The organism is Variovorax sp. RCC_210, from assembly GCF_041355175.1.
Lineage (GTDB): Bacteria > Pseudomonadota > Gammaproteobacteria > Burkholderiales > Burkholderiaceae_C > Variovorax.
The window spans coordinates 1-55423 of record NZ_JBFUPJ010000016.1 but is presented as its reverse complement, the minus strand read 5'-3'; the positions used below and the strand labels follow the sequence as shown (position 1 = coordinate 55423).

General features: G+C 67.0%; 56 protein-coding genes and 1 pseudogene (1 of these 57 cut by a window edge). 39 read left to right on the top strand and 18 right to left on the bottom strand.

The genetic code is table 11. From position 1 onward, the window contains the following. The 4 genes from AB6807_RS32150 to AB6807_RS32135 form a co-directional block, all read right to left on the bottom strand. On the bottom strand, window positions 1–804 hold the 5' portion of the coding sequence (locus AB6807_RS32150; protein ID WP_165840322.1) for an ABC transporter permease. 219 nt of this gene lie to the left of the window's left edge; only the first 804 of its 1023 coding nucleotides appear in the window; its start codon is at window positions 802–804; the stop codon falls past the left edge of the window. After that, window positions 801–2426: a sugar ABC transporter ATP-binding protein gene (locus AB6807_RS32145; protein ID WP_371087749.1), complete on the bottom strand. Its 1626-nt coding sequence runs from the start codon at window positions 2424–2426 to the stop codon at window positions 801–803. The genes AB6807_RS32150 and AB6807_RS32145 overlap by 4 nt, the downstream gene beginning before the upstream one ends. Before the next feature lie 127 nt (window positions 2427–2553). Beyond that, window positions 2554–3507 carry a sugar ABC transporter substrate-binding protein gene (locus tag AB6807_RS32140; RefSeq protein ID WP_116909656.1) on the bottom strand — a complete coding sequence of 318 codons (954 nt, stop codon included), beginning with the start codon at window positions 3505–3507 and terminating at the stop codon, window positions 2554–2556. A gap of 79 nt (window positions 3508–3586) precedes the next feature. Beyond that, entirely contained in the window at window positions 3587–4558 is a 972-nt protein-coding gene (locus AB6807_RS32135; RefSeq protein WP_371087748.1) for a substrate-binding domain-containing protein, read from the bottom strand. 274 nt (window positions 4559–4832) lie between these two features. On the opposite strand from AB6807_RS32135, the gene ychF reads away from it, so the two are divergent. Together ychF and AB6807_RS32125 are read left to right on the top strand one after the other, a co-directional pair. Beyond that, complete coding sequence (gene ychF / locus AB6807_RS32130; protein ID WP_116909484.1) at window positions 4833–5924, top strand: redox-regulated ATPase YchF; 1092 nt, start codon at window positions 4833–4835, stop codon at window positions 5922–5924. Between the two features lie 14 nt (window positions 5925–5938). Beyond that, window positions 5939–6613: a glutathione S-transferase family protein gene (locus tag AB6807_RS32125; RefSeq protein WP_371087747.1), complete on the top strand. Its 675-nt coding sequence runs from the start codon at window positions 5939–5941 to the stop codon at window positions 6611–6613. Here AB6807_RS32125 and AB6807_RS32120 read toward each other — a convergent pair whose 3' ends face one another. Further along, window positions 6614–7078: a YqaA family protein gene (locus AB6807_RS32120; protein ID WP_116909481.1), complete on the bottom strand. Its 465-nt coding sequence runs from the start codon at window positions 7076–7078 to the stop codon at window positions 6614–6616. It lies immediately after the preceding gene. Between the two features lie 237 nt (window positions 7079–7315). On the opposite strand from AB6807_RS32120, the gene dusB reads away from it, so the two are divergent. The 3 genes from dusB to purH are packed head-to-tail and all read left to right on the top strand — an operon-like array spanning window position 7316 to window position 10254. Then, complete coding sequence (dusB, locus tag AB6807_RS32115; protein ID WP_371087746.1) at window positions 7316–8377, top strand: tRNA dihydrouridine synthase DusB; 1062 nt, start codon at window positions 7316–7318, stop codon at window positions 8375–8377. A gap of 17 nt (window positions 8378–8394) precedes the next feature. Next, entirely contained in the window at window positions 8395–8631 is a 237-nt protein-coding gene (locus AB6807_RS32110) for a Fis family transcriptional regulator (protein ID WP_007838304.1), read from the top strand. Window positions 8632–8646: 15 nt separating this feature from the next. After that, window positions 8647–10254 (top strand): bifunctional phosphoribosylaminoimidazolecarboxamide formyltransferase/IMP cyclohydrolase, encoded by a 1608-nt coding sequence (gene purH, locus AB6807_RS32105; protein WP_116909479.1) that lies wholly within the window; start codon window positions 8647–8649, stop codon window positions 10252–10254. Between the two features lie 41 nt (window positions 10255–10295). On the opposite strand, the gene AB6807_RS32100 is transcribed toward purH, so the two are convergent. The 3 genes from AB6807_RS32100 to AB6807_RS32090 all read right to left on the bottom strand — a co-directional run bounded on the left by AB6807_RS32100 (window position 10296) and on the right by AB6807_RS32090 (window position 13213). Further along, window positions 10296–10799 carry a hypothetical protein gene (locus tag AB6807_RS32100; RefSeq protein ID WP_371087745.1) on the bottom strand — a complete coding sequence of 168 codons (504 nt, stop codon included), beginning with the start codon at window positions 10797–10799 and terminating at the stop codon, window positions 10296–10298. A gap of 165 nt (window positions 10800–10964) precedes the next feature. Next, a complete protein-coding gene (gene hemL / locus AB6807_RS32095) occupies window positions 10965–12245 on the bottom strand; it encodes a glutamate-1-semialdehyde 2,1-aminomutase (RefSeq protein ID WP_286516009.1) in 1281 nt (426 codons plus the stop codon). A 5-nt stretch (window positions 12246–12250) separates the two neighbouring features. Continuing rightward, entirely contained in the window at window positions 12251–13213 is a 963-nt protein-coding gene (locus tag AB6807_RS32090; protein ID WP_371087744.1) for a hydroxymethylpyrimidine/phosphomethylpyrimidine kinase, read from the bottom strand. A 111-nt stretch (window positions 13214–13324) separates the two neighbouring features. Between AB6807_RS32090 and AB6807_RS32085 the strand changes: the two genes are divergently transcribed. From AB6807_RS32085 to AB6807_RS32060, 6 genes are all read left to right on the top strand, one after another. Continuing rightward, entirely contained in the window at window positions 13325–13495 is a 171-nt protein-coding gene (locus AB6807_RS32085) for a rubredoxin (RefSeq protein ID WP_007838397.1), read from the top strand. An 84-nt stretch (window positions 13496–13579) separates the two neighbouring features. Continuing rightward, window positions 13580–13978 (top strand): PleD family two-component system response regulator, encoded by a 399-nt coding sequence (locus AB6807_RS32080; RefSeq protein ID WP_081271091.1) that lies wholly within the window; start codon window positions 13580–13582, stop codon window positions 13976–13978. Beyond that, window positions 13978–14343, top strand: a complete 366-nt coding sequence (locus AB6807_RS32075; RefSeq protein WP_116909476.1) for a PleD family two-component system response regulator — start codon at window positions 13978–13980, stop codon at window positions 14341–14343. The genes AB6807_RS32080 and AB6807_RS32075 overlap by 1 nt, the downstream gene beginning before the upstream one ends. A 19-nt stretch (window positions 14344–14362) precedes the next feature. Continuing rightward, on the top strand, window positions 14363–14896 hold the full coding sequence (locus AB6807_RS32070; RefSeq protein WP_116909475.1) for a chemotaxis protein CheW: 534 nt from the start codon (window positions 14363–14365) through the stop codon (window positions 14894–14896). Between the two features lie 42 nt (window positions 14897–14938). After that, the gene (locus AB6807_RS32065) at window positions 14939–17254 is read left to right on the top strand and encodes a methyl-accepting chemotaxis protein (protein ID WP_286516012.1); all 2316 of its coding nucleotides are present in this window, start codon (window positions 14939–14941) and stop codon (window positions 17252–17254) included. Between the two features lie 32 nt (window positions 17255–17286). Continuing rightward, on the top strand, window positions 17287–23658 hold the full coding sequence (locus tag AB6807_RS32060) for an Hpt domain-containing protein (protein WP_371087743.1): 6372 nt from the start codon (window positions 17287–17289) through the stop codon (window positions 23656–23658). An 88-nt stretch (window positions 23659–23746) separates the two neighbouring features. Here AB6807_RS32060 and AB6807_RS32055 read toward each other — a convergent pair whose 3' ends face one another. Beyond that, the gene (locus AB6807_RS32055; protein WP_371087742.1) at window positions 23747–25246 is read right to left on the bottom strand and encodes a deoxyribodipyrimidine photo-lyase; all 1500 of its coding nucleotides are present in this window, start codon (window positions 25244–25246) and stop codon (window positions 23747–23749) included. Between AB6807_RS32055 and AB6807_RS32050 the strand changes: the two genes are divergently transcribed. Genes AB6807_RS32050 through AB6807_RS32025 form a run of 6 tightly spaced genes read left to right on the top strand, consistent with a single transcriptional unit; the run spans window position 25247 to window position 29845 of the window. Beyond that, window positions 25247–25846 carry a YqgE/AlgH family protein gene (locus AB6807_RS32050; protein ID WP_116909471.1) on the top strand — a complete coding sequence of 200 codons (600 nt, stop codon included), beginning with the start codon at window positions 25247–25249 and terminating at the stop codon, window positions 25844–25846. It abuts the gene before it with no gap. A gap of 8 nt (window positions 25847–25854) precedes the next feature. Continuing rightward, window positions 25855–26319 carry a Holliday junction resolvase RuvX gene (gene ruvX / locus AB6807_RS32045; RefSeq protein ID WP_371087741.1) on the top strand — a complete coding sequence of 155 codons (465 nt, stop codon included), beginning with the start codon at window positions 25855–25857 and terminating at the stop codon, window positions 26317–26319. Beyond that, entirely contained in the window at window positions 26316–26840 is a 525-nt protein-coding gene (pyrR, locus tag AB6807_RS32040) for a bifunctional pyr operon transcriptional regulator/uracil phosphoribosyltransferase PyrR (protein WP_371087740.1), read from the top strand. Before ruvX ends, pyrR begins: the two co-directional genes overlap by 4 nt. Beyond that, the gene (locus AB6807_RS32035; RefSeq protein ID WP_093130404.1) at window positions 26840–27802 is read left to right on the top strand and encodes an aspartate carbamoyltransferase catalytic subunit; all 963 of its coding nucleotides are present in this window, start codon (window positions 26840–26842) and stop codon (window positions 27800–27802) included. Before pyrR ends, AB6807_RS32035 begins: the two co-directional genes overlap by 1 nt. Then, complete coding sequence (locus AB6807_RS32030; protein ID WP_371087739.1) at window positions 27799–29085, top strand: dihydroorotase; 1287 nt, start codon at window positions 27799–27801, stop codon at window positions 29083–29085. Before AB6807_RS32035 ends, AB6807_RS32030 begins: the two co-directional genes overlap by 4 nt. Window positions 29086–29098: 13 nt before the next feature. Continuing rightward, window positions 29099–29845 (top strand): 1-acyl-sn-glycerol-3-phosphate acyltransferase, encoded by a 747-nt coding sequence (locus AB6807_RS32025; protein ID WP_116909469.1) that lies wholly within the window; start codon window positions 29099–29101, stop codon window positions 29843–29845. Window positions 29846–29975: 130 nt separating this feature from the next. Here the strand turns inward: AB6807_RS32025 and AB6807_RS32020 are convergent, their stop codons facing one another. After that, window positions 29976–30125: a hypothetical protein gene (locus tag AB6807_RS32020; RefSeq protein ID WP_165840310.1), complete on the bottom strand. Its 150-nt coding sequence runs from the start codon at window positions 30123–30125 to the stop codon at window positions 29976–29978. Window positions 30126–30162: 37 nt separating this feature from the next. After that, entirely contained in the window at window positions 30163–30960 is a 798-nt protein-coding gene (locus tag AB6807_RS32015; protein ID WP_116909468.1) for an IclR family transcriptional regulator, read from the bottom strand. Between the two features lie 185 nt (window positions 30961–31145). Between AB6807_RS32015 and AB6807_RS32010 the strand changes: the two genes are divergently transcribed. From AB6807_RS32010 to AB6807_RS31955, 12 genes are all read left to right on the top strand, one after another. Beyond that, window positions 31146–32912 carry an FAD-dependent oxidoreductase gene (locus AB6807_RS32010; protein WP_371087738.1) on the top strand — a complete coding sequence of 589 codons (1767 nt, stop codon included), beginning with the start codon at window positions 31146–31148 and terminating at the stop codon, window positions 32910–32912. A 38-nt stretch (window positions 32913–32950) separates the two neighbouring features. Then, complete coding sequence (locus AB6807_RS32005; protein ID WP_371087737.1) at window positions 32951–33727, top strand: SDR family NAD(P)-dependent oxidoreductase; 777 nt, start codon at window positions 32951–32953, stop codon at window positions 33725–33727. 79 nt (window positions 33728–33806) lie between these two features. Beyond that, a complete protein-coding gene (locus tag AB6807_RS32000) occupies window positions 33807–35015 on the top strand; it encodes an ABC transporter substrate-binding protein (protein WP_371087736.1) in 1209 nt (402 codons plus the stop codon). Window positions 35016–35079: 64 nt separating this feature from the next. Then, window positions 35080–36003 (top strand): branched-chain amino acid ABC transporter permease, encoded by a 924-nt coding sequence (locus AB6807_RS31995; protein ID WP_116909464.1) that lies wholly within the window; start codon window positions 35080–35082, stop codon window positions 36001–36003. Next, window positions 36000–37811, top strand: coding sequence for an ATP-binding cassette domain-containing protein (locus AB6807_RS31990; protein WP_371087735.1), 1812 nt, complete (start codon window positions 36000–36002; stop codon window positions 37809–37811). The genes AB6807_RS31995 and AB6807_RS31990 overlap by 4 nt, the downstream gene beginning before the upstream one ends. Window positions 37812–37830: 19 nt before the next feature. Then, entirely contained in the window at window positions 37831–38541 is a 711-nt protein-coding gene (locus AB6807_RS31985) for an ABC transporter ATP-binding protein (RefSeq protein ID WP_371087734.1), read from the top strand. 39 nt (window positions 38542–38580) lie between these two features. Next, window positions 38581–39558, top strand: a complete 978-nt coding sequence (locus AB6807_RS31980; RefSeq protein ID WP_371087733.1) for an MBL fold metallo-hydrolase — start codon at window positions 38581–38583, stop codon at window positions 39556–39558. Between the two features lies 1 nt (window position 39559). Then, window positions 39560–40504 (top strand): DMT family transporter, encoded by a 945-nt coding sequence (locus AB6807_RS31975; protein WP_371087732.1) that lies wholly within the window; start codon window positions 39560–39562, stop codon window positions 40502–40504. 12 nt (window positions 40505–40516) lie between these two features. Continuing rightward, window positions 40517–40897, top strand: coding sequence for a hypothetical protein (locus AB6807_RS31970; protein WP_371087731.1), 381 nt, complete (start codon window positions 40517–40519; stop codon window positions 40895–40897). Next, window positions 40894–41706 (top strand): NADH:flavin oxidoreductase/NADH oxidase, encoded by an 813-nt coding sequence (locus AB6807_RS31965; protein WP_371087730.1) that lies wholly within the window; start codon window positions 40894–40896, stop codon window positions 41704–41706. Before AB6807_RS31970 ends, AB6807_RS31965 begins: the two co-directional genes overlap by 4 nt. Next, complete coding sequence (locus AB6807_RS31960; protein ID WP_371087729.1) at window positions 41703–42404, top strand: EthD family reductase; 702 nt, start codon at window positions 41703–41705, stop codon at window positions 42402–42404. Before AB6807_RS31965 ends, AB6807_RS31960 begins: the two co-directional genes overlap by 4 nt. 94 nt (window positions 42405–42498) lie before the next feature. Then, window positions 42499–42816: a hypothetical protein gene (locus AB6807_RS31955; protein ID WP_371087728.1), complete on the top strand. Its 318-nt coding sequence runs from the start codon at window positions 42499–42501 to the stop codon at window positions 42814–42816. Window positions 42817–42869: 53 nt separating this feature from the next. On the opposite strand, the gene AB6807_RS31950 is transcribed toward AB6807_RS31955, so the two are convergent. Beyond that, on the bottom strand, window positions 42870–44501 hold the full coding sequence (locus tag AB6807_RS31950; RefSeq protein WP_371087863.1) for a methyl-accepting chemotaxis protein: 1632 nt from the start codon (window positions 44499–44501) through the stop codon (window positions 42870–42872). Between the two features lie 307 nt (window positions 44502–44808). Further along, the gene (locus AB6807_RS31945; protein ID WP_116909456.1) at window positions 44809–44997 is read right to left on the bottom strand and encodes a hypothetical protein; all 189 of its coding nucleotides are present in this window, start codon (window positions 44995–44997) and stop codon (window positions 44809–44811) included. Between the two features lie 315 nt (window positions 44998–45312). Here AB6807_RS31945 and AB6807_RS31940 point away from each other — a divergent pair, with 315 nt between their 5' ends. Together AB6807_RS31940 and AB6807_RS31935 are read left to right on the top strand one after the other, a co-directional pair. Beyond that, a complete protein-coding gene (locus AB6807_RS31940) occupies window positions 45313–45648 on the top strand; it encodes a hypothetical protein (protein ID WP_132748788.1) in 336 nt (111 codons plus the stop codon). 196 nt (window positions 45649–45844) lie between these two features. After that, window positions 45845–46096, top strand: a complete 252-nt coding sequence (locus tag AB6807_RS31935; RefSeq protein WP_371087727.1) for a hypothetical protein — start codon at window positions 45845–45847, stop codon at window positions 46094–46096. Between the two features lie 169 nt (window positions 46097–46265). On the opposite strand, the gene AB6807_RS31930 is transcribed toward AB6807_RS31935, so the two are convergent. Then, entirely contained in the window at window positions 46266–46550 is a 285-nt protein-coding gene (locus AB6807_RS31930) for a hypothetical protein (RefSeq protein WP_371087726.1), read from the bottom strand. Between the two features lie 538 nt (window positions 46551–47088). On the opposite strand from AB6807_RS31930, the gene AB6807_RS31925 reads away from it, so the two are divergent. Continuing rightward, a complete protein-coding gene (locus AB6807_RS31925) occupies window positions 47089–48282 on the top strand; it encodes a site-specific integrase (RefSeq protein WP_371087725.1) in 1194 nt (397 codons plus the stop codon). A gap of 76 nt (window positions 48283–48358) precedes the next feature. Here AB6807_RS31925 and AB6807_RS31920 read toward each other — a convergent pair whose 3' ends face one another. Genes AB6807_RS31920 through AB6807_RS31910 form a run of 3 tightly spaced genes read right to left on the bottom strand, consistent with a single transcriptional unit; the run spans window position 48359 to window position 50430 of the window. Further along, window positions 48359–49201 carry a hypothetical protein gene (locus tag AB6807_RS31920; protein ID WP_371087724.1) on the bottom strand — a complete coding sequence of 281 codons (843 nt, stop codon included), beginning with the start codon at window positions 49199–49201 and terminating at the stop codon, window positions 48359–48361. Window positions 49202–49210: 9 nt separating this feature from the next. Then, entirely contained in the window at window positions 49211–49630 is a 420-nt protein-coding gene (locus tag AB6807_RS31915) for a hypothetical protein (RefSeq protein WP_371087723.1), read from the bottom strand. Between the two features lie 11 nt (window positions 49631–49641). Beyond that, a complete protein-coding gene (locus tag AB6807_RS31910) occupies window positions 49642–50430 on the bottom strand; it encodes a hypothetical protein (RefSeq protein ID WP_371087722.1) in 789 nt (262 codons plus the stop codon). A gap of 137 nt (window positions 50431–50567) precedes the next feature. Between AB6807_RS31910 and AB6807_RS31905 the strand changes: the two genes are divergently transcribed. The 7 genes and pseudogenes from AB6807_RS31905 to kwaB all read left to right on the top strand — a co-directional run bounded on the left by AB6807_RS31905 (window position 50568) and on the right by kwaB (window position 54483). Beyond that, the gene (locus AB6807_RS31905) at window positions 50568–50780 is read left to right on the top strand and encodes a helix-turn-helix domain-containing protein (RefSeq protein ID WP_371087721.1); all 213 of its coding nucleotides are present in this window, start codon (window positions 50568–50570) and stop codon (window positions 50778–50780) included. 28 nt (window positions 50781–50808) lie between these two features. After that, window positions 50809–51175 (top strand): annotated as a pseudogene (locus tag AB6807_RS31900) (integrase core domain-containing protein); the annotation flags it as partial. A 189-nt stretch (window positions 51176–51364) separates the two neighbouring features. Beyond that, a complete protein-coding gene (locus AB6807_RS31895) occupies window positions 51365–51952 on the top strand; it encodes a DarT ssDNA thymidine ADP-ribosyltransferase family protein (protein ID WP_371087720.1) in 588 nt (195 codons plus the stop codon). A gap of 3 nt (window positions 51953–51955) precedes the next feature. Further along, window positions 51956–52690, top strand: coding sequence for a hypothetical protein (locus AB6807_RS31890; RefSeq protein ID WP_371087719.1), 735 nt, complete (start codon window positions 51956–51958; stop codon window positions 52688–52690). Between the two features lie 56 nt (window positions 52691–52746). Beyond that, window positions 52747–52953, top strand: coding sequence for a hypothetical protein (locus AB6807_RS31885; RefSeq protein WP_371087718.1), 207 nt, complete (start codon window positions 52747–52749; stop codon window positions 52951–52953). Between the two features lie 17 nt (window positions 52954–52970). Further along, the gene (gene kwaA, locus AB6807_RS31880) at window positions 52971–53579 is read left to right on the top strand and encodes an anti-phage protein KwaA (protein WP_371087717.1); all 609 of its coding nucleotides are present in this window, start codon (window positions 52971–52973) and stop codon (window positions 53577–53579) included. After that, the gene (gene kwaB, locus AB6807_RS31875) at window positions 53545–54483 is read left to right on the top strand and encodes an anti-phage protein KwaB (protein ID WP_371087716.1); all 939 of its coding nucleotides are present in this window, start codon (window positions 53545–53547) and stop codon (window positions 54481–54483) included. The genes kwaA and kwaB overlap by 35 nt, the downstream gene beginning before the upstream one ends. A gap of 91 nt (window positions 54484–54574) precedes the next feature. Here kwaB and AB6807_RS31870 read toward each other — a convergent pair whose 3' ends face one another. Next, window positions 54575–55342: a hypothetical protein gene (locus AB6807_RS31870; protein WP_371087715.1), complete on the bottom strand. Its 768-nt coding sequence runs from the start codon at window positions 55340–55342 to the stop codon at window positions 54575–54577. Between the last annotated feature and the right edge of the window lie 81 nt (window positions 55343–55423).

The following is a 55423-nucleotide window of genomic DNA, read 5'->3' as shown; positions in this document are numbered from 1 at the left end:
CACCTGCAGCTCGATGCCCACGCCCGCGTTCGGGTCGGCCGCCTCGAGCCGCGCCGACTGCATCAGGCCCGCGAGTCCGGCCAGCAGGCCGGTGGCGGCGAACACGATGATGCGGATGGGCCGCGGGTCCACGCCGGCCAGGCGCATGGCTTCCTCGTTGGTGCCGATGCCCACCACGTAGCGGCCGAACACCGTGCGCGTGAGCACCAGCTGCCCCACCGCCACCAGCACCACGGCGAGCACGAAGGCCGCCGAGATGCCGCCGATCCACGGCGCGGCCAGGCCCGAGATGGCGTCGCCCACGTACTGCGTGCGCGAGTCGGTCACCAGGTAGGCGCCGCCACGCACGGCCTCGAGCATGCCCAGCGAGACGATGAAGCTCGGCAGCCGCCATGCCACCGACACCGCACCCGTGACCGTGCCGCACACCAGCCCGGTCGCCAGGCCGAGCACCGCGGCCACCGGCACCGAGAGCTTCCATTCGAGGATGGCGGCGGCCGTCACCGCGGCGCTCAGCGCCAGCACCGAGCCCACTGACAGGTCGATGCCCGCGATGATCAGCACGAAGGTCATGCCGACGGCCATCACGGCCAGCGCGGGAATCTCGTTGGCGATCGACACGAAGGTGTCGCGCGTGAGGAAGTACTCGCTCAGCGAGCCGAACAACGCGATCATGCCCACGAGCACGACGGTGAGGCCGAGGTAGGTGCCCAGCTGGCCCTTGAGGGCCGAGGAGCGTGCGGCGGAACCGGTGGAAGCCGGCGCGGCCTGCGTTTTGGACGTCGGGGTGGAAGGAGCGTTCATGGTGTGTGGGCGGTGACCGGTGTGGAGTCGGGCGCCGCAATGGCGCCGGGGGCCGCGGGAGCGACGGAGGGAGCGGTTCCAGGGTGTTCGGCGCGGCCCGCCGCGTCGCTGAAGGCGGCGGCCAGCAGCGACTGCTCGCTCCACTCGCCGCGCTCGAAGACCGCGACCAGCCGCCCGGCGCTCATCACGCCGATGCGGTCGCACATGGCCATCAGCTCGCGCAGGTCGCTGGACACCATCAGCAGCGCGCGGCCGGCGTCGGTCATGCGGTCGAGTTCGGCGTAGAGGTCGGCGCGCGCGCCCACGTCCACGCCGCGCGTGGGCTCGTCCAGCAGCAGCACCTTGCATTCGCGGTGCAGCCAGCGCGCGAACACCACCTTCTGCTGGTTGCCGCCGCTGAGCGTGGCCACCGGCTGCTCGGTGCTGCGCGAGCGGATGCGCAGCAGCTCGACCAGCCGCTGCGCAATGCCGCGCTCCCTGGAGCGCAGCAGCCAGCCGCCGCGCGAGACGGCGCCCAGGTCGCTCAGCGTGGCGTTCACGCGGATCGATTGCGTCAGCAGCAGGCCCTGCGACTTGCGGTCTTCGGTGACCAAACCGATGCCGGCGCGGATGGCCTGCATCGGCGAGCGCCAGCCCTTGCGCGCGTGCTGCGTGGGCCGGCCGTCTTCATGCATGGAGATGTCGCCGCGGTCGGCGCGGTCGGCGCCGAACAGCAGGCGCACCAGCTCGGTACGGCCCGAGCCGACCAGGCCGGCGAGGCCCATGACTTCGCCCGCGCGCAGGTCGATGTCGACGTCGCGCACCGCCTGCGCCCGGCCGATGCCGCGCGCGCTCAGCAGCACGGGGCCCGGCACGCGGCGCGGCCGGCCTTCGTGCTCGTGCACCGCGCGACCGACCATGCGCTGCACCAGCTCGGCCTCGCGCACGCCGGCCATGGCGCGCACATCGACCAGCCGGCCGTCGCGCAGCACCGCCACGCGGTCGGCAATGCGCTGCAGCTCCTCGAGCCGGTGCGACACGTAAACAATGGCCACGCCGCGCGCCTTCAGCAGGTCGATCTGCTCGAACAGGTGCGCGGTTTCGCGCGGGGTGAGCATGGCGGTGGGCTCGTCGAGCACCAGCACGCGCGTGTCGTCCTGCAGGTTGCGGGCAATTTCCACCATCTGCTGCTGGCCGATGCCCAGCCGCGCCACGGGCGTGGCCGGGTCGATGTTCTGCAGGCCGATCTTCGCGAGCTGCCGCGCCGCGAGTTCGTGTAGCTCGGCGCGGCCGATCCAGCCGGCCTTGTTGGGCAGGCGGTCGAGCAGCAGGTTCTCGGCCACCGACAAGGTGGTGACCAGGCCCAGCTCCTGCATCACCATGCGCACGCCCAGGCGCTCGGCGTCGCGGCGCGATGCAGGCGCGAAGGCCTTGCCGCCGAGCAGCATGCGGCCGCGCGTGGGCTGCACCAGGCCGCACACCATCTTCGACAGCGTGCTCTTGCCCGCGCCGTTCTCGCCCGTGAGGGCCAGCACTTCGCCGGCGTTCAGCACGAGCGAAACGTCGTCCAGCACGGGCGCCGCGTAGTCCTTGCCCATGGCGTCCAGGGAGAGCACGGGCGCGCTGCGATCGTTATCAGCCATCGACGACAACCTCATTCCAGAAACACCACGGAGCCGGCCGTGCCGGCCCGTGGGTGTCGCCCCCGGCGGGGGAAGGCGAGGCGACGCGAAGCGTGGGGAGTGCGCGAAGCCTGGGGGCGAGCGACATTTACTTCGACGACTTGGTGACCAGCACCACGTCGGTCTTCACCTCGGCGGGCATTTCGGACTGCTTCTTCTTGTCGGCGATGGCCTTCAGCGCGGTCTCGATGCCGAACACGGCCTGCTTGGCGGCGAACTGGTCGGCCGTGGCGAGCACGCGGCCGTCGGCCAGCATGGGCTTGATGGCGCCGATGTTGTCGTAGCCCACCACCAGCACCTTGCCGGTCTTGCCCGCGGCCTTCACGGCGGCCACCGCGCCCAGCGCCATGCTGTCGTTGCCGGCCAGCAGGGCCTTCAGGTCGGGGTGCTCGCGCATCATGCCGGCGGCCACCGTGTTGCCCTTGTCGATTTCCCACTGGCCCGACTGCACGCCCACCACCGTGGCGCCGGCCGCCTTCATGGCGTCTTGATAGCCCAGCGTGCGCTGCTGCGCATTGAAGGTGGTCGACACGCCTTCGATGATGCCGACCTTGTCGCCCGACTTCAGCTCCTTGGCGAGCGCGTCGCCCACCAGCTTGGCGCCGGCGCGGTTGTCGGGGCCCACGAAGGGCACCTGGATGCCCTTTTCCTTCAGCGCGGCGGCGTCGAGCTGGTTGTCGATGTTGACCACCAGGATGCCCTTGTCGATGGCCGCCTTGATGACGGGCACCAGCGCCTTCGAATCGGCCGGCGCGATGACCAGCGCGTTGATCTTCTGCGCCACCATCTGCTCGACCATCTTGATCTGGGCGGCGGTGTCGGTCTCGTCCTTGATGCCGTTGGCCACCAGCGTGTATTCGGAGGCGTGCGCCTTCTGGTGCGCCTTGGCGCCGTCTTCCATGGTGCGGAAGAACTCGTTGGCCAGCGACTTCATGACCAGCGCGACCTTGGGCTTGTCCTGCGCGAAGGATGGCGTGGCGGCGAACGCGCCCAGGAGGGCCAGCGCGGCGGCGCTCTGCAGGGTACGGCGGGTGAACTTCATGGCGTGCTTCATGGTGTGTCTCCTTGGATGGATGGAAGGGCTGCGGTTGTCGGCTTCGGTTGTCGTTTGCGAACGGGCTCTATTTGGACTGCTTGGTCACCAGCGCCACACTGGTAATTACCTGGGGCGGCATGGTGGCCTGGGTCTGCTTGTCGGCCAGCGCCTTCAGCGCGGTCTCGATGCCGGTGGTGACGATGCGCACCGCCGACTGGTCGGCCGTGGCCAGCAGGCGGCCGTCGGCGAGCATCGGCTTCACGGCGCTGATGTCGTCGTAGCCGACCACCAGCACCTTGCCGGTCTTGCCCGCCGCGCGCACCGCGGCCACGGCGCCCAGCGCCATGCTGTCGTTGCCGCAGAGCAGGGCCTTCAGGTCGGGGTGTTCGCGCATGAGGCTGGAGGCGCCCGTGCTGGCCTTGTCGATTTCCCAGGCGCCGGACTGCACGCTGACCACGTCGATGCCCGCGGCCTTCATGGCGTCGCGGTGCCCCAGCGTGCGCTGCTGGGCGTTGAAGGTGGTGGGCACGCCTTCGATGATGGCGACCTTGTCGCCCGCCTTCAGGCTCTTGCCGAGGTAGTCGCCCACCTGCCTGGCGCCGCCGCGGTCGTCCGGGCCGACGAAGGGCACCTGGATGCCCTTGTCCTTCAGCGCGTCGGCGTCCAGCTTGTTGTCGATGTTGACCACCAGGATGCCTCGGTCGACGGCCGCCTTGACCACGGGCACCAGGGCCTTGGAGTCGGCCGGCGCGATCACCAGCGCATCGATCTTCTGCGAGAGCATCTGCTCGACCAGCTTGATCTGCGCGGAGGTGTCGGTCTCGTCCTTGATGCCGTTGGCCACCAGCGTGTACTGGGCGGCGTGCGCCTTCTGGTGGGCGCGCGCGCCGCTGTCCATGGTGCGGGCGAACTCGTTGGCCATCGACTTCATCACCAGCGCAATCTTCGGCGGGTTCTGTGTTTGGGCCTGGGCTTGCGCGAGGGCGGGGGTCGAGGCGAGGGCGCCCAGCAGGGCCAGGGCGGCGGTGCTTTGCAAGGTGCGGCGAGTGAACTTCATGTTGTGCGTGTCTCCGGGTGTCTCTTGGTGTGTGTGGCGCCGGTCTTTGCCGGGGCTGCCATATTAGTAGAAGGAAACGTTTGCGCAAACGTTTGCTAGTCGGTGCTTACCCTGACGATCTGGAGCGGAAACGACGCCGAAACGGGGCAGAAATAGGAAGTGAAAAGCGGGTGAGAACGGGGCGGAACGCGGTTCACGAAGGGATTCGATGCCCCGCCGCCCGGGCGCGCAGGCGTGCTCGCCTAAAATCGATGGTTACCCAAGAGGACCCCCCATGAGTTTGCAATGCGGCATCGTCGGCCTGCCCAACGTCGGTAAATCCACCCTTTTCAACGCGTTGACCAAGGCCGGCATCGCGGCGGAAAACTATCCGTTCTGCACCATCGAGCCCAATGTGGGCGTGGTGGAAGTGCCCGATCCGCGCCTTGCCCAGCTGAGCGAGATCGTCAAGCCCGAGCGCGTGGTGCCCGCCATCGTCGAGTTCGTCGACATCGCCGGCCTGGTGGCCGGTGCGAGCACGGGCGAAGGCCTGGGCAACAAGTTTCTCGCGCACATCCGCGAAACAGACGCCACCGTGAACGTGGTTCGTTGCTTCGACGACGAGAACGTGATCCACGTGGCCGGCAAGGTCGACCCGATCTCCGACATCGAGGTGATCCAGACCGAACTCTGCCTGGCCGACCTGGCCACGGTCGAGAAGGCGCTGCACCGCCACACCAAGGTGGCGCGCTCCGGCGACAAGGACGCGCAGAAGCTGGTCGGCCTGCTCGAGCGCTGCCAGGCCGCGCTGAACGAGAACACGCCGGTGCGCGCGCTCGAGTTCACCAAGGAAGAGCAGCCGCTGGTGAAGAGCTTCACGCTCATCACCGCCAAGCCCGCCATGTTCGTGGGCAACGTGGCCGAAGACGGCTTCGAGAACAACCCCTACCTCGACCGCCTGCGCGAATACGCCGCCAAGCAGGGCGCGCCCGTGGTCGCCATCTGCGCCAAGATCGAAGCCGACCTGGCCGAGATGGACGACGAAGACAAGAAGATGTTCCTCGCCGAGATTGGCCAGGAAGAGCCGGGCCTGAACCGCCTGATTCGCGCGGCCTTCAAGCTGTTGGGCCTGCAGACGTACTTCACCGCCGGCGTGAAGGAAGTGCGCGCCTGGACCATCCACATCGGCGACACCGGCCCGCAGGCGGCCGGCGTGATCCACGGCGACTTCGAGAAGGGCTACATCCGCGCCCAGACCATCGCGTTCGACGACTACATCGCCTTCAAGGGCGAGCAGGGCGCGAAGGACGCGGGCAAGATGCGTTCGGAAGGCAAGGAATACGTCGTGAAGGATGGGGACGTGATGAACTTCCTGTTCAGCTCGTAAAGACCCCCGCCCTCATGCTCACCGTCCACCACCTCAACAACTCGCGCTCGCAGCGCGTGCTCTGGCTGCTCGAAGAGCTGGGGCTGCCCTACGAGATCGTCCACTACCAGCGCGATCCGCAAACCATGTTGGCGCCCGCTTCGCTGCGGGCCGTTCACCCGCTGGGCAAGTCACCGGTTGTCACCACGGACGACGGGCTCACGCTCGCGGAATCGGGCGCGATCATCGAGACCGTCATCGAGCGCTACGGCCAGGGCCGCCTCGCGCCCGCGGCCGGCACGCCGGAGGCGCTGCGCTACCGCTACTGGCTGCACTTTGCCGAAGGCACGGCGATGTCGCCGCTGCTGCTGAAGCTGGTGTTCGACCGCATCGAGACGGCGAAGATGCCGTTCTTCGCGAAGCCCATCGCCAAGGCCATCGCGGCCAAGGCCAAGGGCGCGTTCATCAACCCGAACATCGCGGGCCACCTGAGCTTCATGGAGGCCGAGCTCGGCAAGAGCGAATGGTTTGCCGGCGACGAGTTCAGCGGCGCCGACATCCAGATGAGCTTTCCGGTCGAAGCCTCGCAGGCGCGCGGCGGGCTCGACGCGAAGCGGCCCCGGCTCATGGCGTACCTGGAGCGCATCCACGCGCGCCCCGCGTACAAGCGCGCGCTCGAACGCGGCGGCCCGTACGGCCTGCTCAGCTGATCAGAAGATCTGCAGCAGCGCCACCGTCATGGTGATGTAGCGCAGGAACTTGCCGATGGCCATGTAGGCCACGCAGGGCCAGAACGGCAGCTTGAGCCAGCCGGCCACCGCGCACAGCGGGTCGCCCACCAGCGGCAGCCAGCTGAGCAGGCAGGCCTTCGGGCCGAGCCGCTCCAGCCAGCCCAGAACCCGCACATGGTGTTTCGAGTGCGAGTATTTGTCCGCCACCTTGTGCGCGCCGTAGCCCATCCACCAGTCCACCGCGCCGCCCAGCGTGTTACCCACCGTCGCCACCGCGATGGCCGGCCAGAACATGTCGGGGTTGAGCTTGAGCAGCCCGAACAGGAAGGGCTCGGAGCCCACCGGCAGCAGCGTGGCGGAAATGAACGCGGCCACGAACAACGTCGAGAGGCCGTATTGCGGCAGCGCCAGCAGCGCCATGAGAGAGTCGAGCCAGGCTTGCATAAGGTGGGTGAAGTCCCCGTAGAGGCCGATAGGGCCCCGCGGAGGGCCCGGCAGTATAGGCAGCGCTCACGTCGCATGCGCGTGGGAGAAAGCCCCGCGACGCGGCCGTATTTACACCGGTGCGGCACAGGTACCCCGCGGGTACCCAGGGCGCAAATCGTTTCAGTCGCTGAAACGCGGCATGGCTACAATCGTGCCTCATTTTTCAGCAGCCGAACGCGCCCGCTCCCCCTTCCCATGACCTTGCAGATCGGCACCCACACGCTGGAAAACCGCCTGTTCGTCGCGCCCATGGCCGGCGTGACCGACCGGCCTTTTCGCATGCTGTGCCGCGAACTCGGCGCGGGCTATGCGGTCAGCGAGATGGTCACTTCGCGCAAGGAACTCTGGGGCACGCTGAAGACCTCGCGCCGCGCGAACCACGACGGCGAGCCCGGCCCCATCGCCGTGCAGATCGCGGGCACCGACGCGGCCATGATGGCCGAGGCCACGGTCTACAACATCGAGCGCGGCGCGCAGATCATCGACATCAACATGGGTTGCCCGGCCAAGAAGGTCTGCAACAAGTGGGCGGGCTCGGCGCTGATGCGCGACGAGCCGCTGGCGCTGGAGATCGTGCAGGCCGTGGTCGACGCGGCGCAGCCGTACAACGTGCCGGTCACGCTGAAGATGCGCACCGGCTGGAGCCACGACCATCGCAACGCGGTGAAGCTGGCGCGCGATTTCGAATCGGCCGGCGTGCAGATGCTCACGGTGCACGGGCGCACGCGCGAGCAGGGCTACAAGGGCCATGCCGAGTACGACACCATCGCCGCCGTGAAGGCCGCGGTGCGCGTGCCGGTGGTGGCCAACGGCGACGTGCGTTCGCCCGAGAAGGCGCGCGACGTGCTCGCCGCCACGGGCGCAGACGCGGTGATGATCGGGCGCGCCGCGCAAGGCCGGCCGTGGATCTTCCGCGAGATCGCGCACTTTCTCGAAACGGGCACGCACCGCGCGCCGCCGCTGGTGGCAGAAGTGCGCCGCCTGCTGCTCGACCACCTCGTGGAGCACTACGCGCTCTACGGCGACTACAGCGGTGTGCGCACGGCGCGCAAGCACATCGGCTGGTACGTGCGCAGCCTGCCCGAGGGCGAGGCGTTTCGCGCGCGCATGAACACCATCGAGGACTGCGGCGAGCAGCTGCGCGCGGTCGGCGACTATTTCGACGGGCTCGCGGACCGCATGGAACGCATGCCCGTGCAGCAAGAGGCGGACGACGAACTGTCCGGCGAAGAGGAGGCGGCTTGCGCCGTCGATTGAGAAGAAGAGAAGAAGCAATGAGCAAGAAACACATCGAGGACTGCGTGCGCACCAGTCTGGACAGCTACTTTCGCGATCTGCGCGGCACCGAACCCGACGGCATGTACGAAATGCTCGTGCGCGTGGTCGAGAAACCCCTGCTCGATGTCGTCATGACACGCGCCGAAGGCAACCAGTCGAAGGCCGCCCAATGGCTCGGCCTGAACCGAAACACGCTCCGCAAGAAATTGGTCGAGCACAAACTTTTGAAATAACTCCACGGCACATCCATGGCTCAGACTGCACTCATCTCCGTTTCCGACAAGACCGGCGTCCTCGAATTCGCCCAGGCGCTGCACGCGCTGGGCATCAAGCTGCTGTCCACCGGCGGCACCGCCAAGCTGCTGGCCGACGCCGGCCTGCCCGTGACCGAGGTGGCCGACCACACCGGCTTTCCTGAAATGCTCGACGGCCGCGTGAAGACGCTGCACCCGAAGATCCATGGCGGCCTGCTGGCGCGCCGCGACGTGCCCGCGCACGTGGCCGCCATCAAGGAACACGGCATCGACACCATCGACCTGCTGGTGGTCAACCTGTACCCGTTCGAAGCCACGGTGGCCAAGCCCGGTTGCACGCTGGAAGACGCCATCGAGAACATCGACATCGGCGGCCCGGCCATGGTGCGCAGCGCGGCCAAGAACTGGAAGGACGTGGGCGTGCTGACCGACGCCTCGCAGTACGCCGTGGCACTGGCCGAGCTGAAGGCGAGCGGCAAGCTCAGCGACAAGACCAAGTTCGCGTTCTCGGTGGCCGCGTTCAACCGCATTGCCGACTACGACGGCGCCATCAGCGACTACCTCTCGGCCATCGACTTCGACGCCAGCATCGGCCAGCCCGCGCCCACGCGCTCGCTGTTCCCCGCGCAGAGCAACGGCCGCTTCGTGAAGGTGCAGGACCTGCGCTACGGCGAGAACCCGCACCAGCAGGCCGCGTTCTACCGCGACCTGTACCCGGCACCGGGCTCGCTCGTGTCCGCGAAGCAGCTGCAGGGCAAGGAGCTGAGCTACAACAACATCGCCGACGCCGATGCCGCATGGGAATGCGTGAAGAGCTTCGACGTGCCCGCCTGCGTGATCGTGAAGCACGCCAACCCCTGCGGCGTGGCCATCGGCAAGGATGCGGCCGAGGCCTACGGCAAGGCCTTCAAGACCGACCCGACCTCGGCCTTCGGCGGCATCATCGCCTTCAACCGCACGGTCGACGGCGCCACCGCGCAGGAGATCGCCAAGCAGTTCGTCGAAGTGCTGATGGCGCCGGGCTACACGCCCGAGGCGCTGGAAGTGTTCCAGGCCACCAAGGCCAAGCTGAACGTGCGCGTGCTGGAAATCGCGCTGCCCAAGGGTGGCAGCAGCGACTGGGACAACGGCCGCAACGCCATGGACGTGAAGCGCGTCGGCTCGGGCCTGCTGATCCAGACCGCCGACAACCACGAGCTCGCGGCCAGCGACCTCAAGGTGGTCAGCAAGAAGCAACCCACGCCGCAGCAGCTGCAAGACCTGCTGTTCGCATGGAAGGTCGCGAAGTACGTGAAGAGCAACGCGATCGTGTTCTGCGCCAACGGCATGACGATGGGCGTGGGCGCGGGCCAGATGAGCCGGCTCGATTCGGCGCGCATCGCCAGCATCAAGGCCGAGCATGCCGGCCTGTCGCTGAAGGACACGGCCGTGGCCAGCGACGCCTTCTTCCCGTTCCGCGACGGCCTCGACGTGGTGGTCGACGCGGGCGCGAGCTGCGTCATTCAGCCGGGTGGCTCGATGCGCGACCAGGAAGTGATCGACGCCGCCGACGAGCGCGGCGTGGTGATGGTGCTGTCGGGCGTGCGCCACTTCCGCCACTGAACGGCGGAACCCGGGTATCAGTGATCGGTGGCCGCGGGTCTTTACTCGTGGTTGCCGAACCGGTACTTCAGCTGGAAGGTGATGGCACCGTACAGCCGGTTCTTGATCGTCGGCACGTAGGCGATGTTCAGGCCCCAGTTCTTGCCTTCGATGGCCGCCGTCGGCAGGATGGCCGGGAACCAGTTGCCGTTGCGGTAGTTGGGGTAGCCATCGAAGCCGCCCACCACCGCGCCGAACTTCACGCCGTAGAACTCGAAGGGCAGCACGTACAGCCCGACGTAGTTCGACTGCCGGCGGTCGCTGTTGCGGAAGGTGCCCGCGGTGATGCGGTAGGTGTCGCTCAGCGGGTACTCGAAACCCAGCCCCTGGTTCACGTTCTCCAGCCCCTTGCCGCCGTCGAAGTGCGCCGAATAGAAGCCCGGGTTGATCCAGATGTTCTTCGGCTCGAAGGACAGGTCGGACGGGGAGGGCTGGGCAGACTGAGCGGATGCGAGCACGGGAAGCACAAGGGCACCCAGCAGGGGCAGCAGGCGCAAGGGGTTCATGGGTCGGGGCGTCCTCGGTATCTGGCTGGCAGCTGCTGTGGCGGCCGTGTTTTTTGTTCCCTGGGGCATGCGCCCGCGGGACTCGCCTCGCGCTGCGCCGGGGCAATATACACGGCGTAACACCAGAATCCGTGACACGCGGCCGGCCTCGGCCGGCCGCCGCGCTCAGCGCTTCCTGAAGATTTCTCGCGCGGCCTCGACGGTGGCCGCGATGTCTTCGTCGGTGTGCGCGGCGCTGACGAAGCCGGCTTCGTAGAGCGCCGGCGCGATGTACACGCCGCGGTCCAGCAGGCCGTGGAACAGCGCGTTGAACTGCGCGTTGTCGGTGGTCATCACGGTGGCGTAGTTCTGCGGCAGGTCCTTCATCAGGAAGAAGCCGAACATGCCGCCTTCGCTGTCCGCGTTGAAGGGCTGGCCTTCGGCGGCGGCCGCGGCCTTCAGGCCGTCGACCAGCGAGCGCGTCTTGCGGCCCAGCGCCTCGTAGAAGCCGGGCTTGGCAATTTCCTTCAGCGTGGCCAGGCCACAGGCCGTGGCCACCGGGTTGCCCGACAGCGTGCCGGCCTGGTAGACCGGGCCCAGCGGCGCGAGCTGTTCCATGATGGCGCGCGGGCCGCCGAAGGCCGCCAGCGGCATGCCGCCGCCGATGACCTTGCCCAGCACCGTGAGGTCGGGCTTGACGCCCAGCACGCCCTGCGCGCCGTGCAGGCCCACGCGAAAGCCGGTCATCACTTCGTCGAACACCAGCAGCGCGCCGTGCTGCGTGCACAGCTCGCGGCAACGCTTCGCGAACTCGGGCGTGGCGCGCACGAAGTTCATGTTGCCGGCAATGGCCTCGATCATCAGGCAGGCGATGTCGTTGCCGTGCAGCGCGAAGGCCTCCTCGAGCTGCTGCAGGTTGTTGTACTCGAGCACGATCGTGTGCTGCACCACCTCGGGCGGCACGCCGGCGGAGGTCGGGTTGCCGAAGGTGGCGAGGCCGGAGCCAGCCTTGACCAGCAGCGCGTCGGCATGGCCGTGGTAGCAGCCTTCGAACTTGACGATGCTCTTGCGGCCGGTGGCGCCGCGCGCGAGGCGCAGAGCGCTCATGGCGGCCTCGGTGCCGGAGCTCACGAGTCGCACCATTTCCATCGACGGCACCAGCGCGAGGATGGCCTCGGCCAGCTCGATCTCGCGCTCGGTCGGCGCGCCGTACGAGAAGCCCTCGAGCACGGCTTTCTGCACCGCCTCGACCACCGCCGGGTGGCCGTGGCCCAGGATCATCGGACCCCAGGAGCCGATGTAGTCGATGTAGCGCTTGTCGTTGGCGTCCCAGAAGTAGGCGCCCTGCGCGCGCTGGATGAAGCGGGGCGTGCCGCCCACGGCCTTGAAGGCGCGCACGGGCGAGTTCACGCCCCCGGGGATCACGGCGCGGGCGCGCTCGAAAAGAATGTCGTTGCGGTCGGTCATCGGTATCAGTGTCGGGTGTCGTGAGGGGGGAGGGCGAAATCGGGTTCGGCGTCGGGCTCGTCGTCGTCTTCTTCGTCCTCGGGCTCGGCCCAGAACAGGCGGTCGGGCAGCACATGGCCCATGCCGGGACGGAAGCCCGCGTCGAGGCAGCGGTCCATGTAGGCCAGCGCTTCGGAGGTGGCGGCCACCAGGTCGGTGCCGCTGGCCAGCAGCGCGGCCAGCGCGGCCGACAGGGTGTCGCCGGCGCCGGCGAAGACGGCTTCGAGCCGCTCGTACTTCTCGTTGGCGAGCACCGACTGCGGCGAGGCCAGCACGTTGTCGATGAACTGCTCGGGCAGCACCATGCCGGTCACCAGCGTGTAGGGCACGCCGAACTCGCCGGCGGCCTTGGCGATGTCGCGCGCACCGGGCGGGCGGTCGCCGCTCCAGTCGGGCAGCAGCCATCGCCACAGGGTGCTGTGGTTTCCGACCAACACGGTCGTCTGGGGCAAAACCAGCTCCCGGAACGCGTCCAGGTAGGGCTCGATCAGGTTCTCGTCCCACCACGACAGGTTGGGCATGTAGGCCACCACGGGCACCTCGGGATAGTCGGCTGCGGTCTCGGCGATGGTGCTCAGCGCCTCGGGGGTGCCGGCGAAACCCACCTTGATGAGCTGTACTTCCACGTCCTCCAGGATGGCGCGCGCCTGCTCGGCGATGGCCTCCTCGTCGAAGGGGAAGTGGTCGAAAATCTCGGCCGTGTCCCGGGCGTAGGCACCCGTCACCACGGGCAGGATGTGTGCGCCCACCGACGCCATGGCCAGGGCGTCGGCGCCCAGCCCGCCCGCACCGCTCGGGTCGCTGGCGTTGAACACCAGCACGCAGGGGGGATTCAGGTCGCGCTCGGACACCTCGTCGTCGTCTTGCGAGGGGTCGTTAAGATCGCCCGGTTTGCGGGCGTTCTCTGCTGGAAGTAAGTAGATGGTCATACGCCGGGCTGAATCCCCTGGATGGTGGCATAGGCGCGACGTTTACGGTCGGCCAGTGAGATACGCATAGATACACTCGTTGCATTTAATGAACAAGGACTTTAAGCTCCGATGAACACGAAAACTTGGATGTGCCTGATTTGTGGGTGGATCTATGACGAAGCGGTTGGTGTACCGGAAGACGGTATCGCGGCAGGCACGGCCTGGGCGGATGTTCCGATGAACTGGACCTGTCCTGAGTGCGGTGCGCGCAAGGAAGACTTCGAAATGGTTGAAATCTGAAAGCATGGCATAGATAGAGCTACGCGGTCTGCGTCGGTGTTCGGCGCGGCGGGCTTCCAAGTCTCATGAGCAGGAGCGTTTGCTATGGGCCCGAATGGATCCGGTTACAAGGTGCTGGTCATCGATGACAGCAACACCATCCGGCGCAGTGCCGAGATTTTTCTGAAGCAGGGCGGTCACGAGGTTCTTCTTGCGGAAGACGGCTTCGACGCGCTCTCCAAGGTCAACGACCACAAGCCGCACCTGATTTTCTGCGACATCCTCATGCCGCGGCTCGACGGCTACCAGACCTGCGCCATCATCAAGCGCAACGCCCATTTCTCCAACGTGCCGGTCGTCATGCTGTCTTCGAAAGACGGTGTATTCGACAAGGCGCGCGGCCGCATGGTCGGCTCCCAGGACTACCTGACCAAGCCCTTCACCAAAGACCAGCTGCTGCAGGCCGTGCAGCAGTTTGGCATCGTTCAACAGGAAGCGCAGTGATGCCCATTCGAAAAATCCTCGTCGTCGACGACTCCAAGACGGAACTGATGTTCCTGTCCGACCTGCTCCAGAAGAACGGTTTTGCCGTCAAGACCGCCGAGAACGCGGACGACGCCATGCGCCGCCTCGAGGAAGAGCACCCCGACCTGATCCTCATGGACGTGGTCATGCCCGGCCAGAACGGCTTCCAGCTCACGCGCGCCATTGCCCGCGACCCGAAGTACGCGGCCATCCCGATCATCCTGTGCACCAGCAAGAACCAGGAAACCGACCGCGTCTGGGGCATGCGCCAGGGCGCACGCGACTACATCGTGAAGCCGGTCAACGCGGCCGACCTGATGTCCAAGATCACCGCGCTGAACTGAGCGAGAGCCCTCTTAGTCCATGGCGAATCGCGACGCTCTGAGAGCCTTCCAGTCCCGGCTGGCGAGTCGCCTGCAGGCTGCCCGCACCACGGGCGTGGCCGCCACGTGGCTGGCGGTCGAGGCGGGCGAGGGCAAGTACCTCTTCCCGCTGGGACATGCCGGCGAAATCTTTCCCTGGACGCCGCCCCAGCCCGTGCCCTACACGGAGCCCTGGTTCCTCGGCGTGGCCAACCTGCGCGGCGGCCTGTATGGCGTGGTGCAGCTGTCGGCCTTCGCCGCCGGTGGCGCGCCGGCCCAGGCCACCACCGAGGCTGCGCGCATCCAGTCGCGGCTCGTTGCCTTCAACGAGCTGCTCGAAGTCAACTGCGCACTGCTGGTCGACCGGCTGGCGGGGTTGCGGGGCGCGGAAGCCTTCACGGCGTCCGAGGCTCCGGACGCGGACGCGCCGGCCTGGCACGGCCATCTGTACACCGACGCGGCCGGGGAGCGCTGGCAGGAAATCAACCTGCAGGCACTTTCGCAGCAGCCCCAGTTTTTGAGTATTGGTGCGTAGTGCCCCGGCACGCAGCACCCGAAACCACCTGAAGGACCGACCGTGAGCTCGATCGCCGACAAGTTCAAGAAATTACTGCCCGCCAGCAACGACAAGGCCCGCGTCGACGGCTCCGGTTCCACGCTATCGATCGACAACGTCGATACGGTCCAGGTGCCGGACGAAAAGACCGTGCGCCTCGCCAGCAAGAGCGCCTCCGCGCCCACCGACACCAGCTTCGGCGACCTCGACCTGCCGGGCGGCGGCGATGCCGCCAACGAGCCGGCCGCCGCGGTGATCGACACCGCGCCCGACACCTCGGGTGGCAGCGCCGGCGTGGGGGCCAACCCCGCCAAGCAGCAGCGCATCCTGGCCATCATGCTGGCCGTGGTCGTGCTGCTGCTGCTGCTGGTCGCCGGCTCCGCCATTCTTCGCGCGGAACGCCTCGCGCAGCAGGTGGCGGCCACCGGCCAGTCGCTGATGCAGTCGCAGCGCCTCGCCAAGTCGATCTCGCAGGCCCTCGTGGGCAGCGCCTCGGCGTTCGTCGAAGTGAAGGACAGCGCCGACGACCTCTCGCGTCGCGTGGCCGGCCTGACCAACGGCGACGACTCGCTGCGCCTGGAGCGCGTGGGCAACCAGTACGACGAGGAGATGAACAAGATCAATCCCCTGGTCACCCGTGCCGACACCAGCGCCAAGGCCGTGCTGGCCCAGCGCCAGATCCTGACGCAGGTGGGTGCCGCCTTGCGCGACATCAACCAGCAGTCGTCCACGCTGCTCGAAATGACGGAAACCGTCGCGTCGCTGAAGATGCAGCAGAACGCCACGCTGCCCGAGATTTCGGCCGCCGGCCAGCTCGTGATGCTCACGCAGCGCATCGGCAAGTCGACCAACGAGTTCTTCACGGTCGAGGGCGTGAACCCCGACGCCGTGTTCCTGCTGGGCAAGGACCTGAACACCTTCCAGGAAACCACCCGCGGCCTGCTCGACGGCAATGCGCAGCAGCGCTTCCCCGGCTCGCGCGACCCGCAGACCCGCGAACAGCTCGAAGCCATCCTGAAGACCTACGAGCAGATGCGCACGCAGGCCTCCGCCATTCTGGGCAACCTGCAGGGCCTGGTGGCCGCGCGCGAAGCGCAGGCGTCCATCCTGACCGACAGCGAACCCCTGCGCAAGGCGCTGGGTGACCTGCAGGACAAGCTCTCGGCCCGCACCGGCCTGGGCGCCGGCACCATCGTGCTGCTGTTCGTGCTGTCGCTGGCCGCCCTGGCACTGGCCGGCGCCATCGGTTTCGTGCAGGTGCGCGAAGGCCGCGAACGTGCCGCCATCGCCGAGCGCGAACGTCTTTCGGCTGAGCAGGCTTCCGACGAAGCCGGCCGCGTGAACAACGCCAACCAGGCCGCCATTCTTCGCCTGATGAACGAACTGCAGACCGTGGCCGAAGGCGACCTGACGCAGGAAGCCACCGTGACCGAGGACATCACCGGCGCCATTGCCGACTCGGTGAACTACACGGTGGAAGAACTGCGGCTGCTGGTGGGCAACGTGCAGAACACGGCAACCCGCGTGGCGCAGACGACGTCGCAGGTGGAAAGCACCTCGACCGAACTGCTGGCCGCCTCGACCGAACAGCTGCGCGAAATTCGCGAAACCGGCCAGTCGGTGCTGACCATGGCCGAGCGAATCAACGGCGTGTCCTCGCAGGCGCAAGAGTCGGCCACGGTGGCGCGCCAGTCGCTGCAGGCCGCATCGTCGGGCCTGCAGGCCGTGCAGAACGCCATCGGCGGCATGAACTCCATCCGCGACCAGATCCAGGAAACCTCCAAGCGCATCAAGCGCCTGGGCGAGTCGTCGCAGGAAATTGGTGAAATCACCGAGCTGATCTCGGACATTACCGAGCAGACCAACGTGCTGGCCCTGAACGCCGCCATTCAAGCGGCATCCGCCGGTGAAGCCGGCCGAGGCTTCTCCGTGGTGGCGGAAGAAGTTCAGCGACTGGCCGAACGCTCCGCAGATGCCACGCGCCAGATTTCGGCGCTGGTGAAGGCGATTCAGACCGACACGCAGGATGCGGTGGGCGCCATGGAGCGTTCCACGCAGGGTGTGGTCGAAGGGGCCAAGCTGTCCGACAACGCGGGCACCGCGCTGACCGAGATCGACCGCGTGTCGCGCCGGCTTGCCGACCTGATCGAGCAGATTTCGCAGTCCGCCTCCCGCGAAGCCGATTCGGCCAACGTGGTGGCCGCGAACATCCAGCACATCTTCGCCGTGACCGAACAGACCGGCGAAGGCACGCGGACCACCGCGCAGCAGGTGCGCGAGCTGTCGCAGATGGCCGAGGAACTGCGCCGCTCCGTCGCCCGTTTCAAGATTGCCTGACCCCAGATAGATAAGAACGGCGAGCACCCAACGTGTCGATCCAAACCCCTGCCACGGCCCCTCTTGCCGGCACCCTGCCGGCCACCGAAGACCTCGGGCCGCTGGCCTGGGTGCTGGGAGAAATCCAGAAATCCCTCGACGGTGTGGGCAAGTCGTTGCGGCGCTTCGTGCGCGACGTGGGCGCCGCCGCCGAGCCCGAGAGCGGCCCGCTGCAAATGGCCCGCCTGCAACTGCACCAGGCCGTCGGCGCGCTGCAGATGGTGGGGCACCCTTCGCCCGCGCTGGTGCTGGGCGCCATCGAGTTCGCGGTGCAGGGCTTCATCGCCGAGCCGCAGCGCTGCACCGACGCCGCCGTGCTCAAGATCGAGCGCGCCGGCTTCGCCGTCACCGACTTCCTCAACACGCTGCTGGCCGGCAAGGCCGTTTCGTCGGTGGCGCTGTTCCCGCAATACCGCGACGTGCTGGAGCTGGTGGGCAACGAACGCGTGCACCCCGCCGACCTGTGGAGCACCGCGTGGCGCTGGGTCGAGGTGAAGCCGCCGCTCACGCAGGCCGCCATTGCCTACGACCCGAGCGTGCGCTCGCGGCTCGACCGCGAGGTGCTGCAGGTGGTCAAGTCCGGCGACACGCAGGCCGCGCGCCGGCTGCAGGCGCTGTGCCTGGGGCTCGGACGCGGTGCGTTGCTGCCCCGCGTGGCCAGCTTCTGGACCCTGGCCGCCGGCTTCTTCGAAGCCCTGGCCGCCGGCCTGGTGCTGCCCGACGCCTATGTGAAGCGCGCCGCTTCGCGCGTGCTGCTGCAATACGCCACGCTCGCGCGCGGCGACAGCGTGGTGTCCGACCGCCTGGGCCAGGACCTGCTGTTCTTCTGCGCGCAGGCCGTGCCCACCGACGGCGACGACACCGCCACGCTGCGCACCGTGCGCAGCGCCTGGGGCATCGCCGGCGAACCGCACGTCGACTACAACGCGGAGCAGTTCGGCCGCTTCGATCCGCTGGTGCTGCAACAGGCCCGCAAGCGCATCGAGACCGCCAAGGAAATGTGGTCGGCGCTTTCGGGCGGCGACATCACCCGCACGCGCCAGGTGGCCGACACCTTCGCGCAGCTCGGCGAGTCGCTGCACAAGCTGCATCCGCCCAGCCTTCCCATGGTGCAGGCGTTGACCCATGCGGTCGAGGCGTCGCTGCGCTCGGGCCAGGCACCGGGCACCGAACTGGCGATGGAAGTCGCCACCTCGGTGCTGTACCTGGAAGCCGCGCTCGAAGACCTCGACCCGAGCGACCCGCAACTCACCTCGCGCACGCTGCAACTGGCCGGGCGCATCGAACGCGTGCGCGACGGCGGCCATTCGGAGCCGCTCGAGCCGTGGATGGAAGACCTCTACCGCCGCGTGAGCGACCGCCAGACCATGGGCACCGTGGTCGACGAGCTGCGCAGCCACCTGAGCGAGCTCGAGAAATCGCTCGACCAGTACTTCCGCCGGCCGGCCGAAAAGGGCCTGCTGCGCACCGTGCCCACGCAGCTCATGCAGATGCGCGGCGTGTTTTCCGTGCTCGGCCTGGAGCAGGCCGCGCACACCGTGCAGCGCATGCGCGACGACGTCGAGGCGATGCTCGTGAGCACCTCGCCGGCCGAGGAAATGGCCGGCTTCGACGCGCTGGGCAACAACCTGGGCGCGCTCGGCTTCCTGATCGACATGCTGGGCTACCAGCCCGCGCTGGCCAAGCGCCTGTTCGTGTTCGACGACGAAGCCGGCGAACTCAAGCCGCTGATGGGTCGCCAGGCCACCGACAGCACGTCCGAAGACGCTGCCTCCAGCCAGCCGCCGGCGGTGCAATCGGTGCTCAGCATCGAGGAAGTCGACGCGCAGATCGCTTCCAAGCTCGCCGCCCTGGCCACGCCCAACCGCAAGGCCAAGGTGTCTCCCATCGAGGAGTTCAGCAACAAGGCCGACAGCTGGACGAACAAGATCTCCGGCCCCTCCGCGCTGCCCGACACCGAAGTCACCGAGCTCGAAGAAGACGACCTGCAGAACATCTTCCTGGACGAAGCCCGTGAAGTGGTCGAGGCCGGCCTGGCCGCCATCGCCGAGCTGGCCAGCTACCCGGACGACACCGAAGAGCTCACCATCCTGCGCCGCGCGTTCCACACGCTCAAGGGCAGCTCGCGCATGGTCGGTCTCACCGACTTCGGCGATGCTGCCTGGTCGCTCGAGCAGGTGCTCAACACCTGGCTGGCCGACCAGCGCGCGGCCACGCCGGAGTTGCTGTCGGGGACCGAGAGAACGCTGAAGGACTTCAGCCAGTGGGTCGAAGCCATTGCCTCGGGCCAGGCCCACGGCTGGCAGGCCTCGCAGTTCAGCCGCGTGGCGAACGCGCTGCTGGCCGGCGAGCCCGTGCCCCCGCCGGTGTTCGTGGCCGACGCGGAGGCCCTGGCGGTCGCCGCGCGCCACATCGCCGCGGAAACGCAGGTGCCGGCACCTGCGCCGGTCGCATCTCCGATGCCTGCCGCACCCGTGGCGTCGTTGCCGCCGCTGGCCTCCGTGCCCAACCTGCCGGACCTGCCTGACCTGTCGCTCGCCGACGAAGCGCCCGCGCATGCGCCGGTCGCACCCGTTCCCACGGCAGCCCCCGAAGGCTTCGAGACCATTGCCTGGGACGAGCCGCCACGCGCTGCCACGCCCGCCGCCCTCGAGGCCGACGACGATTTCGCCTCGACCGACTTCCTGGACTTCGACGCGAAGCAGACCACCGAGCCCGCACCGCTGCTCAACCTGCCGAGCGGCGACGAGTTCGATTTCCTGGCGCCTTCCAGGAAACCTGCACAGCCCGAACCCCAGCCCGAACCTGTTGTCGTCCAGCATGCGGCCGCGCCGGAGCCCGAGCTTGTTCTCGAGCCTGAACCCGTTGCAGCGCCGGTCGAACCTGCGCCCGAAGTCATCGAAGCGACCACCCCGAGCGAGACGGCATTGCCCGATTTCGACTGGGAGCCCGAGCCGCTGAAGACTGCCGAGCCCGAAGTCGTCGACGCCGTCGAAGTCACGATCGCGCCGGTCGAAGCGCCGGTAGCCGAATTCGAAACAGAGCAAGAGCCTGAGCCGGTCGCGACGTCCGAGGAGCCTGCGCTCGCGCTGGCCTCCGAACCCGCGCCCGAAGCCGAAGCCGCACAAGAACCCGAGGCAGAGCCGACGCCCGAGCCCGCGGCCGCCGAGGTGATCGCGCCCATCTTCGAAGCGCCGTCGCTGCCCGAAGAAGCGCCCATCCTCGTTGTCGAGGACGTGCCGGAAGCCGCTGAAGCAGTCGAAGCGCCCGAACCGGTGGCCGAGGCAGAGGCCGAACCCGCGCCTGCCCCAGAAGCCGAACCAGAACCCCAGCCCGAACCCGAACCTGTCGCACAGGTCGAAGCCCCTCAGGCCGTCGAAGAAATCGCCGCCAGCGCCGAAGACCAGGTCAAGGTCATCGGCCCGCTGCGCATCGGCATCGCGCTCTACAACGTCTACCTCAACGAGGCCGACGAGTGGTCGCGCCAGCTGGCCACCGACGTGGGCGAGTGGTCGCTGGAGTCGCACGAGCGCCTGCCCGACTCGACCATCGCGCTGGCCCATTCGCTGGCCGGCAGCTCCGCCACCGTGGGCTTCCACAGCCTGTCCGGCATGGCCCGCCTGCTCGAAGCCGCGCTGCAGCACCTGCAGATGCAGGGCAGCGGCACGCGTGAGCAAGGCCTGGTGCTGGTTGCCGCGGCCGACGAGCTGCGCCGTCTGCTGCACCAGTTCGCGGTCGGCTTCCTGCGCGACCCGGCCGAAGGCACGCTGCAGGCGCTGCGCGACATCGCCGCCTCGCCGATGCCCACCGAGCTGGCCATGCGCGCCGAAGCCCGGGCGCTGCCGCAGGTGGTGGTGCACGAGAGCATCGCCGACGTGGCGCTGGACGATTCCGAGGACGCCATCGACCTGGCCGACGCGGTCGACGTCGACCTGTTCCCGATCTTCGAGGAAGAGGCCGCCGACCTGCTGCCGCAACTGGGCGAGGCGCTGCGCCAGTGGGCGCACCACCCCGACGACAGCGCGCCGCGCGCGTCGGTGCTGCGCACCCTGCACACGCTCAAGGGCAGTGCGCGCCTGGCCGGGGCCATGCGCCTGGGCGAACGCGCGCACCGCATGGAGTCCGAGATCGAGACCCTGGGTTCCCAGGGCGCAGAGCGGGCCGACATCGAGAAGCTGCTCGTGCGCCTCGACGCACTGCAAGCCACTTTCGATGCCCTGCGTGCGGCGGACGACGCCACGCAGGTCGAGCTGGCGCAGATCGTGGCCTCGGCCACGGCCTCCGCACCGGTGGCGCACTTGGTGCAGGTGGCGACCGACGCGCCTGCAAACGACGAATCGGCCGCGCCGGCTTCCGGTGATGCCGAAGAGGCTGAGTCGACCGAACAGGCTGCTGGCCTCGATGTCGCGGGCGCCCCGGCACCCGCCAGGCTGCAGCCGCGCCCGGCACCCGCTCTGCTCACGCCGCTGCGCACCGCGACCGGCCAGGCCGTGCGCATCCGCACCCAGCTGCTCGACCGCCTCGTCGCGCAGACCGGCGAGGTCATCATCACGCGCTCGCGCCTGGAGGCCGAGCTGGGCCAGCTGCGCGGCTCGCTCGCCGACCTCACGGGCAACCTGGACCGTCTGCGCCAGCAGCTGCGCGACATCGAAGTGCAGGCCGAAAGCCAGATGCAGTCGCGCCTGGCGCAAGCCAAGGACTCGCAGCAGAGCTTCGACCCGCTGGAGTTCGACCGCTTCACCCGCGTGCAGGAACTCACGCGCATGATGGCCGAGTCGGTCAACGACGTGGCCACCGTGCAGCGCACTCTGCAGAAGACCGTGCAGGCCACGGAAGACGACCTGAGCGTGCAGGCACGCCAGACGCGTGAACTGCAGCGCGGCCTGCTGCGCACGCGCATGGTGGAGTTCGAAGGCATTTCCGACCGCCTGTACCGCGTGGTGCGCCAGGCCTCGAAGGACACCGGCAAGCAGGTGCGCCTGGACATCGTCGGCGGCTCCATCGAGATGGACCGCGGCGTGCTGGACCGCATGACGCCCGCCTTCGAGCACCTGCTGCGCAATTGCGTGGCCCACGGCATCGAGGACGCCGCGGCGCGCGAAAAGGCCGGCAAGGACGCCAGCGGCCTGATCGTCATCGACCTGCACCATGAAGGCAACGACGTGTCGGTGAGCTTCCGCGACGACGGCGCCGGGCTGGACCACAAGCGCATCGCCGAGCGTGCCCGCACGCTGGGCCTGCTGGGTCACGACGAACAACTGTCGCCCGAAGACGCCACCGAGCTGATCTTCAAGCCCGGGTTCTCGACCGCCGGCCAGGTGTCGGAACTCGCCGGCCGCGGCATCGGCATGGACGTGGTGCGCTCGCAGATCGCGGCCATCGGCGGACGCATCGAAACGCACAGCACGGCCGGGCAGGGCACCACCTTCAAGCTGGTGCTGCCGCTGACCACCGCCGTGACGCACGTGGTGATGCTGCGCGCCGGCGAGGTGTCGATCGGCGTGCCGTCCAACCTGGTGGAGCTGGTGCAGCGCGTGAGCGCCGCCGACCTCGAGGCGGCTTACAGGAGCAACAGCCATCCCTTCGGCAGCGAACAGGTGCCGTTCTACTGGGCCGGCGCGCTGCTGCAACACTCCACGCGCAGCGAACAGGTGGCCAGCAGGACCAACACGCTGGTCGTCGTGCGAAGCGCCGCGCAGCGCGTGGCCCTGCACGTGGACGAAGTGCTGGGCAACCAGGAAGTCGTGGTGAAGAACCTCGGCCCGCAGCTCGCGCGGCTGCCCGGCCTGGCCGGCATCTCGGTGCTGGCCTCGGGCGCGGTGGCGCTGATCTACAACCCGGTGGCGCTGGCCGCGATCCATGGCGACCTGGCGCGCGAGCGGCAGGCCGCCGCGCTGGTCGCGCCGGCGCATGCCTCGGCCGACGGCGAAGCCGGCGCGCCCCAGGCGCCGGTCACGCTGGCGCCCGTGGTGCCGCAGGTGCCGCTGGTGCTGGTGGTGGACGACTCCATCACCGTGCGCCGCGTCACGCAGCGCCTGCTGCAGCGCGAAGGCTATCGCGTGTCGCTCGCGGCCGACGGCCTGCAGGCGCTCGAGCGCCTGCAGCAGGAGCGCCCGGCGGTGGTGCTGTCGGACATCGAGATGCCGCGCATGGACGGCTTCGACCTGGCCCGCAACATCCGCGCCGACGCGGCCCTGGCGGAGCTGCCGATCATCATGATCACCTCGCGCATCGCCGAAAAGCACCGCGACTACGCGCGCACGCTGGGCGTGAACCACTACCTGGGCAAGCCGTATTCGGAAGAAGAACTGCTGCGCCTGGTGCGGGCCTACACGAGCGAACCGGCGCTGGCCGCCGCGGCCTGACGCGGTTCTCGCGTTCATCAAGCAGAAGGGGCCGCGAGGCCCCTTCTGCTTTTTGGCGGCGCGCGCCTTGTTCCCGCCTCGGTTTTCTTTATTTCTGCACGGCCTTCGCCCGCGCCACTCCATAGCGCTGCAGCGTCTTCTCCCGCGCCTCCGCATGGTCCACCACCGGCTTCGGGTAGTTCTCGCCCAGCTTGATGCCCGCCGCTTCCAGCTCCACCGGCGAAGCCGTCCACGGCGCGTGGATGGCCGCGTTCGACAGCCCCGCCAGCTGCGGCAGGTAGCGGCGGATGAACTTGCCTTCGGGGTCGAAGCGTTCGCTCTGCGTCACCGGGTTGAAGATGCGGAAGTAGGGCTGCGCGTCGCAACCGCTGGAGCTGGCCCACTGCCAGCCGCCGTTGTTGGAGGCCAGCTCGAAGTCGTTCAGGTGCGTGGCGAAGTAGGTTTCGCCGCGGCGCCAGTCCAGCCCCAGGTCCTTGCACAGGAAGCTGGCCACCACCATGCGCAGGCGGTTGTGCATGTAGCCGCTCTGGTTGATCTGCAGCATGGCCGCGTCCACCAGCGGGTAGCCCGTGCGGCCTTCGCACCAGGCCTCGAACAGCTGGTCGGCATGCTTGCCGTGGTGCCACTGGATCTTGTCGTAGTCGGGCCTGAAGCTCTTCGACTCGCCGCCCGTGTGCACGTGCGGAAAGTGCGCCAGGATCTGGAAGTAGAAGTCGCGCCAGATCAGCTCGCTCAGCCACGTTGCCGCGCCCGCGTTGCCCTGCAGCGACAGCTGGTGCGCCACGCTGGCCAGCTGCCGGATCGACACCGTGCCGAAGCGCAGGTGCACGCCCATGTAGCTGGGCCCGCGCACCGCCGGGAAGTTGCGCGCGTCGTCGTAGCGGTCGATGCGCTCGAAGAAATCCTCGAACAGCTCGCCCGCGCCCTGGGTGCCGGTGGGAATCTCCAGCGCCGAGAGGTTGGTCTTCTCGAAGCCGATCTCGCGCAGCGTGGGCACCGGCTCGCCGTAGGCCTGGGGCGAGGGCACCAGCGCGTCGGCGTGGCTGCGCACCGGGTACGACTTCAGAAAGAACGAGTCGACCTTCGCCAGCCAGGCTCGCTTGTAGGGCGTGAACACGGTGTAGGGCTGGCCGGTCTTGGTCATGACCTCGTCGCGGTCGAAGACGGTCGAGTCCTTGTAGGTGTGGAAGGTCACGCCGGCGTTGGCCAGCGCGCCGAACACCTTGGCGTCGCGTTCCAGCGCGTCGGGCTCGTCGTCGCGGTTGGCGAACACGGCCTGCACGTCGAGCTCGCGGGCCAGCGCCGGAATCTCGTGCACCGCCGCGGCATGCCGCACGATGAGCCCGCCGCCCAGCGCGCGCAGCTCGGCTTCGAGCGCCACCAGCGATTCGCGGATGAACTCCACGCGCCGGTCGGCGGTGGGCAGCAGGTCGAGGATCGCCTTGTCGAAGACAAAGACGCACACCACCTGGCGGCATGCGCGAAGCGCGCGGTAGAGGGCTGCGTTGTCGTCCACGCGCAGGTCGCGGCGGAACCACATGAGCCCTTTGGGATAGGTCTTGTCGACGGCCAGTAAAATCGGAGGCATATGGCTGCCGATTCTGCCCCGATGAACCTCACGCATCACTTTTTGATAGCGATGCCCGGGATGGAAGACAAAACTTTCAACCGCAGCGTCGTGTACCTCTGCGAACACAGCGAGCGCGGCGCGCTCGGGCTGGTGATCAACAAACCCAGCGACATCAACCTGAAGGTGCTGTTCGAGAAGATCGAGCTGCACCTGTCGCGCCCCGAGCTGGGCGAGGCCCCCGTCTTCCAGGGCGGGCCGGTGCAGACCGAGCGCGGCTTCGTGCTGCACGAGCCGGTCTTCACGCAGGCCGAGAAGCCCGAGGAATCGGTCTACGCCTCGACCATGACCATTCCCGGCGGGCTCGAAATGACCACCTCCAAGGACGTGCTGGAGGCCCTGGCCACCGGCGCGGGCCCGCGCAAGGTGCTGGTTTCGCTGGGCTATTCGGCCTGGGGCGAGGGCCAGCTCGAGTCCGAACTGGCCGAGAACAGCTGGCTGACCGTGGCCGCCGACTCGGCCGTGATCTTCGACACGCCCATCGAGCAGCGCTACGACAAGGCGCTGATGCTGCTGGGCCTGGAGGCGTGGAAACTGTCTCCCGACGCGGGCCACGCGTGAGCGACACCATGTCAGACGCGCCCGCGACCGGCCCCGCTTCCGTTCCTGTCCCCGCTCCTGTTTCGGCCCCCGCCACGGTCCCGGCCCACTTCCAGTCCTTCCTGGCCTTCGACTACGGCACCAAGCGCACCGGTGTGGCCAGCGGCAACCGGCTGCTGCAAAGCGCCACCCCGCAGGCCACCATCAAGGCCGAGGGCACCGATGCCCGCTTTGCCCTGGTCGAGGCGCGCATCAAGGAATGGCAGCCCGACGCGCTGGTCGTCGGCGTGCCCTACCACCCCGACGGCGCCCCGCACGAGAACACCCGCCGCGCCCAGAAGTTCGCGCGCCAGTTGCGCGGGCGTTTCAATCTCCAGGTGTTCGAGGTCGACGAGCGCTACAGCACCACCGAGGCCCTGTCCTCCGGCGCCCGCGATGCCGATGCCGCCTCCGCCTGCATCATCCTGGAGCAATTCTTGAGGAGTCTCCCGTGAGTTCCCTTTCCGCTATTCCCGCGACCCCAGCGATCCCCGATGCCGAAGCCCTCTACAAGGAGCTGCTGAACGGCGTGAAGCCGCTGATGCGCCCCGCCACCAAGCTGGTCGGCATCACCTCCGGCGGCGCCTGGCTGGTCGAGCGGCTGCAGAAAGACCTGGGCCTGGCCGGCGCGCCCGGCGTCATTTCCTCGGCCATGCACCGCGACGACTTCGCGCGCCGCGGCCTCTCGGCCAGCGCGCAGACCGCGCTGCCCTTCGACGTGAACGGCACCGACGTGCTGCTGCTCGACGACGTGCTCTACACCGGGCGCACCATTCGCGCGGTGCTCAACGAGCTGTTCGACTTCGGCCGCCCCGCCTGCGTGCGCCTGGCCGTGCTGGTCGACCGCGGCGGGCGCGAGCTGCCCGTGGCCGCCGACTTCGCCGCGACGACGCTCACGCTCCCCGACACCCAGTTGCTCGCCCTCGCACGCGCCGAGGACGGCGCCTTCAGCCTCAAGGTGGAGGAGAACAAGTAATGCTCTACAAGCGAAACCCGCAGCTCAACAAGAACGGCGAGCTGATCCACCTGCTGTCCATCGAGGGGCTGCCCAAGGACATCGTCACGCACATCCTCGACACGGCCGCCAACTTCACCAGCGTGAGCGACCGCGAGGTGAAGAAGGTGCCGCTGCTGCGCGGCAAGAGCGTCTTCAACCTGTTCTTCGAGAACAGCACGCGCACCCGCACCACCTTCGAGATCGCGGCAAAGCGCCTGTCCGCCGACGTCATCAACCTCGACATCGCGCGCTCCTCGGCCACCAAGGGCGAGTCGCTGCTGGACACCATCGCCAACCTGAGCGCCATGGCCGCCGACCTGTTCGTGGTGCGCCACAGCGAGTCGGGCGCGCCGTACCTGATCGCGCAGCACGTGGCACCCCACGTGCACGTGGTGAACGCCGGCGACGGCCGCCACGCGCACCCCACGCAGGGGCTGCTCGACATGTACACGATCCGCCACTACAAGAAAGACTTCTCGAACCTCACGGTCGCCATCGTGGGCGACGTGCTGCATTCGCGCGTGGCGCGCTCCGACATCCACGCCCTCACCACGCTGGGCTGCGCCGAGGTGCGCGTGGTCGGCCCCAAGACGCTGGTGCCCGCCGACATGGCCGGCATGGGCGTGCGCGTGTGCCACACGCTCGAGGAAGGCATCAAGGACTGCGACGTCGTCATCATGCTGCGCCTGCAGAACGAGCGCATGAGCGGCGCGCTGCTGCCGTCCTCGCAGGAATTCTTCAAGACCTTCGGCCTCACGCCGGAGAAGCTGCAACTGGCCAAGCCCGACGCCATCGTGATGCACCCGGGCCCCATCAACCGCGGCGTGGAGATCGACTCCGCCGTGGTCGACGGCAAGCAGAGCGTGATCCTTCCCCAGGTCACTTTCGGCATCGCGGTGCGCATGGCCGTGATGAGCATCGTGGCGGGTAACGAAGCATGAACACACTGATCACCAACGCCCGCGTGGTCGACCCCGCGTCGGGCACCGACAGGCAAGCCGACATCGCCATCGCCGACGGCAAGATCGCCGGCATCGGCAACAGCGTGCCCGCCGGCTTCAAGGCCGAGCGCACCATCGACGCCGCGGGCTGCATCGTCGCGCCCGGCCTCGTCGACCTGGCCGCGCGGCTTCGCGAACCGGGCTACGAGCACGAGGGCATGCTCGAAAGCGAAATGGCCGCGGCCATTGCCGGCGGCGTGACCAGCCTGGTGTGCCCGCCCGACACCGACCCGGTGCTCGACGAGCCCGGCCTGGTCGAGATGCTCAAGTTTCGCGCCGAGAAGCTGCAGGGCGCGCGCCTGTTCCCGCTGGGCGCGCTCACGCGCAACCTGGCCGGCGGCGTGCTCACCGAGATGGCCGAGCTCACCGAGGCCGGCTGCATCGGCTTCAGCCAGGCCGACGTGCCGCTGGCCGACACGCAGGTGCTGCAGCGCGCCCTGTCCTACGCCAGCACCTTCGGCTACACCGTGTGGCTGCGCCCGCAGGACCGCGACCTGGGCAAGGGCGTGGCCGCCAGCGGCCCGCTGGCCACGCGGCTGGGGCTCGGCGGCGTGCCGGTGTCGGCGGAAACCATTGCCATCTTCACCATCGTCGAGCTCATGAAGAGCACCGGCGCGCGCGTGCACCTGTGCCGCATTTCCAGCGCGCGCGGCGTGGCGCTGGTGCGCGAAGCCAAGGCGCAGGGGCTGCCGCTGACCTGCGACGTCAGCATCAACTCGCTGCACCTGGCCGACACCGACATCGGCTACTTCGACAGCCGTGCGCGCCTGAACCCGCCGCTGCGCCAGCAGGGCGACCGCGACGCGCTCTCGGCCGCGCTGGCCGACGGCACCATCGACGCGCTGGTGTCCGACCACACGCCCGTGGAGGCCGACGCCAAGACCCTGCCTTTCGCCGAAGCGGAGCCCGGCGCCACCGGCCTCGAGCTGCTGCTGCCGCTCGCGCTGCAGTGGGGCGAGCGCAGCGGCGCGGGCGTGGCGCGCGCCATCGAGGTCATCACCTCCGCGCCCGCGCGCCTGCTGAGCGCCGCCGACGCGGGCACCGGCATCGGCCGCATCGCCGAGGGCGGCGTGGCCGACCTGTGCATCGTCGACCCCGCGCTCGAATGGCAGGTGCTGCCCGAGGCGCTCAAGAGCCAGGGCAAGCACACCCCCTTCGCCGGCTACCCGCTGCTGGGCCGCGCGCGCCACACGCTGGTGGGCGGGCGCGTGGTGCACGGCTAGAAGCAACGCCCCGATGGTCCATTCACTGAAGGCCTGCTGGCGCCTGCTGCATGCGGTGGGGCATGCACTGGCCGGCTGGTGGACGATCCGCTTCACCTTTCCCGGCTTGTCGCAGGCCGAGCGCAACGCGCGCGTGCAGGCGTGGTCCCGGCGCATGCTCGAGATCATGGGCATCACCCTCAGGGTGCAGGGCACGCCGCCGCCCGAGGGCCCGGTGCTGCTCATCTGCAACCACCTGTCGTGGCTGGACATCACCTGCATCCACGCGGCGCGGCACGTGCGCTTCGTGTCCAAGTCGGACGTGAAGGGCTGGCCGCTGATCGGCACGCTCTCGACCGGCTCAGGCACGCTCTACATCGAGCGCGAACGCCGGCGCGACGCGCTGCGCGTGGTGCACCACATGACCGAGGCGCTGCGCAACGGCGACCTGATCGGCGTGTTTCCCGAGGGCACCACCAGCGACGGCCGCGGCCTGCTGCCGTTCCACGCCAACCTGCTGCAGGCGGCCATTTCCTCGGGCGCGCCCGTGTTGCCGGCCGCGTTGCGCTTCGCCGATGCCGCCACCGGCGAGACCAGCCAGGCCCCGCGCTACATCGACGACGACAGCCTGGCCACCTCGCTGTGGAACACCTTGCGCGCGCCGCCGCTGCTGGCCATCGTGCGCTTCGGCGAGCCGCAGGACTCGCACGGCCGCGACCGCCGCACGTGGGCGCAGTCGCTGCATGAAGACGTGCAGCAGCTGCGCCGCGAAACGCTCTGACCGCTGTCTTTCCGGGGCGAGCCGCGCGGCATAAAAAAAGCGCCTCCGAGGAGGCGCTTAACGACGCCGAAGCGCCGTGAGGAGGAACCGCAATTGCAGTTCGAGCAAAAACCTCGCGGTGTTCTCAGGGTCAGAGAATGCCGAAGACCTTCAGGCCGATGATCACGATCAACGGTACGCCGCACAGCCAAAGAATGATGCTTTTCATGATCGAGGTCTCCTGAAGTAGTGAGCCTCCAGCGTGGCCGCGGTTCAGCGCGCCACGTGCGGGATAAAGCAATTCGCACGCGTGAGCGCGTGCCTACATGCCTGTGCGCTCAGGCCTGCTCGCCTGTCGGCACGAAGCCCAGGCGGCGCGAGATCTCCAGCGCGCAGGCTTTCAGCGGCACCGCCACGCGGCCTTCCCATTCGCGGTCGAAGGTGGCCTCGGGCCCCATGGCCGTGATGCCCAGCACCAGGTTGTTGGTCGAGTCGAACACCGGCGCGCAGAACGCGTCGATGCCCGGAATCGGCTGGCCCAGCGTGCGCGACATGCCGTGCAGGCGTGTCTCGACCAGCAGCGCTTCGATCTCCGCGCGCGACAGCTCCGTGGTGGCGCCGCGGCCGTCCGCCGGGCGGGCGCGCGCCAGGTCGTCGAGCATCATTTTTTCCACCACCTTGGGCGGCAGGTAGGCGGCAAAGAGCCGGCCCGTGGCCGTGTAGGCCAGCGACATCACGGTGCCGGTGCGCAGGTTCACGTGCAGCGGATGAATGGGCTCTTCCAGCCGCACCACGGTCGGGCCGAAGTTGCCCCACACCGCCACCGCGATGCTCTGCTCGGTTTCCGAGGCCAGCGCCTCGATGAGCGGCGAGGCCTCCTTGATCGGGTCCAGCCGCTGCAGCTTGGCCAGGCCCAATTGCAACGCCAGCGGCCCCAATTCGTAGCGGCCGGCGCCGTCCTGCACGACGAAGCCGACCTTCAGGAAGCTGACGAGGTAGGGGTGCGCCTTGCCGACGGGAACTCCCGCCGACTTGCCCAGGTCGCGCAGCGCCATGGGCGCCACATGGCGCCCGAGGGCCACCAGCAACTGGGTTCCGATTTCGATCGACTGAATGCCACGTCTTGGCTTTTCCATGGGGCGCCCAGCGTGGGGAATGAAAGTGGGGGCGAGTATAGCCATCAGGGTTTCTACTGATATTGTCATGATCAATCGACGATGACTGATCGTCTGATAGTAACTAAACGACTTGACCATATCAATGTCGCTGCCTAAACTCCGCCCCAACTTAAGTCGTACACAAACAGAGGCAAGACAAGCAGATGGAACAGACCAGTTTTGAATGCGATGTGCTCGTCGTCGGCAGCGGCGCATCGGGCATGTCCACCGCCATCACGGCGGCGTCGCAGGGGTTGAAGGTGCTGGTGGTCGACAAGGAGCCGCGCTTCGGCGGCACCACCGCGCGCTCGGGCGGCTGGCTGTGGATTCCGGGCACGCGCCTGGCCACGGAGCAGGGCATCCACGAACCCGAAGGCGCCGCGCTGGCCTACATGCAGCACGAGACCACCACGCATTTCGACGCGGCGCGCGTCGGCGCCTTCCTCGACATGGGCCCCAAGGCCATCGACTTCTTCACGCGCAATACCTGCGTGCAGTTCGACATGCCGCCCGTGTTCCCCGACTACCACGCCGAAGCGCCCGGCGGCCAGCAGGGCGGGCGCTCGATGGTCACGCGCCCGTTCGACGGCCGCGAGCTCGGCGCGCGCGTGAAGCAGCTGGCGCCGCCGCTGCCCGAGCTCACGGTGTTCGGAATGATGTTGGGCTCGGGCCCCGAGATCAAACACTTCATGCGGGCCTTCAAGTCGCCCACCTCGTTCTGGTACGTCACCAAGCGGCTCACCCGCCACTTCCTCGACGTGCTGGGCCATGGCCGCGGCATGACGCTGACCAACGGCAACGCGCTGGCCGGCCGCCTGGCCAAGGCCGCGATGGACCTGGACATTCCCGTGTGGCTTTCCTCGCCCGTGAAGAAGCTCGTGGTCGAGTACGACGGCGTTTCGGGCGCGGTGGTGCAGCACGAAGGCAAGACGATGCGCATCGTGGCCCGGCGCGGCGTGGTGCTGGCCTGCGGCGGCTTCCCCTACGACGTGGAACGCCGCAAGGAGCTGTTCCCGCACGCGCCCACCGGCAAGGAGCACTACTCGCCGTCGCCCTCCACCAACACCGGCGACGGCCTGCGCCTGGCCGAGGCCGTGGGCGGCCGGGTCGACGGCACCATTCCGCACGCCGCGGCGTGGGTGCCGGCGTCGGTCACCACGCGCCCCGACGGCACCAAGGGCGTGATGCCGCACTTCATCGACCGCGCCAAGCCCGGCGTGATCGCGGTCACGCCCAAGGGCAAGCGCTTTGCCAACGAAGGCAACTCGTACCACGACTTCGTGCAGGCGATGGTCAAGGCCTGCGAGCGCGACGCCGAGCCCGAGGTCACGGCCTGGTTGCTGTGCGACCACAAGGCGTTGCGCGACTACGGCCTGGGCTGCGTCGCGCCCTCGCCGCTGCCCATCGGGCGCCACCTGAAGAGCGGCTACCTGAAGCGCGGCGCGAGCATCGGCGAGCTGGCCAAGGAAATCGGCATTGCGCCCGCCGTGCTCGAAGCCACGGTGAAGGAGTTCAACAACGGCGCGCGCACCGGCGAAGACCCGCTCTTCGGCAAGGGCAGCAAGGCCTACAACCGCTACCAGGGCGACGCCAACGTCACGCCCAACCCGTGCGTGGCGCCGCTGGAAAACGGCCCGTACTACGCCATCAGGCTGGTGGTGGGCGACATCGGCACCTTCGCCGGCCTCGTCACCGACGAGAAGACCCGCGTGCTCGACGCCGACCGCCAACCCATCAAGGGCCTGTACGCCGTGGGCAACGACGCGGCCAGCGTCATGGGCGGCAACTACCCCGGCGCGGGCATCACGCTCGGCCCGGCGCTGACCTTCGGCTACGTGGCCGGCCTGCAGCTCGCGCAGGCCGAAGCGCTGGCCACGGTGCAGCTGCAGGTCGAACAGCGCGAAGCCGTGCCGCTCGCCCGCAAGGCCTGACGCCTTTTCGTTCACACCCTTTCACACAGGAGCCACCGATGGCCTTTCCCGCAAACGTCGCCCCCCGCCTGCTCGAAGGCCGGCTGGCCTTCATCACCGGCGCCGGCCAGGGCAACGGCCGCGCGCTCGCGCTCGGCCTGGCCCAGGCCGGTGCCCGCGTGGTCGTCACCGACATGAACGACGCCACCGTGCGCGAAACCGCGCAGCTGGTGCGCGACGAAGGCGGCGAGGCCTGGCCGTTCGTGCTCGACGTGACCGCGCCCGAGGCCTGCCACGCGCTCGCCGAGCGCGTGGGCAAGGAGATCGGCAACGTCGACCTGCTGGTGAACAACGCCGGCATCATCATTCGCGAGACCACCAGCAGCCCGAACGCCGCGGCCAACTGGAAGAAGACCATCGACGTGAACGTGCACGGCACCTTCAACACCACGCTGGCCTTCATTCCGGTGCTCAAGCAGACGCGAGGCTCCATCATCAACATCGCTTCCATCGCGGCCTACGCGGGGCAGGCCGCGAGCCTGGGCTACGCGCCGTCGAAGGGCGCCATCAAGCTGCTCACGCAGTCGCTCGCGCAGGAGCTGGCACCGGCGGGCGTGCGGGTGAACGCGCTGGCGCCCGGCGTCATCGAGACGCCCATGACCGCCGCCACGCGCGAGAACCCGCAGCGCCTCGAGTCGTTCATGACGCGCATTCCCATGGGCCGCGTCGGCCAGACCGAAGACCTCGTGGGCCCGGTGATCTTCCTGGCCAGCGACATGTCGCGCTACGTCACCGGCATCGTGCTGCCGGTGGACGGCGGCTTCCTCGCGGTCTGAGCCACTGGCTGCGCCTTCGCGAACTTCCGCGCCTTCCCGAATTTCCGCTTCCTCGTTCGTCAACCTCAGGAGACAAAAAATGAAAACCGTCCGTCTGTACAAGACATTGCTCGCCACCGCCGCGTTCTCCACGTTCGCCGCGTTCGCCCCTGCGGCGTCCGCGCAGGACATCAAGCTCGGCTACAACGGCGACCTCTCCGCCTCGCCTTCCGCGCAGAGCGGCCAGGCCGCGGTGCTGGGCATGGAAGCGGCCATTGCCGACATCAACGCCGCCGGCGGCGTGCTCGGCAAGAAGCTGGCGCTGGTCACGCGCGACGACGTGTCGGCCCCGCCCAAGTCGATCCAGAACATGAGCGACCTGATCGACAACGAGAAGGTGGTGGCGGTGTTCGGCCCCACCAACTCGGGCAACGCCATGGCGTGGAAGCACATCGCCAACCAGAAGAAGATTCCCGTGCTGGGCAACGTGGGCTCGGGCACCGACATCACCAAGCCCATGAGCCCCGGCGCCGACAACTACATGTTCCGCGTGTCCATGGTCGACCGCGAGCAGGTGGCCGCGCTCATGGCCTACGTGAAGAAGAACACGGCCGCCTCCAAGGTGGTGGGCCTCATGGCCGAGACCACCGGCTACGGCCAGGGCGGCCTGAAGGACATGGAGGAAATCGCCAAGCTGCAGGACATCAAGGTCGCGGCCACCGAGCGCTTCGGCGTCGGCGACACCGACATGACCTCGCAGCTCAGCAAGATGAAGGCCGCCAACGTCGACACCGTGGTGGTGTGGGCGCAGGGCACGCCCATTGCGCAGCTGGTGCGCAGCATGGAGAAGATCAACTACTTCCCGCTCACGCTCACCTCCTGGGCGGCGGACAACATCACCTTCTACGACGCGGCCGGCAAGGCCCTGGCCGAGAAGCCGATCTTCATGCGCACCGTGAGCGAAACCCGCACGCCCGCGCAGCAGAAGCTGTTCGACCGCATCGGCAGCAAGCTGAAGGCGCCGGGCTCGTTCTCGTTCGCGCTGCACGGCTACGACTCCATGCAGATCCTCGCGCAGGCCATGAAGCAGGCCAACACCACCGAAGGCTCGGCCGTGCGCGCCGCGCTCGAAGACCTGAAGACACCGGTGCACGGCGTGCTCAAGACCTACGACAAGCCCTTCAGCAAGACCAACCACGAAGCCCTGACCGCCAAGGACCTGGTGTGGATCCGCTGGAAGGACGGCAAGCTGCTGCCCTACGACGACGCGCTGATCGGCGGCCTGAAGCCCGCCGACTTCAAGCAGTAGGCCGCCCCGGCCAACTGAAGAAGATCCGAGAAAACCCAAAAGAACCCAAGAAGAGAGACACACCATGGTTGTAGCGCTCCTGCAGGCGCTCATCAGCGGGCTCGCCGTCGGCGGTGCCTATGCGCTGGTGGCGCTCGGTTTCAGCATCACGTTCACGACGACCAAGACGCTGAACTTCTCGCACGGCGAGTTCGTCTCGGCCGGCGCGTTCATCGGCATGAGCGCACTGTTCCTGGTGCTGGGCAAGCCCTTCGACTCCACCACCTTCGGCGACGCCGTTCCCGGCGCGGGCGCACAGCTGTTCGCGCTGGTGGCCGCGCTGGGCGTGATGGGGTTGCTGGGCTGGCTGCTCTATGTGCTGGGCGTGCGGCCGTTCGCGGGCCGCCCCGGCATGGCCTGGGTCATGAGCACGCTGGGCTTCGGCGTGATCCTGCAGAGCGTGGGCCTGGCCATCTGGGGGCCCAAGCCCGTGGTGGTGCCCGCGCCGGTGGGCGATACCGTGATCCGCATGTTCGGCGTGGGCGTGCGCCCGCAGGAGCTGCTCACGCTGGGCGTGGCGGTGGTGGTGATGATCGGCTTCGACCGCGTCATGAACCGCACCATGGTCGGCAAGGCCATGCGCGCGGTGGCGCAGAACGGCAACGTCGCCAGCCTCATGGGCATCAACACCAACGCGATGATGATCGGCGCCTTCGTCGTCAGCTCCGCGCTGGCCGGGCTCTCGGGCTTCCTGCTGGCGCCCATCGCGCAGGCCTCGCTCTTCATGGGGCTCACCGTGGGGCTCAAGGGTTTCTCGGGCGCGATGATCGGCGGGCTGAGCAATCCGCGCGGCTGCGTCATCGGCGGCTTCCTGCTGGGGGTGCTCGAGTCGATGGTCAACCTGTGGCAGGCGCAGTGGCGCGAGGTGGCGGTGTTCGCGCTGGTCATCCTGGTGCTGGCCTTCCGCCCCACCGGCCTCTTCGGCCGCTCGACGGTGGAGAAGGTATGACGCTCGCGAAGCGCCTTGCCCACCCCGCCGGCGTGGTCGCGTTCGCGGCCGCGCTGATCGGCGTCGTGTCGATGTTCGGCAACGACTACTACCTGCGCATCGCCTTCATGATGTGCGTCTACTACCTGTGCGCCGCCGGCATGAACGTGCTGGTCGGCTACGCGGGGCAGAAATCGCTCGGCCAGGCGGGCCTGTTCGCGGCCGGCGCCTACGGCGTGGCGCTGCTCACCTCCCGCACCGACATGGACCCGTGGCTCGCGCTCGCGCTGGCCGCCGTCATCTCGGGCGTGTGCGGCGTGCTCATCGCGCTGCCCTCGCTGCGCGTGAAGGGGCCGTACCTGGCCATGGTCACGCTGGCCTTCGGCATCGTGGTGGAGAAGCTCGTGGGCGAATGGACCGACGTGTTCGGCGGCGCGCAGGGCATCTACGGCATCCGCCCGCTCACCTGGAAGGGCGCGCCGCTGGACACCACGCAGTGGGTCGTGCTGGGCATCGTGCTGTGCGCGGCCCTGCACCTGCTGCTGCGCAACCTGCTGGGCGGGCGCTTCGGCCGCGCGCTGCTGTCGCTGCAGGCGGACGAGATCGCGTCGTCGTCGGTGGGCGTGCGCGTGTACCGCGCCAAGGTCATGGCCTTCGTGGTCGCGGCCGTCACCTGCGGCATCGCGGGCGCGCTGGTGGCGCAGCAGAACCAGTACATCAACTCCGACTTCATCACCTTCCACCTGTCGATCTTCATCCTGCTGCTGGTGCTGTTCGGCGGCGCGGGCTCCATGTACGGGCCGCTGGTGGGCGCGGTGCTGCTCACGCTGACCGACGCGCTGCTGGCGCGCTGGCCTTCGGCGCAGCACTTTCTCTACGGCTTCCTGCTGCTGTTCGCGCTGTACGTCATGCCCGGCGGTGTGGTGGGCCTGTTCAACAAGTGGTTCATGAAGTCGCGCCACCGGGGCGAGGGCACCGGCAACGGCGTGCCCGGCCAGATCGGCCCGGGCGGCGAAGGCGAGCTGCTGGTGGTGCAGGGCGTGAGCAAGTCGTACGGCGGCGTGAAGCCCGCGCAGGACGTGTCGTTCCGCCTGCAGCGCGGCCACATCCATGCGCTCATCGGGCCCAACGGCGCGGGCAAGAGCACCATGATCAACATGCTCACCGGCGTGATCGCGCCCGACGCGGGCTCCATCCGCTTCCTGGGCGAGAACATCGCCGGGCGGCCCGCGCACACCATCTGCTGCATGGGCATGGGCCGCACCTTCCAGAACCTGCGCCTGTTCGCGGAGCTGTCGGTGCTCGACAACGTGATGCTCGGGCGGCACAGCCGCATGAGCAACGGCTTCCTGTCGTCGCTGGTGGCATGGCCCACCGCCGGCAAGCAGGAGCGCGAGACGCGCGAGCGCGCGTTGCAGCTGCTCGACCTGGTCGGCCTCGGCCACCTCGCGCACTGGCCCGCGGGCAGCCTGCCCTACGGCCTGCAACGCCGCGTGGAGCTGGCGCGCGCGCTGGCCACCGAGCCGCAGCTGCTGCTGCTCGACGAACCCGCCGCCGGCCTCAACCCGCAGGAGACCGCCGAGCTCGGCGAGCTGCTGCTGCGCGTGGGCAAGTGCGGCGTGTCGATCCTGATGGTGGAGCACCACATGGACCTGGTCATGTCCATCTCCGACCACGTGATCGTGCTCGACTACGGCATCAAGATCGCCGAGGGCAAGCCCGCCGAGGTGCAGGCCAACCCGCGCGTGGTCGAGGCCTACCTGGGCGTGGACGACGAAGAAGAAGTACCGGCGCATTCCGCGAACGCACCGCACACCGTGCCCGCTTGAGCGAAAGACCGAAACCATCATGTTGAAAATCGAATCGGTGAAGGTCTCCTACGGCGCCATCGAGGCCGTGAAGGGCGTGAGCCTCGAGGTGCGCGCGGGCGAGGTCGTCACCATCATCGGCGCCAACGGCGCCGGCAAGAGCACGCTGCTGAAAAGCATCGTCGGCCTGGAGCCCGTGGCCGAAGGCCGCGTGCTCATCGACGGCAACGACTGCACCCACGTGCCCGCCCACCAGCGCGTGGGCCTGGGCGTGGCGCTGTCGCCCGAAGGCCGCGGCGTGTTCCCCGACCAGACGGTGCGCGAGAACCTCATGCTCGGCGCCTACTCGCGGCGCAACGACAAGGCCTTCGTGGAGCGCGCCATCGAGCGCGAGTTCGCGCGCTTTCCGCGCCTGAGAGAACGGCAGCACCAGCCCTCGGGCACGCTGTCGGGGGGCGAGCAGCAGATGCTGGCCATTGCCCGCGCGCTCATGAGCGAGCCGCGCCTGCTGCTGCTCGACGAGCCCTCGCTGGGCCTGGCGCCGCTCATCATCAAGGACATCTTCGACGCCATCCGCCAGCTGCGCAGCTCGGGCCTCACCATCCTGCTGGTGGAGCAGATGGCCAAGCAGGCGCTGGGCGTGGCCGACCGCGCCTACGTGCTCGAAACCGGCTGCATCACGCTCGAGGGCTCCGGCCGCGAGCTGCTCGACAACCCCAAGGTGAAGTCCGCGTACCTCGGCACGCACTGACCCATCCCCTTCCCCGCTCAACTTGCAAAGGACACACCCATGACCGCACCCGCCACCAAGAAATTCGCCAGCCAGGCCGACCTGGAAGAAAAGAAGGTCTCCTTCACCCGCCTTTCCGAGAACGCCTACGCGTACACGGCCGAGGGCGACCCCAACACCGGCATCTTCATCGGCGACGAGGCCGTGATGGTGGTCGACACGCAGGCCACGCCCGCCATGGCGCAGGACGTGATCCGCCGCATTCGCGAAGTCACGCCGCTGCCCATCAAGTACGTGCTGCTGAGCCACTACCACGCGGTGCGCGTGCTGGGCGCGTCGGCGTACTTCAAGGAAGGCGCGGAACAGATCATTGCCAGCCGCGACACCTACGACCTGATCGTGGAGCGCGGCGAGCAGGACAAGGCCAGCGAAATCGGCCGCTTCCCGCGGCTGTTCCGCAACGTGGAGTCGGTGCCCGCCGGCCTCACCTGGCCCACCATGACCTTCGACGGCACCATGAGCGTGTGGCTGGGCAAGAAGCTCGAAGTCAAGATCGCGCAGGTCGGCCGCGGCCACACCAAGGGCGACACCATCGCCTACCTGGAGGACCAGAAGATCTGCTTCGCGGGCGACCTCGTGGAGTACCAGAGCACCGCCTACGCGGGCGACTGCTACTTCCGCGACTGGCCCACCACGCTGGACCGCCTCGCGGGCTTCGGCTTCGAGAAGCTGGTGCCCGGGCGCGGCGCCGCGCTGGAGAACGCGAGCGACGTGCGCAAGGCCATCGCCTCCACGCGCGCCTTCATCTCCGACGTGTACACGCTGGTCAACAACGGCGTGGCCGCGGGCAAGACGCTGAACGTGATCTACAAGGAAACCGTGGCCGCGCTGCGCCCCACGTACGGCCACTGGGTCATCTTCGACCACTGCATGCCCTTCGACGTGACGCGCGCGTACGACGAGGCCACCGGCCATGTGGACCCGCGCATCTGGACGGCGGAGCGCGACATCGAGATGTGGAACGCCCTCGAAAGCTGAGGTGAACCCACGCGCGCCATCGCCGGGTGCCACGCCCGCCGCCGTACAGGGCTGGCTGCTGCTGGCCATGGTGCTGTGGGGCGTGAACGTGTCGGCCGTGAAGACGCTCACCGCCACCTTCGAGCCGCTGACGCTGGCGGCCGTGCGCATGGTGGTGGCGTGCTGCGCGCTCAGCGCCATCGTGCTGTGGCGGCGCACCGGCCTGCCGGCGCTGCATGCGCGGCAGCTCGCGGCGCTCGCGGGCTGCGCGTTTCTCATGGTGTACGCCAACCAGATCCTGTTCGCGCAGGGGCTGCAGCGCTCCACCGCCACCAACGGCGCGCTCATCATGGCGCTGAGCCCGCTGGTGTCGTCGCTGATGGCCGCGCTGGTGTTCGGCGAACGCTTCACGCCGCGCCGCATGCTGGGCGTGGCGCTGGGCTTTGCCGGCGTGGCGGCGGTGGTGCTGAGCCACCCCGGCGCGGGGCTGTCGAGCGCCGGCATCGGCGACCTGATGCTCGCGCTGTCGGTCGTCAGCTTCGCGGTCGGCGGCGCCGGCGTGCAGCGGCTGGCGCGGCAGATCGATCCGCTGTCGATCAGCTGGTTCATCTACATCGTGGGCACGCTCATGCTGGTGGTGCACACCGTGCTCGGGCCTTCGCGGCTGGGCACGGCGCAGCTGTTTCCCGGCGCCTGGCCGTGGGTGCTGGTGCTGTTCTCGGGCATTGCCGCCACCGCGGCGGGCAACCTCATCTGGAACCGCGCCATCTCCGTCATCGGCATGGCGCGCACCGCCGTGTTTCTCTACTGGGTGCCGGTGTTCGGCGTGGGCTTCGCGGCGCTGCTGCTGGGCGAAACGCTGACCTGGTGGCACCTGGCCGGTTTTGCCGCGGTGATGACGGGCACCTGGCTCGGCACGCGGCCGGTTGCCGTGGCGGCGCCCGTGCCGGTGCGCCCCGCCTCCTGATTTCTTCTTGCCATGCCTGCTGCCATGCCCGATGCCATGCCCCTGCTGTTCCAGCCCCTGAAGCTGCGCGAGCTCACGCTCGCCAACCGCGTCGTCATCTCGCCGATGTGCCAGCACGCCGCCGACCGCGGCCACGCCACGCCGTGGCACATGGTGCACCTGGGCAAGTTCGCGCTGGGGGGCGCCGGCCTCATCCTCACCGAGAGCACCGCGGTCGATCCGCGCGGGCGCATCGGCACGGCCGACCTCGGGCTGTGGAAAGACAGCCAGATCGCGCCGCTGAAGGCCGTGGTCGATTTCGTCCACGCGCAGGGCAGCGCCATCGGCGTGCAGCTGGCGCACGGGGGCGCAAGGCCGGCAGCGAGCCGCTGTGGGAGGGCGGCGCCGCGTTGAGCGACGCGCGCATGGCCGCCGACGAGGAGCCTTGGGAGCGCCTGGGCCCCAGCGCGCTGGCCGCCGGGCCCGGCTGGTCGGCGCCGCGCGCGCTCGATGCCGACGGCATCGCCTCGGTCGTGACGCATTTCGTCGATGCCACGGTGCGCGCCGACAAGGCCGGCTTCGACGTGGTCGAGCTGCACTTCGGGCACGGCTACCTGGTCGCGAGCTTTCTCTCGCCCAACGCCAACCACCGCGGCGACGCGCTCGGGGGCAGCCGCGAGAACCGCATGTGGCTGGCGCTGGAAATCGCGCAGCGCGTGCGTGCCGCCTGGCCCGCGGGCAAGCCGCTGTTCTGCCGGCTGTCGGCGGTCGACGGCACCCTGGACGGCTGGAGCCTCGACGACTCCGTGGTGCTCGCGCGCGAACTCAAGCGCTGCGGCGTGGACGTCATCGACTGCTCGTCGGGCGGGCTCACCGAAGAGACGCGCGCGCTGCCCGTGCCGCGCGGCCTGGGCTTTCAGGTGCCGTTCTCGGAGCGCATACGGCGCGAGGCGCAGGTGCCCACGCAGGCGGTCGGAATGATCGTCGACGCGCAGCAGGCCGAGGCCGTGCTCGCGGCGGGCCAAGCCGACCTGATCGCGCTGGGCCGCGAGGCGCTGTTCGACCCCTACTGGCCGCACCACGCGGCCGCCGCGCTGGGCGCGGACCCGGGCTTCGAGCGCTGGCCGGTGCGCCACGGCGTGTGGCTCGCCAAGCGCGCGCCGGGCCTGGCGCGTGCCCGCGCGGAAGCCGAAATGGAAAGCAACAAGGAGACCGACCGATGACCGAACCGACGACCCTGCGCATGGGCCTGATCCGCAAGAAGCCCGAGTGGACCGACGCAGCCTTTCGCACCCACTGGCGCGACAGCCACGGCCCGCTGGTCGCGCAGCTGCCCACGCTGCGCGCCTACCGGCAGAACCTGGTGGTCGACCGGCTGCAGCGCGGCATCGACTTTGCGCGCGGCCCGTGGGACTTCGACGGCTTTTCGCAGCTGCGCTTCGACGAGGCCGCGCAGGCGAACGCGGCCTTCAACCACGGTGAACTGGCCGCGGCCATTCGCGCCGACGAAGAACACTTTCTGGGTGGCCTGCACATCGTGAGCGTGGCGCAGACCGAAGTCATCGCGCTGCCGCCCAGGCCTGAAGGGCTGCTCAAGCGCATCTCGCTGCTGCGCCGCCCGGTCGCGCAGACCGAGGAAGACTTTCGCCGCGAATGGAAGGTGCATGCCGACCACGTGCGCCGCATGCCCGGCGTGAGCGGCTACCGGCAGAACGTGGTGACCGCGCGCGAGTTCGTGAAGGGCACGCCCTGCGGCTACCCCGAGCTGCCCATCGACGGCATCGTGGAGCTGTGGTTCGAGAACACCGACACGCTGAACGCCGCCTTCGCCTCGCCGCAAGGGCAGGTGACCATGGCGCACGCGCTCACCTTCCTGGCGGAGATCACGGCCTTCGTGGTTGAAGAACACCGGGTGGTGTAGCGGGGCGAACACCGGGGCATTCGCGGCTGCTTGCGGAGGCCCTCGTACCTTCTGGCACCGTCTGGCACCATCGGGCCTCAGCATGGAGGCACGCATGGGTCGGATCTTTTTCGTGGGGCTTGTCATGGCCGTGGCCGCGTGTTCGGCATCGGCCCAGACGCGCAAGCCGTTCCCGCCCGGCGTGGTCGGCGCCATGCAGGTCGATGCGGGCACGGAGTACGTGTTTCTCGACCGGCCGAGCACCGTGGGCGGCGCCTGCAAGGGGTGGAAGGCCGTATCGATCCAGCAGCCCGGCCGGCTGGGCTCGGGCACGCTGGGCGTGATGTGCTGGAAGGAATCGAACGGCCGGCTGCTGACCGCCACGGCCGCCAAGGTGTCGCCGCAGATCGCGTCGATGGACCTGATTCGCTGAAAAACGAAACCGGCGAATCCCGCCAATTCCACGAATCCCGCGAAGCTGCCGGGCTAGACCGGCAGCAGGCGCTTGCCCTGGACGCGCGCCGCGCGCGCCGGCACGTCCGGCCGAGCCGGCATCCATTCGACCTCGGCCTCCGCCTCGATCCCTGCCTCGGCACGCACCTCCGCATCGCCCGGCAGAACGAACTGGCTGATCAGCGCGTCCAGGTTGCGCGCCTGGTCGCGCAGCCCTTGCGAGGCCGCGGCCGACGCCTCGACCATGGCCGAGTTCTGCTGCGTCATCTGGTCCAGCCGGGTGACGGCGGTGTTGATCTGCCCGATGTCCTGCATCTGCGACTGCGTGGACGCGGTGATGGCGCTCACCGTGCCCGCCACCTGCCCGATCGACGCCACGATGCGGCCCATGGTCTGGCCCGCGTTGTCGGCCAGCACCGTGCCCGCCTCGATGCGCTGCACCGAGTTGTCGATGAGCCCCTTGATCTCGCGCGCCGCCGCGGCCGAGCGCGTGGCCAGCTGCCGCACCTCCGACGCCACCACCGCAAAGCCGCGCCCCGCTTCGCCCGCGCGCGCGGCCTCCACCGCGGCATTGAGCGCGAGGATGTTGGTCTGGAACGCAATGCCGTCGATCACGCTGGTGATGTCGGCCACCTTGTGCGAGGCGCGGTGAATGTCCTGCATGGTGTGCACCACCTGCGAGACCACCTCGCCGCCCTGCGCCGCCACCGCGGCGGCGGCGCCGGCGAGCTGCTCGGCCTGGTGCGCGGCCTCGCTGGCGTGCTGCACGTTGCGCATCACCTGCTCCAGCGCCGCCGCGGTCTGCTGCAGGCTGGCCGCCGCGTCTTCGGTGCGCGCCGACAGGTCGGTGTTGCCCTGCGCCATGTCGCTGGCGGCGGTGCGCACGTTCTGCACCGACTCGCGCACCCGCAGCACCAACTCGCGCAGCGCGCCCTGCATCGCGCCCAGCGCCAGCAGCATCTGGCCGGCCTCGTCGCGCGCGTGGCCTTCGATGTCTTGCCGCAGGTCGAGGCTGGCCACGCGCTCGGCGGTTTCGTTGGCCGCGCGAATCGGCCGGCCGATGCTGCGCACCAGCCACTGCGCCAGCACCGCGCCCAGCAGCAGGGCGGTGGCGCCGAAGAGCACCAGCGCCAGCCGCGCCGACGCGCTCAGCTCGGCAATGCGCACGCCGGCCGCGTCGATGGCCGCGCGCTGCGACTGGGCCAGCCTGGCCACCGCCGCCAGCAACGCGGCCGAGCTGGGCTGGAAGCGCTGCGCGTACACGTTGCGGATGCGCTCGGTCAGGCCCGAATCGCGGGCGGCCACCAGCTCTTTCACCGCGACGGCGAAGTCCTTGGCCGCGGCGTCGGCCTGCGCGAGCAGGGCGCGGTCGGCGTCGTCCTGCAGGCGCTCGCCCACCTGCTTGAGCAGCTCGTTGTATTGGGTGGCGGTGGCCTGGATGTCGGCCAACAGGATCTCGTCCACCTCGGGCTCGGAGCTCAGCGCCATCGCCTTGTAGCGCTCGGCGTTGATGGCCTGCAGGCGGTAGGCGTCGACCACCAGCCGCTCGGACACGCCGTGCTCCTGGATGGCGTCGCGCGTGGCGTCGTCGACCTTGGCCAGCGACCAGATGCCGATGCCCGAGCCCGCCAGCGTGAGCAGCAGCACGACGCCGAAGGTGGCCAGCAGGCGGCGACCGAGGATGTTGCGGGGGCGCGCGGCGGGGGCGGATGCTGTCCGGGAAGAGGATGTATGGGAAGAGCTTGTGCGGAAAGAGGACGTAGGCGCGGTGCCGGGGGTGCGAAGGTGTGGTGTCACGAAGGCGGTGCGCCCCGGCGGCTGCGGCCGGGAGCGGTCATGAGGGCAGGGGAGGGTTCCCGCCCGGCATTGGAGCGCCGCCCTGTGACCAGCCCTTGACGCCGCCGCTTACCGCCCGGGCGCGAAGGGGCGTTCAGCGTGCTGACACAAACACGTGCCCACCAAAACGCGCGCCTCAGCGCCCCGCGCGGTGCGAGGCTTCCAGCGCGCGGGCGTTGTCCACCTCGCGCGGTTTCGCCAGCTTGAACTTGCCGCACTGCTGGCACTGGTAATGGCGAAGCCAGGGGAGCAAACGCATCCAGGTGCGCCGGGGAACGCGCGCCAGGTGAACGGGCTCGCACGGGCAGGCACTCAAGGCCTTCATCAGGAAACTCCAGGTGGGGTGTCTGCGTGCACCGTCCCCGCCTACGTGAGCGCGAGGGTTGTCTCTGGTTGCCGCAGTGAAAGTGCGCGGATTCTGGGCGTTAACGAAAATTTCTACATCACGGGTTTCCGTAGAAATTTCACCTGGTTGGTGATTGCCAGTGAATCCATTTGGCTTCGTTGTGCGTAGTTCTGTCGGAGGAGGGTCTCGCGGGTCTCGCTGATCGCGCGCCGCGGACCCTCTCCCACCTTCGACACGCACCGCAGCCTCCGCGGCGCGCAGAACAAAAACCGCAATTTCCGCTATCCGAAATTCATGAGAACCGCGATCACGTCCTCGGGACGGATTTTTTTCGTCCAGATGGAGGGCGAGCCGGCCACCGTCCGGGACTACATGGTTGCAGCGCAGGTGTACCTGTCGCTGCTGGAAGAGCAGTTCGACAACGCGCTCGACCTCATCTCGTCGTTTCGCGCCGCCGCGGCCGAAGCCGGCACCGGCCTGCTCACCGACGAGGAGCTGGAGTCGGCCAAGCGCTGGCACTACGCGCACGCGCATGCGGACCGCGTCGCCCGGCCGCTGCTGAGCAACCCGAAGGCGCAGCGCTTCGTGTTCCGGCTGGGCGCGCGCGAGGCCGCGGCGAGCATCGGATAGGGCGGCGGCGAGCATCGGGTAGGGCTCGCGGCGAGCAGCGGGTAGGGCTCGCGGCGAGCAGCGGGTAGGGCGCGCACTCCCCCGTTCATGGGATGGACGCCGGGGATGCGGCGGCGACACTGGGGCGCGAAAAAAACAATGCAAAAAGGCCCTCCCCGCGCATCGCGGCGAAGGGCTCCGAGGCACGCTCCACCCCTTGACCCCACCTCCCATTTCCGTCGACCTGCAAGGCGGCTGGTCTTGCTCGTTCCACTTCAAGCAGGGCGCCAGCGGCGGCTATGCGGGCGTGGCCGAGATCGCGCGGGACGGCTTGCGGCGCGGGGAGCTGGTGATCATGGCGCAGCCGTCGCTCGACGCCGCCGTGGCGCGCGTGAAGCTGCGGGCCAGCCAGTTTGTGAGCGTGCGCTCCGACAACGCGGCGCACCAGCCGTGGCGGCAGCGGCGCTGAATTCGGGGGACGCGGGGGTTGTGCGGGGTCGTGCGGGGTCGTGCGGGCTTTTGCAGCCTGCGAATCGAGTCTTTCGAACTCCCCGACCCACCGTTCTTGAGACGGGCCGGGGAGAGCCTTCAGGGCCACGGTGGTGGGCGCTTGAAGGCTGCCGGGGTACCTTGCGCCGCTATTTGCCGGTCTGGTCGGCTTTGTCTGTCTGGTCGGCCTTGCCCTCGCGCGGCGCGCAGACCTGAATCAGGTCCATCACTTCCTTCGCGAGCTCGGAGGCCAGCCAGAACACGTTGTCGCGGTGCACGGGGCCTGCGTCTTCCTGGCCCGGCGGGCCGCCGTGGCAGTAGCACAGCAGCGAGTGAAGCTGGGTGCTCTTTTCCTCGAGCGTGCTCCAGGGGTCCGGGGGGTCTCCAGCGGCGGGTACGGGCGTGGAGGGGCGGGCTATATTTGGGGTAGCCATGGGGTGCTTCCTTTTGACGGTTGGGCACTTCGTTGGTTAGACGGCCGGGGTGTTGATTGCGCCCCGGCCGTCGCCTTTTGATACCTTGCATTCGCGCCTTTGCCAGTGGGCATCGGCGACCCGCTGCAAGGCAGGCGGTCTGTTCGTTCAAGTGCTTGAGGGTGATGCGCTCCTTGTCCCGCGGGGCGAGACTTTGGGTGGTGAGGGCGCCCACTTTAGATACGAACGGCGCGGCGCGGGAAACGCAAATGCCCAGTAGTTCTCGAAATGGCCGGCTAAGTGCTGCGCGCTGGCGCGGGGTCACAAAGGCTGACTTTTGTAGACGCTTCGGCGCTGGTTTTGACGCCATGAAAAAGGCTCCTGCGGGAGCCTTGGTGCGTCCAGAGGGAATCGAACCCCCATCTGGCCCTTAGGAGGACTCCGATGTAATGACCGAATTCCCCTGTAAATACGTCATTTTTTCATCAGATATCAGTTGGATTTTCGATTTGGGACAAAAATGGGACAATAGCGGCGCGGGGCACAGGAGGCCGCATGTATGGCGACAAAGATCGAGACGAGGGTGGGCAAGGGCGGCACCAGCTATCGGGCGAAGGTGCGCAAGGGCGGGGTCAGCGCGTCGCGCACTTTCAAAACTGAAAGCGAAGCGAAGAAGTGGGTGACTGTGACCGAAGCGAAGGTCATCACCGGCGCGCCGGTTGACACTGGAAAATCCCGCAAGGTGACCTTGGGTCAGATATTCAGTGAGTACATCGCGGCCAATCACAGCTTAGGAAAGATCTCTGACAAGAAGGTGGCTTCGCTGCGTCGGGTTGCCGTGGAGATCGGCAAGGTGCCGCTGATGAACTTCGACACAAAGGGCTTCGAAGCCTACCTTGACCATAAGCTCAGCCAGACGGTGCTGCCGCAAGCCAAGAAGAAAGCCGACCATCCGCTCTACAAGGGGAACAAGGTCGTCGTGGATGGGGAGGTCAAGCTGAAGACATATGCACCGTCGACGATCCGCCATGTCTACTACGACATCCGGACCGCGCTGTTCTGGCACGCAAGGGGCAACGATTACGTCTTCAACAGCAAGCCGTTTGACGACAACTCGCCTCCACCGGCATGGCCGCGCCCCAGAGAGCGGCGACTAGAAGGCGATGAGCTGGAGCGCTTGCTCGCTGCCTGCGACCGCATGTATGTCAATAAGCAACACCTCAAAGACATCATCCATTTCCAAATTTATTCGTGCATGCGCATGGGGGAAACGCTGTTGATGAAGTGGAAAGATCTCCGCATCGATCCGACGGAGCCGCACGGCTCCTATGTGTTCGTGCCCAAGGAAAACCAGAAGAGGCGCGACAAGGATCGCATCACGGATCGCGAGGTCGCCATGCGCCCGGAACTGTATCGGCTCGTTGTTGAGAACCTTCTGCCGCGTGCGGGAAAGCTGACAGACCTGGTCTTCCCGTTCTGGGAGAGTTCCACGGTGTTCGGGCACCGCTTCAAGGTGGTGTGCAAGAACGCCGGGGTGGAAGATTTCCATCCTCACGACTTTCGGCATGAGGGCATCTCAGACTTGTTCGAGCGGACCAACCTGACCGACATCGAAATCTCCAAGATCTCCGGCCATCTTGAGATGAACACCTTGCAGCGTTACGCGAAGCTGCGTCCGAAGAAGACGGGCGCAAAGCTGTGGTCAAGCTTCGCTCCGCCGACCGCTGTCCAGACACCACAAGTCAGTAGCTAGCCCTAGAGACGAAGAAGCCCGCAGATGCGGGCTTCGGTCTTTACTGCCGTGTCGGGCGGCTCCGCCCGATCTGCGACTACAAGATCCCCGGCAACACCACCGGCTTCGGCTTCTTCGCCTTCCACGGTTCGTAGACGGTGGTGTCAGACCCCATGCTCGCGAGGAGCTGCGCCGCCTCTTCGTTGCCAATGTCCTTCGCGTAGGCATAGAGGTTCGGCGGCGCGGTGGGATCGGCCTTGGCCTGCACCGTGCTCGCATCATTCAAACCGTAGCCGTGCTGCACCAGCAGTTCCAACTGTTCCTTCATGCGAGGCGACCTGTTCGCGATGACCGACACGGCAAACGAGGTGCGGCTGCTGTCGTGGCTGGAATAGATGCTCATGCCGCCGCGCAGGAAGAGCTCCAGTGCCCGCAGATCTCCGATGCGCGAGCTTTTGCGCAGCCCGTCCTCGCTCCACTCCACACCGATGTTGCGAAGCTCAACCCGTGGGTCATTGCTCTTGCCTGCTTCAATCCGGTTGAGCTTCGTCTTGATGTCGCCTGTTTCCTGTTCCAACCGCAGCAAATTGGATTGCAGCGCCTTCGCATCCTCCGAGGTCGCGGCGATGTAGCCGCCCTGTGCTGCGTGCCTTGAACTGGCGACCGCACCGACCGAGAACGCACCGGCGCACACTCCCGCACACAACACCATGCTCGCCGGAATGACCCGGTTCGCCGGCGTGTTGACGAACTTCAGCACCAGCAGTGCGACGAAGAACAGCACCACGACAGCCGCCACATGGTTCATGTACGGGAAGTGCGGCCGAACGAAGTCCATCACTGGCACCAGCGCCCCCGTACCGATGAACATCGTGGCGTTGATCGGGCCGAGGTGATCCGTCACCCTCTTGCCAAAGCTCACATACAGGGACTTGGACATGGCGTCTCCTCAAACCTTCATGCCACCGACCGCCGCCACCCTGCGGTAGTCCACCCACCTGCGTCCGGCAATGGCGTAGATGACCACGGCCCACGCCAAAGCACCGAGTGGCTGATACGTGAACACGATGCCGGTGAAGACGACGTTGAACAGCATCGCGAAGTAGAAGAATGGGTTGATCGTGCCGTAGTAGCGCGTGTCGCTGCCGACCTGTACACCCATGACGATCTTGCCGCCGTTGAGGACCCAGAGCTTCGTGGACTGGTCCGTTTCAATGCCATCGGCCAGAAAGTTGTTGAGCTTGCGGTCGACCGACACGTTGGTCAGCGTCTTGTCGCCGATCTGGATGAGCGAGTACTTCACGATTTCGTTCTTCAGGTTCACGGTGGATTCGCCCAGTCGCTTGAGCTTGCCTTCAATCAGTTTCATGGTGTCCTCCTTCAGTTCTTGACTTGCTTGACCACCACAGAGGTCTTGGGCGTGCCGATGGGGTTCGCGTAGAGCGTGGCGAGCACCGGCCAGAACGCCGGACCAATGGGGCCATCGTCGTCCCCGAAGCCTTTGAAATGAGCACCCAGCCCGAGGGCATGGCCGATCTCGTGGATGACGATCTCAGGTGAAGCCGTGCACTGGGGGTTGTCCAAGTTCACGTAGAGGCGCGCCGAGATCTCACCCGGTGCGAACATAAAGGTGGAGGGGTAGCCACCTTCAAGAGGTGCACGAGCCACGTTGGCACAGTAGGCCTGCGGATTGGCACCGGCAGGCAGGTAGGACGTACCTTGGCGGAAGACGATGCCGCGTGTGATCGTTGCTTCGTCGGAGGCTGCGATGCTGGTGCGGTCAAAGACGACAAAACCGAGCTTCGCCTCAATCGCGTCCATGGCGGGCACCGCACGAGGCTCACCGTTGGTCTTCACGGGGATAGGCAGGGTCCAGCGCTTCACCACTCCAGCGAAACGGCCGCTCCACGGAAAGCCTGAACTCGCGATGTTGGTGGCGTCGGCGAGTGCGAGAACTTCGGCATCAGGAACGACTGGTGCCGTTGCCACCGGTGCGACCGGCTCGGGTGTTGTGGTTGGGTCAGTGACCGGAGTGGTTACTTCTGGTGTCGTAGTCACCGGGGTGGACGAGCCGCTATCGCTGCCGCCACCTCCGCATGCCGTCAGCACGAGCGCCGCGCCGGCCATGAACACGTGGGCTACTGCCCTCCCGAAAACGGTCTTCTTCATTTGAGCTTCCTTCCAAGCATTGAGCGATTTGAGCCACGTCACGAATGGGCTTAAACACGATGTGACGATTGGTCTACATGCTAGCATGTGACGATAAGTCCGTGGTCGATTAGTCGACAGGCCGGTTCAATCAGGCAGTGAATTCACTACCTGTCCGGTTCGGCGAACGCCTGCGAGAACTGCGTAAAGAGCGAGAGCTATCGCAGGAAGCGTTCGCTCACATCTGCGGCTTTGACCGCACGTACATCAGCGGGATGGAGCGAGGGGTTCGCAACCCGTCCTTGGCGGCGGTTGATACCCTCGCGAAGGCATTGAACGTCTCTGTAGAGGATTTGTTCAAGGGCCTTTGACCCGAACGGCCGGCGGCGCTGCGCTAACTACAAGACGCTGGGTGTGGAGATTGAGCAGGTGATGACGGACAACAGTGCGGCCGACAAGACGCGCCGCTTCGCAAAGCTGCTGCCTCCGAGTGGGCATCAAACACATCCGTACACGAACCTACACGGCGCGCACCAATGGCAAGGCTGAGCACTCCACCAGACGCTGCTGCGAGAACGAGCCTACGCCTTCATCAACCCCAGCTCAGACCATCGAGCCGTGAGTTGAACCCTGGATGGATCACTACAACTTCCATCGCCCACACTCGGCCACTTCACATCGCCCTCCCATCTCTCGCCTCGGCTTCGACGGGAACAACGTGTTGAGCAACTACAGCTACCCAGCGCTCGGCAGCCCGAATTCCTAATTTGGTTTATGCGGACATGACCTTGAATAGTGGCTTGGCTGCCGCGGGGATAGGCCGGCGCACCTCATCGCTTGGTTCTTGCTTGGTACTTTCCCTATCGCGGGAATGTGAACACTTGTAAACGCCGGAATCATCACGTATCTTCCTGCTCAACTGCAAGGGATAGGGATGACCATTCTTCAAGAGTGCATGGATCGCAACATCGATCGGCTTTTCCACTTCACAAGAGCAGAAAATGTCCCCGGAATCTTGGCGAGTGGCTTGCTTCCCCCATCGCATATTCTTCGCCGAGCTTTGCAGAGCGCGTCGAACGATGCACATCGCTATGACGGGCTTGATGCGACCTGCTTGACCATCGAATGGCCTAACTACAAGATGTTCTATCCCTTGCGGTGCAATGCCCCGCTGGGAACGAACTGGGCTGTGCTCCAAATTAACCACGGCGTGCTGTGGGAGAAGCGTTGCTGCTTCAGCGTGACCAACGCCGCTGACGGCTCCGTTAGCGGCATCCCGGTCGCACAGAGGTCGGGGTTGGCTGCATTCCAGGCGTTGTTCCAAGACTACGGCGGGAAGACCCGCGTAGACTTGGGCACCCCCGATCACTTTCCCACTAACCCTCAGGCCGAAGTCTCGTGCTTCGATCCGATTGAGCCTAGGTACATCGACGTCGTATGGCTCAACGATGCTGGCGCGGCGCAGGCACTACAGAATCAGCATCCCAACGTACACAACAACAACCAATACCATTGGCCTCGCTCTGACCACAACCACTGGTAATCAATGGCTCTGAGACCCGTTTTCGTCCCCTCGCTGACCGGCAATTCCCTCGTGTGGAAGCACGACGTCGAATTCCCGTGGTTTGCTGGCATGTCAGTCAAGCAGGCCCAGAAATCGATAGATTCTCTACACCTTGCTGCTGAGAGGCAGTTGAAGGTCGACAAGGTGCTGGAAATTTCCAGCAAGTCCAAAGATCCACTTGGGGTCAAGTTAAGCGCCTTCAACTTGATGATCCGGACGAAGAAGTACGGCCAGGAGTTCAGCGTCGAGTGTGCGTATCAGTCAGCGAAGGTCTTCGAGCATGGCGGTCCGTACAAGGACATCCGAGGCATGACGTCGCGGGAGGCGAAGAGCGATCCTCGACTTAAAGAAAGCGGCCGGCTGGTCGCATTCGAGCTGTTTGGCATGAGGTGGGCATTGCAGCCTACGACGGCTTTCTACGACTGGTTGTACATCAACGCGCTGCACCTCCACGAGGAGCTTGCTGGGTATGTACTGCAATACCGCGCCTTCACCGACATAGCCTTCAACCCGGTGCGGTCCCTAAACTGCCAAGCCTATTCCGCGGCCCTGTACGTCTCTCTGCACGAGCGCAGCATGCTGACACCGGAGGTGCTTGCCCAGAAGGAGGCATTCCTCGAAGCGGTTCGAGGGCTTAGCGCATCACCTGCGTCTGCCCAGACCGAGCGAGAAGATGATGCTTATGGCGATGGGCAGGACTCCTTCGCCTTTAACTAAGGCCTCCGGCTGGTCGTCGCTGAGGTTCCTGCACCTTGAAAAAGAGCGACACTCCGATGATCGCCGTCAGCAGTCCTGCTGTCAGCAACCAACTGGTCACGTATTTGCAGAACGACGCCTACCTAGGGCGCATCCACTTCACCGTGGATCGGCTGGTGACGTTTGCCGACAGAGCGCAGTGTCTAACTGAGCGTGCTACGTACAACCCGCCCTGCATCGCGCTCCTTCATAAGATGCCTCTGTTTTGGCATACGGAAGAATGATGAATAGTAGCGCTCGCATGCACAGGCCAATCAAGGTCGGGATGTATCTGCTCTCGCTTTGGCTGCTGTTCGTGTTGATCTTCGTCAATAAAGTAACCATTGACATCTGCTTCGACTGCAAGTTTGCAAACAAGCAGGAATTGGTCGAAATCGCCAAGGCAAATGTGCTGCCCCTGATCTGCGTTGGGCTGCTGCTAGTCTCAGGAGCCTGCTACTTCCGTTTTCGATACCTCATCGCTGGGGCACAAGATGGCCCGCTGTGCATCGAGTCGATTGAGGACAAGAACGCGGAGCACCTTGTCTTCCTCGCAACGTACGTCGTGCCCCTCGTGGGATTCGGTCTCGACAACGTTCGCCAAATGATCAATCTTGGCATCACGCTGTGCCTACTGGGCGCCCTGTATGTCCGCACCAACCTTTTCTACGCGAATCCTACATTGGCCTTACTTGGCTTTCGTATCTTCAACGTCACGTTCAAAGATGGACCCGCGATCCTCATTGCGAACACCGTGTTGGAGAAAGGTGAGGCGGTCAACGTGCTTAAGCTGGACAGGAACATCTACTTTGCGACATTGGCGATAAAGGTTGCTCATGAAGACAGTCGAAGAACTAAAGAACAGTCTTGAGGGAATCCTAGGGGAGGGCTTGAACATCAGGGTCTACTTAGGCGTGGGAAAGTCTCCCGATCGTGAGTACTTGCGGGCCGACGTCTCCCCGGAAGACGCCGTCGTACTCTGCGAGCAGTTCGTGAGCAGCCTGCGTCGCTACTTCGATAACGAAGACCTTGAGACATTCGAGTTGTCTCGACTCGATGAGCGGGCGAACGCCCTCTATGCCTACGATCTGGACGAGCAGCCTGAGGAGTTCGGAGCCATCCGGGAATTACACGACGGCAATGAGCCGGCACTGTTTACCTTCCAAGGTCGCGCGGTCTCCGATGTCAAGGCGCTGGTTGTGAAGATCTCATCGCCCAGGACATCAGCTACCTTCTACAAGCAGGTCTTCCCAGTCTCTATCGTCCGGCGCGAGCAGATTCTCCTTAGTTGGCGCACGAATCGGTTTGAAATACTTAACGAGGATGTGCTCAAGATTCTTCCCGGATTCGACGTAATGCTCATGGACGACGAGTTCTATGTGTCCAGTCTTCCACGCTTCGAGAAAGAGTTCGCTTTCGAGCGAGTTGCCAAGAAGGCGATGGAAGACGTGGTGCAGATGGTATTCGCGATGGCGATGGTCGATGACGTCAAAGGGTATCTAGCCAATTTGGACCTAGCCAAGAAGCATGTGCTGCGTGCCAAGCACAGTCCGGCGTTTGAAATGGAGTCCCAGGCCATCATCGCCTTTGTCGAAAACCATCCAACCTACGGACTTCGCGTTGCGGATGGGAAGATTCAGTTGAGGTCTAAGAGCAGTGTGCGGTACCTATTCAAGCTGCTGAATGAGGACATCTTGAAGTCGGAGTTGACCCAGACCGTTTACGACGCACGAGCGAAGGACCTTTTCGAACCTCCGGAGGAGGGGGCGGCGTAGGTCTGCGGAACCGTCGGTGGCCTATAGAGCAATCACTTCAGGCAGTTACAACGCACTATCCGGCGACTTCAAAGGCCCGAAGCATAACCCTTCAGAACTTCAGCCTGATGACCGGCGCCTCGTTGATCTGCCTGACCTTGGCCTCCTGCAACTGCTGCTCCAGCCTTGCCATCTGCTCCATGAGTGCCATCAATCGCTGTTGAGCCTTCCTCGCTTCGTCCGGGGTTTTCGCATTCGCCATGTCGGCGACGGCGGCATTTATGGACTGTTGCAAGGCACCGATAGCCGCCTGGATACTGTTGATGGTGTCCATGGCCGTGGACGGCTTCGGTGTGTAGACCGTCGTTCCTGTGTCGCGCATGGCCTTCATTCGCTGGGTCGCCTGCTCGGTGGTGGCGATGACCGGCTTCTTAACGTGCTCGTCGTCGGCCTGCTTCGCGGTAGTCATCGCGTCTTCCACGATGCGCTCGGTGTGGGGTGTCTTCTTGATGGGCATGGTGTTCTCCTTTGTTATTGCTCTTGTGAAGTTGGCAGGTTTCAGCGAAGCTGAGGCGCTGCCGGCGCCTTGGGTTCTTGGGAACGTGCGAGGGGTCAGGTACGCCTTGATGTTGAAGGCTCGCCGTTCGCTGACCAGGGTGTCCAGGCTGACCAGGGCTTTTTGATATTCGGGCACGGTCAACATGACGGTGCCGGGCTTCCCGTTCTTTGGCGGCGCCAAGGAGCGGTAGTCTGTGCCGGCTTCAAACAACGGGCCGCGAAGCCGCATCGCCTTGGTCGCGCCGGGCATCTTGACCGAGAGGTAGTTCTGCCCTTGCCGTGTGACCGCCACGCCGAGTACGTCATCCAGCCACTGCACCAACTCTGTGAGCGTCCAGTCCGACCATCTTGACCGGCCGCACGCGGTTCACTTGGGCTGCAGCTGTGCTCCGACGTAGGCAAC

What these genes read in the sequence shown, in the direction of transcription:
- AB6807_RS32145 (WP_371087749.1), bottom strand. Translation starts at nt 2,426, where the DNA reads ATGGCTGATAACGATCGCAGCGCGCCCGTGCTCTCCCTGGACGCCATG.
- AB6807_RS32140 (WP_116909656.1), bottom strand. Translation starts at nt 3,507, where the DNA reads ATGAAGTTCACCCGCCGTACCCTGCAGAGCGCCGCCGCGCTGGCCCTC.
- AB6807_RS32135 (WP_371087748.1), bottom strand. Translation starts at nt 4,558, where the DNA reads ATGAAGTTCACTCGCCGCACCTTGCAAAGCACCGCCGCCCTGGCCCTG.
- ychF (WP_116909484.1), top strand. Translation starts at nt 4,833, where the DNA reads ATGAGTTTGCAATGCGGCATCGTCGGCCTGCCCAACGTCGGTAAATCC.
- AB6807_RS32125 (WP_371087747.1), top strand. Translation starts at nt 5,939, where the DNA reads ATGCTCACCGTCCACCACCTCAACAACTCGCGCTCGCAGCGCGTGCTC.
- AB6807_RS32120 (WP_116909481.1), bottom strand. Translation starts at nt 7,078, where the DNA reads ATGCAAGCCTGGCTCGACTCTCTCATGGCGCTGCTGGCGCTGCCGCAA.
- dusB (WP_371087746.1), top strand. Translation starts at nt 7,316, where the DNA reads ATGACCTTGCAGATCGGCACCCACACGCTGGAAAACCGCCTGTTCGTC.
- AB6807_RS32110 (WP_007838304.1), top strand. Translation starts at nt 8,395, where the DNA reads ATGAGCAAGAAACACATCGAGGACTGCGTGCGCACCAGTCTGGACAGC.
- purH (WP_116909479.1), top strand. Translation starts at nt 8,647, where the DNA reads ATGGCTCAGACTGCACTCATCTCCGTTTCCGACAAGACCGGCGTCCTC.
- AB6807_RS32100 (WP_371087745.1), bottom strand. Translation starts at nt 10,799, where the DNA reads ATGAACCCCTTGCGCCTGCTGCCCCTGCTGGGTGCCCTTGTGCTTCCC.
- hemL (WP_286516009.1), bottom strand. Translation starts at nt 12,245, where the DNA reads ATGACCGACCGCAACGACATTCTTTTCGAGCGCGCCCGCGCCGTGATC.
- AB6807_RS32090 (WP_371087744.1), bottom strand. Translation starts at nt 13,213, where the DNA reads ATGACCATCTACTTACTTCCAGCAGAGAACGCCCGCAAACCGGGCGAT.
- AB6807_RS32085 (WP_007838397.1), top strand. Translation starts at nt 13,325, where the DNA reads ATGAACACGAAAACTTGGATGTGCCTGATTTGTGGGTGGATCTATGAC.
- AB6807_RS32080 (WP_081271091.1), top strand. Translation starts at nt 13,580, where the DNA reads ATGGGCCCGAATGGATCCGGTTACAAGGTGCTGGTCATCGATGACAGC.
- AB6807_RS32075 (WP_116909476.1), top strand. Translation starts at nt 13,978, where the DNA reads ATGCCCATTCGAAAAATCCTCGTCGTCGACGACTCCAAGACGGAACTG.
- AB6807_RS32070 (WP_116909475.1), top strand. Translation starts at nt 14,363, where the DNA reads ATGGCGAATCGCGACGCTCTGAGAGCCTTCCAGTCCCGGCTGGCGAGT.
- AB6807_RS32055 (WP_371087742.1), bottom strand. Translation starts at nt 25,246, where the DNA reads ATGCCTCCGATTTTACTGGCCGTCGACAAGACCTATCCCAAAGGGCTC.
- AB6807_RS32050 (WP_116909471.1), top strand. Translation starts at nt 25,247, where the DNA reads ATGGCTGCCGATTCTGCCCCGATGAACCTCACGCATCACTTTTTGATA.
- ruvX (WP_371087741.1), top strand. Translation starts at nt 25,855, where the DNA reads ATGTCAGACGCGCCCGCGACCGGCCCCGCTTCCGTTCCTGTCCCCGCT.
- AB6807_RS32035 (WP_093130404.1), top strand. Translation starts at nt 26,840, where the DNA reads ATGCTCTACAAGCGAAACCCGCAGCTCAACAAGAACGGCGAGCTGATC.
- AB6807_RS32030 (WP_371087739.1), top strand. Translation starts at nt 27,799, where the DNA reads ATGAACACACTGATCACCAACGCCCGCGTGGTCGACCCCGCGTCGGGC.
- AB6807_RS32025 (WP_116909469.1), top strand. Translation starts at nt 29,099, where the DNA reads ATGGTCCATTCACTGAAGGCCTGCTGGCGCCTGCTGCATGCGGTGGGG.
- AB6807_RS32015 (WP_116909468.1), bottom strand. Translation starts at nt 30,960, where the DNA reads ATGGAAAAGCCAAGACGTGGCATTCAGTCGATCGAAATCGGAACCCAG.
- AB6807_RS32010 (WP_371087738.1), top strand. Translation starts at nt 31,146, where the DNA reads ATGGAACAGACCAGTTTTGAATGCGATGTGCTCGTCGTCGGCAGCGGC.
- AB6807_RS32005 (WP_371087737.1), top strand. Translation starts at nt 32,951, where the DNA reads ATGGCCTTTCCCGCAAACGTCGCCCCCCGCCTGCTCGAAGGCCGGCTG.
- AB6807_RS32000 (WP_371087736.1), top strand. Translation starts at nt 33,807, where the DNA reads ATGAAAACCGTCCGTCTGTACAAGACATTGCTCGCCACCGCCGCGTTC.
- AB6807_RS31995 (WP_116909464.1), top strand. Translation starts at nt 35,080, where the DNA reads ATGGTTGTAGCGCTCCTGCAGGCGCTCATCAGCGGGCTCGCCGTCGGC.
- AB6807_RS31990 (WP_371087735.1), top strand. Translation starts at nt 36,000, where the DNA reads ATGACGCTCGCGAAGCGCCTTGCCCACCCCGCCGGCGTGGTCGCGTTC.
- AB6807_RS31985 (WP_371087734.1), top strand. Translation starts at nt 37,831, where the DNA reads ATGTTGAAAATCGAATCGGTGAAGGTCTCCTACGGCGCCATCGAGGCC.
- AB6807_RS31980 (WP_371087733.1), top strand. Translation starts at nt 38,581, where the DNA reads ATGACCGCACCCGCCACCAAGAAATTCGCCAGCCAGGCCGACCTGGAA.
- AB6807_RS31970 (WP_371087731.1), top strand. Translation starts at nt 40,517, where the DNA reads ATGCCTGCTGCCATGCCCGATGCCATGCCCCTGCTGTTCCAGCCCCTG.
- AB6807_RS31960 (WP_371087729.1), top strand. Translation starts at nt 41,703, where the DNA reads ATGACCGAACCGACGACCCTGCGCATGGGCCTGATCCGCAAGAAGCCC.
- AB6807_RS31955 (WP_371087728.1), top strand. Translation starts at nt 42,499, where the DNA reads ATGGGTCGGATCTTTTTCGTGGGGCTTGTCATGGCCGTGGCCGCGTGT.
- AB6807_RS31945 (WP_116909456.1), bottom strand. Translation starts at nt 44,997, where the DNA reads ATGAAGGCCTTGAGTGCCTGCCCGTGCGAGCCCGTTCACCTGGCGCGC.
- AB6807_RS31940 (WP_132748788.1), top strand. Translation starts at nt 45,313, where the DNA reads ATGAGAACCGCGATCACGTCCTCGGGACGGATTTTTTTCGTCCAGATG.
- AB6807_RS31930 (WP_371087726.1), bottom strand. Translation starts at nt 46,550, where the DNA reads ATGGCTACCCCAAATATAGCCCGCCCCTCCACGCCCGTACCCGCCGCT.
- AB6807_RS31925 (WP_371087725.1), top strand. Translation starts at nt 47,089, where the DNA reads ATGGCGACAAAGATCGAGACGAGGGTGGGCAAGGGCGGCACCAGCTAT.
- AB6807_RS31920 (WP_371087724.1), bottom strand. Translation starts at nt 49,201, where the DNA reads ATGTCCAAGTCCCTGTATGTGAGCTTTGGCAAGAGGGTGACGGATCAC.
- AB6807_RS31915 (WP_371087723.1), bottom strand. Translation starts at nt 49,630, where the DNA reads ATGAAACTGATTGAAGGCAAGCTCAAGCGACTGGGCGAATCCACCGTG.
- AB6807_RS31910 (WP_371087722.1), bottom strand. Translation starts at nt 50,430, where the DNA reads ATGAAGAAGACCGTTTTCGGGAGGGCAGTAGCCCACGTGTTCATGGCC.
- AB6807_RS31895 (WP_371087720.1), top strand. Translation starts at nt 51,365, where the DNA reads ATGGATCGCAACATCGATCGGCTTTTCCACTTCACAAGAGCAGAAAAT.
- AB6807_RS31890 (WP_371087719.1), top strand. Translation starts at nt 51,956, where the DNA reads ATGGCTCTGAGACCCGTTTTCGTCCCCTCGCTGACCGGCAATTCCCTC.
- AB6807_RS31885 (WP_371087718.1), top strand. Translation starts at nt 52,747, where the DNA reads ATGATCGCCGTCAGCAGTCCTGCTGTCAGCAACCAACTGGTCACGTAT.
- kwaA (WP_371087717.1), top strand. Translation starts at nt 52,971, where the DNA reads ATGCACAGGCCAATCAAGGTCGGGATGTATCTGCTCTCGCTTTGGCTG.
- kwaB (WP_371087716.1), top strand. Translation starts at nt 53,545, where the DNA reads ATGAAGACAGTCGAAGAACTAAAGAACAGTCTTGAGGGAATCCTAGGG.